Here is a 57671-nt window from a genome sequence, read left to right as displayed (position 1 = left end):
AGGTGCTAAAGCGTTCAGTGATTGGTTGGTTAACTCAAAAGGTCAAGCGTTGATCAATGCGTTTAAATTAAATAGTCAGCAACTCTTTGTTGCTAATGCAAACGAGTAACAAACGCAATGAGCCTTTGGCAAACAACATTAGATGCACTTGCTTTATTGGCGAGCTTTGATACTCAGCTGTGGGAGATCGTTGCGGTCTCCTTTAGTGTTTCTCTCACTTCAATTTCATTAGTTTTATTGCCTGCAGTTTTGCTCTCTTTTACTCTGGCTTACTGTGATTTTATTGGGAAATGGGTACTGCTTTCGCTTATCAATACCCTGCAAGCGATACCTACAGTCGTGATTGGTTTGCTGCTTTATATGTTGCTTTCACGTTCTGGACCATTAGGTGATTGGCAGGTGCTATTTACCCAAAAGGCGATGATTTTAGGACAAATACTGGTTTGTTTTCCCATATTGGTGTCAATGATGCATGGTGCTTTACAAGCCAGTGATCGTCGCGTCGTTGAAACAGCAATGACTTTGGGAGCATCATTGCCGCGCATTGCCGCAACGGTGATCTGGGAAACCCGTTTTCCACTACTTGCTGCAACCATCGCTGGCTTTTCACGAATTGTGACTGAAGTTGGTTGTTCGATGATGGTCGGTGGCAACATTATGGGGCTTACGCGCAACATCCCCACCGCTATCGCGTTAGAAAACAATAAAGGTGCATTTGCGCAAGGTGTTGCATTAGGAATGGTGTTACTCTCATTGGCCTTGATTCTGAATTTCATGCTATCGAGTATGCGCGGTAAAGGTTACATGAGAACGTAAGGAAAGCTATGACGGTTAATATCACAGCACAACAACTCTCAATGCGTTTTAAAGATCGTGTTCTTTTTCATATCCCTACGTTATCAATAGGACCAAACGATGCCATTTATTTAAAAGGCGATAACGGTGTAGGTAAAACAACACTACTGAAAATTTTATCGGGTCTTCTCAAACCGACTACTGGCTATTTAAATAATCCTTCATCACGTTGGTATCAATATTTTAACTTTAGGCAGGCTCAGAAGGATGTCATTTACCTTCATCAATCCCCTTACCTATTTGACGGCACTGTTTTTCAAAATGTTGTTTATGGCATTCGTTACCAGCCAATATCAGCTAAACACAAACGTGCTGAAGTCATCACCGCCTTACGTATGGTTGGGTTAGAAACGTTAGCAGATGAGCATATCTCCGTGCTCTCTGGCGGTGAAAAACAACGTGTTGCAATGGCAAGAGCTTGGATTTTAAAACCTTCGATTCTATTGATGGATGAGCCAAGTGCTTCATTGGATCAAGAATCTATTGAAAGATTGGTTATAATGGCCAAGGATTTACTTAAAAGAGGGGCAAGTTTGGTGATCACTAGCCATCAAACCAATGCACTTACCAACCTTTGTCATAAGCAGTGGTGGATCAAAGAAACAACCCTTATTGAATCTCCATTACTGCATCTTATTAAAGAAGATAGTCAAGAGAGCGTGTATGTTACTTCCCACTCAAACTAGTTGGGTTATTTTAGCAGGTGGACAAGCTAGCCGTATGGGCGGGCAAGACAAGGGGTTAATTGAACTCAATAATAAACCCTTAGTTAAACATGTTATTGATAAACTAACCCCACAGACCAATACCATTATTATCAATGCTAATCGTAACCAAGAACGATACCGCGATTTCGCGCCGGTGATCTCCGATACTTTCGCTGATTACCCAGGCCCTTTGGGTGGCATTCATGCCGGTTTAAGCCATGCCCAAAGTGATTGGGTTGGTTTTGTTCCTTGCGACAGCCCATTAATTAACGATGATCTTGTGGCTCGGTTTTGTAACGCAGTGCAAGAAACTAGTGATATATTAGTCGCGCACGACGGTGATTATCAGCAGCCAGTTTTTACTCTTTTTCATAAGCGCGTATTGCCAAGACTGAGTGCCTTTTTGCAACGCGGTGATCGCAAAATTATTTTGTTGTATAACGAATGCAACACACATTATGTAGATTTCAGTGATTCACCCAACTGTTTTTTGAACTTAAACACCCCTCAAGAATTAGCTCAATTTGGAACGCTTCAATCATGACTACTGAGAAATTTTCAATTCCTCTGCTTGGCTTTGCGGCCTACTCTGGCACCGGTAAAACCACTTTGCTTGAAGCGCTACTTCCAAAGCTTACCAAGTCAGGGTTAAAGCTTGGCGTATTAAAACATGCACACCACAATTTTGATGTTGATAAGCCGGGTAAAGACAGTTACCGCTTGCGTAAAGCAGGTGCATCACAGATGTTGGTGGCTTCTCGCTATCGACATGTAATGATGACCGAAACTGTAGACGCTGAAGCTGAGTTTGAATACTTGCTCTCTCGTTTTGATTGCAATCAATTAGATGTCATTTTGGTTGAGGGATGCAAAAACATTGCGTTTCCAAAGATTGAATTACACCGTGCTGAAGTCGGCAAGCCATGGCTTTACCCAAATGATGATAACATTATCGCGATTGCTGCCGATGAAATGGTCACTAGTTCACTACCACAGATGGATATTAATGATCTTGATACTATCGCACACTTTGTCGTCAAATATATTCAGCGTTTTAATCGTACAAAAGTGAAACCGGAAGCCGCTTGTTGTGACATGCTTTCTCCTGCCTTTTTGTCTGTTACTCAAGGGCAAGAAAAAATCTTGTCATTAGTCAATGCTCTTAACGATAAAGAGAAAGTTGCTATTTCATCAACATACAACCGTGTACTAAGCGCGACTATTTCCTCCCCAATTAATGTCCCGCAATACACTAATTCAGCAATGGATGGCTATGCGATACGTGGTGATGATTTACAAAAAGACAGTTATCAGGTTGTTGCTGAAGTGATGGCTGGGCATGCCTATGAACAGCCGTTAGAAAAAGGACAAGCGGTAAAAATAATGACTGGAGCCCCAACGCCCCTGCATGCAGATACCGTAGTAATGCGAGAGCAAGCGCAACTCAATGGTGACACCGTCACCTTTTCTGGTGAGCAAATTAAACAAGGGCAAAATGTGCGTCAAGCTGGTGAAGATTTGGTGCAAGGTCAAAACGTCTTTACTTGCGGACAACGTATCACATCACCAGAGATGGGTATGATAGCGTCTCTAGGGTTTGACACTTGCTCGGTTTATCGCAAGCTTAAAGTGGCGTTATTTTCTACTGGTGATGAAGTCCAAGCTCCAGGAACCATTCAGGTTGCAAACACTATTTATGATTCTAATCGCTTCACGTTGATCGGCCTACTCAAGCAGCTTGGTTGTGAGGTCATGGATCTTGGCATTATTGAAGATAATGAAACGTTAATGATCGATGCATTAAATGAAGCAGCTTTACATGCGGATTTGATTCTTACTTCTGGTGGTGTGTCGGTTGGCGATGCTGATTTTATTAAATCAGCATTAGAAAAAGTAGGTTCGATTGATTTTTGGCGTATCAATATGCGTCCTGGTCGGCCATTAGCGTTTGGGCATATAAGCCAAAAACCATTTTTTGGTTTACCGGGTAACCCCGTCGCTGTAATGGTTTCATTCATCAATTTCGTTGAACCTGCGATTCGCAAGATGCAGGGTGAAATCAATTGGCAGCCCTTAAAAGTCAACGCCATTGCTGCTGAACCTATTCGATCACGGCAGGGCCGCACAGAGTTTAGTCGAGGTATTTATTTGTTCAATGAACGTGGGCAGCTGGAAGTGAAAACGACAGGTAAACAAGGTTCGGGCATTTTACGCTCAATGAGTGAGGCGAACTGTTTAATTGAAGTTTCTCCTGCTATTGATACTGTAAAAGTCGGCGAAAACGTGACAATCATCCCACTTCAAGGCAGAATCTAACCCCATTAACTCATGGGCTACCGTGACGGTTTTAGCACCCGATAAGACACAATTTCAAAAGGCTGATGCACAAATATCGGCCTTATTTCTTTTCCCATACAGGGAATGACGATTTTAGAGAGATAACCATGGCTCGTACCATTTTGTACACCTATAAAAATGAAGATAAGACGCTGACGTTTTCTTATGAAAAACATCACAATATTCATGAGGCTGTCGCTGAAGCTGAAGGAATAGATATTACTGAGTTTTTGAAAATGGAACAGCAATTAGAAGCTATTTCAGATACGAAAGCAGTGCGTAACTACCGTGACAACCATTTTAGAAAGCTTGGGTTTAGCAAACTGACATTACAACAAAAAGAAAATGTAGGCGTTGGTAAGAAAGGTTCAAAATAACCAATACAGCCAATCGTTGTAAAAACTAACAGTACTTATAAAAACAAAGGGCCTGCGTCATGCAAGCCCTTTATCGTTGATATTGACTATTTGATATTCAAAAATGCAGCGCCACGTACACCACCAGAATCACCATGTTTTGCTTTGATGATTTTTGGGCATTTCGCAACGGAAAGTAGGTGTTTCGGCACACGTTTCGGCATTTCTTGATAGATAAGATCGAAATTTGATAAACCGCCACCTAGGGCAACTACGTGAGGGTCGTTGGCAGTGAATAGATTTGCAAAACAGATAGCGAGCAATTCCATGAAACGCTCAACATGCTCAGTCGCTTTGCTTTCACCTTGTGCATTGGCGTTAATGATGTCGATCGCTTTCTTTTGCTCACCGTAGTAGTGCTCATAAAGAAGTTCGAAACCACGACCTGATAAATAACTGTCCAAACAACCTTTTTTTCCACAGCCACAACCCAGCATTGGTGCATTGTCACCAAGGTGGAGCCATGCATCTAAAGGAAGACGCATATGACCAAACTCGCCAGCTACATGGTTACGGCCAGAAAAAACTTGGCCTTGATAAACCAAACCACCACCAAAACCAGTACCGAGGATAAGCCCCATCACGGAAGGTTCATCTTTGAGTTCTTCATCCCAAGCTTCTGAAAGTGCAAAACAGTTCGCATCATTTTCTATTTTGACGCTACGGCCAATTTTTGCTTCGAGATCAGCACGAAGTGGCTTACCTTTTGCGGCAGGTACATTTACAGTCAGAACGGTTGCATCATCGGCATCTTCCATACCTGGAAGACCTAAACCAATTTTACCTTCAACACCAAACTGAGCATCGTACTTATTCACTAGCCCTGCAATGGTGTCGACCAACATATTGTAATCATCCGTTGGGGTTGGTACACGTTCTGTTGCAACACGTTCTAAATTCTCATTAAATGCACCAAATTCAATTTTAGTGCCGCCGACATCAAAGCCGTAGTACATGTAATCTCTCCTAAAATTCACTCGAATCGATGAGCGATAAAATAAATCTTTTGGCATTATCCACAGAGCTACGCCTACGTTCCGTGACATAGTGCGAATTTATCTGGTTCACGAGTCTGTTTGGATAATATCGCAGCACTTAAACGATCAACTTTAGAGTGATCTCTCGCTTTTAGTCTGCTCGATGAAATGTTTCAACATCGGTTTACTAAAATCACGTTTTAAACGAGTTTTGCTTAATAAATAGCTTTCTCTAAACACTTCAAACCATTGCGTAAGCATTATTGACGCTTGCTCTTCCCCCACTCCACTTAACACTAAAGAGGCCACTTCTGCAGTTGATAAGTGTTGATCATTTTCTGATTTTCTCATCATATATTGCGATACGGTTTGTGGAGAAATAGACATTACGGGCAAGGTATCGAGATAAGGCGATTTACGAAACATACGCCTTGCTTCGCGCCAGCTACCATCAAGGAAAATAAGTAATGGTTTACGCTTGTCGCCGACTTTAGGTAGTTTAAGTAACATTCGTTCTCTATTTTCGACATAATCTTCTGGAAATATCACAATAGGCTGATAACTAGGATCTTGTAAGAGTGCTAGCATTTGAGCGTCTGGTTCAGTGCGATTCCACTGATAAACGTAAGTCTCTTTCACTACATCTGCGATTAAACGTCCAGTATTACTAGGTTTGAGCACCTCATTTTCAGACACCAGTAAAAGAACAGCTACATTGCTTTCAATATCGGGTTGGTACGGGCATAAGCAATGTTCAGTGGCAATCTGACAATATGGGCAACGTTCCACTTTTGCTCCACGTGCTTGAAATGGTTTGGTCGATAAAGCGATACGGTGTTGATAGAGGTGATTAAAAGCGTGAATTCTCATAAAACCAATGTTTAAACTGGAAAGTGGTTGCGATTGTACTTACAGTAAAGCCAGATTCCTAGCACAGAAAGAGAACCATGAATAATAACCCTGAATTGATCCGCTTAAGCTTTTTTATTGCTGTATTTGTCTTGTGTGCGTGCTGGGAATGGCTAATGCCGCGCAAGGTTTTGACTCAAAATAAGATCAATCGTTGGCTGAATAATTTAGGGTTGATTGGGTTAAATAGCCTGTGTCTCTCGTTGCTGATGCCGATCCTCGCTTTTGAAGCGGCAAGTTGGGCAGAGATGCAACATATAGGTTTGTTTAATTGGTTAACCTTGCCTGCCAGCATTGAGATCATCGTTGCCGTCATTGTGCTTGATTTTGTTATTTATGCGCAGCATATTTTTTTCCACTTTGTTCCCTGTTTGTGGCGCTTGCACCGTATGCACCATGCAGATCAAGACATTGACGTGACGACAGGAACTCGCTTCCACCCCATCGAAATTGTTTTATCCTTATGGATAAAAATAGCAAGCGTGCTGATCTTGGGTATCGATCCGTTGACTGTATTGATATTCGAAATATTATTGAATGCTAGCGCGATGTTTAACCATAGCAATGCGAAATTGAATTTGAAATTAGACCATCAGCTACGATGGTTTATTGTCACTCCAGATATGCATCGCGTTCATCATTCAGTGATTGCACGGGAAACGCATTCCAATTTTGGTTTTTTCTTGTCATGGTGGGATCGCCTATTTGATACTTATCGAGCTCAACCGGAATTAGGGCATGATGAGGTAAAGATTGGTATTCCGCTGTTCAGACAAACTCGTGAGCAATGGTTGGATAAAATGCTGACCCAACCATTTCGGGAAAAATAACTAAAAGCGATATTTATGCAGCATGGTTTGTTGATCACCTGCGATTGCAGCGACCTGTTTTGAGCTTTCAACCATTGCCTCTAACTGCAATTTGGTCTGTCCACCTTGCGCTGAAACCTGAGTGATGGAGCGACTGACATCTGCTGTCGCTCGTTCTTGCTCTTCAGTGGCAACACTAATTTGTTCAACTCTGTCGCGAATATGCTCAACGGCTTTCTCGATCTGTTCGAAGGTTGTCTTTACCTCATCACTAGAGTGCAACGCATTGGTCATTTCTTGACGAGACTCATAGACTGCTTGGCGAGAGCGTTCTGCTGCTGCTGTGAGTTCATTCATCATGCTACGAATATTGGTGGTCTGTTGTGATGTATCGCTTGCTAATTTTCGTACTTCATCAGCCACGACAGCAAAGCCTCGTCCTTGTTCTCCAGCCCTTGCCGCTTCAATTGCGGCATTAAGAGCTAACAAATTCGTGCTATCCGCAATACCGCTGATCATATCTACCATTTCACGTATTTGCTTCACTCGACTGTCCAGTTCAAGCATCGCGACTTCATTTAGGTGTAAGGTATTTTCAAGTGACTCTAAACGACCTCTATTTTGTTCAATAACATCAACACCTTGTAATGAATATTTGCTCGCCAACACTGATTCTTCATACGATTCATTAGTCACCATAGCAATATTACGAATAGCAGACTCTAGTTCCGTCACAGTGGTAACCATGTTCACTAGCGAGTCATTTTGCAACACCATATTAATATTTGATTTATCAGCAGCATCGTGACTGGTTTCGGCATTTTGGTATAGGATTTCGCAGTTGCGGGTAACGGTTGATATTGATTCGTTTGTCGACGCGATCACTTGGTTTAATTTTACAGCGACTTCTTTACACTCATTAGGGCCGATCAACATTGTTGGTTGAGAGAAATCGTGCTGTGTTAATAACGATAACCTTACCATTAAGTTATCCAGTCCTTTTTTCAACCAATGACGTAATCCTAACCAGGATAGTAGTACCAAAACGGTTAGCACTATACCACCAATATATTGCACTCTCTCAACTCGATACATCGCATCATGAACCACACTTTCGCTTTGCTTTATTAACCCACTTGCCGCATTTGAAATGGCATTCAACTGTACTATTGTCTCTTTTGCTATCTGGGCGGCTTGGTTCATTTCTAAACGCTGTAACTTCCCTTGTTCGACCTTTTTTAGGATTTTCTGCAAGATTCCGCCATCCGTGAAACCCGCTTTAACCATGTCGTATGGTGCTGTTAAACTTGTATATTCCATCACATCTGGATGCCACTCTTTAAAATCATCAAATGCCAAGTCGATGCTTGCCATTCGGTTTCTAACCTCTTTATATTGCTCGTAGGCAAGTTGAGGATCTCGTTGCATCATCATCAATAAAAATGTGCTTTCCATTGAGCTGGCACTCGCAATAAATCGATTTGCGGCATCCATAGATTCTAGGTTGTCCATCGATAAAAACGAACTAATACGGTTCATCTCAGGGCCGATAGAGCTCAGCCCATATCGAAATACGCGAGCCGCAGCCTCAATCGATTGTTGCTGTTCAAGCTGGTCAGCTTGTGCTGCCAGAATTGACTTAATCAATGTTTGAAAGTTGATATTTTTAGCTTGCAGTTGCTCTTTTTGTTGCGGTGTAATCGTGGTACTAAAATGAGAGGATATCGAGAAAAGTTGTTCGATAAGTACTTGTGTTTTCAAGCTCAGTCGGTTTAGGTGAGTGTTGACTGATTTTAATTCGAGTTGATTTTCAGTACGAATACCGTCACCAAGGTATTGCACTTGTTCTAAGATATTTTGTGTCAGGCTTGCATTGTTTAATGCTAAAGGTAAAGTTTGTTCAGCTAAGTTAGAAAATTGCAGACCTACCTTTTCCATACTTTTTAAACTCAACACTGCCAATAATATAACAAGTAGGATGATAGCAATAAAAATAGCACTAATGGTTTGCATGATTGAAAGAGAGCGAAGCTGTTTGTTTGGCAAAGAATTCATAATAAATTTAAGTAGGCAAATAAGACTCAAACCATGGTATGAAGGGAGTATTTCAGAAATGTTTCACTTGAATTTCAGTAAGATGACAAATGCTTAAATGCAGATCATTATGTCACTTGTCGCTAGTATTTATTCTTGCAGGCTGTAGCAATGTGCCAACGTCACCTCAAACAAACGCTACTACTGTGACGCCGCAAGAGGTTAAGTCGATCATCAATAATTCCGGAGATGAGCTCGGTTTGGTATTTCAAAGTTGGCAAGGAGTGCCTTATCAACTTGGGGGAAATTCAAAAACGGGGGTTGATTGTTCTGCATTCGTTCAAATTGCGTTTAGAGATGTGTGGCAAATCCCATTACCAAGAACGACTCATTCACAAAGCCAAACGGGACGTCAGGTTAAATACAACAGCGCACAACGAGGAGACTTGGTGTTTTTTAAAACATCAAGAACCACTAACCATGTTGGGGTTTACTTAGGTAATAAGAAATTTATGCATGCTTCGACATCCAAAGGTGTAATGATATCGAGGATTGATAACCCATATTGGGCATCTAAATTTTGGCAGTTTAGGCGGATAATAAGTCCGCCTAACGTCAATTAATCGTACTTCGCTACTGCAGAATCAAACAGGTTTTTCACCAATGCGATATATTCATCCAAGAAAATAATCTGTTCGTTAGTTGCAGGTTTACTCCAAACGCCAGCCAACACTTCACCCAGATCTTCAACGACTGAATCCGCTTCTTTTAATAGCTGAAAACGAACACTTGAATGCATGTCTGGGTTTTGTTCAAAAATAGCCATGATGTTACTGGCAACCATATCGGTTACCACATCTTCCACACTCTCTGAGCCAATATCCCCACCAGATGTAAATACATCCATATTAAAAGAGAGGTGCTCAATCAGAGCCAAATAGCCATCGGTTTCTACAACCACTTTAATTCTCCGCTTTACCGCTTAATTGCCAGTAATTACTGTACCTTAAACAATACTAAGCCATGTCAGCTCTTTTTCACAGATTTGATAGTTTAATGGTGCGATTTTTCATCAATTTATTGATAAGAATCTAGTATCAATAATATCTCAAACTTAAATATCGCCGATAAAAATGAAAAATGTAGTCCTTTAGGGCATGTTTTTTAGTGTTTATTGCTCCTGAACCTTACTTTCTCGTCACAAAATCAACAATATTCATGCACTAAATCACATTTATGAGTATTTATGTATCTTGATGCCTAAAGAGATGAAATTTGTGCCATGGTAGTCTGAAATATTTGTAAGCATAGCCTAAACTACGAATTATTAAGTGAATAAAGCAGAGGTCATTATGTGGCAAAGGCTCACCCAGCAATTATCCGACACGCTAATGTTTCAATTCGACCTAGTTGAAAAAACCAAAATCAGTGGTGGTGACATTAACGACTGCTATATGATTAGCGATGGTGAACAGCGTTACTTCGTGAAAACGAATACCCGCAATTTTTTACCCAAGTTTGAGATAGAAGGTGAAAATCTTCGTACACTCCGTGAAACTTCAACGGTATCGTTGCCTGAACTGGTAATGATCGGAACCAGTAAAAACCATGCTTTTATTGTCTTAAATTATCTTCCAACTAAGCCTCTTGATGATGCCAATAATAGTTACCAGTTTGGTGTACAGCTTGCAAAATTACACCAATGGGGTGAGCAAAAAGAGTATGGCTTTGATAGTGATAATTATATTGGTAGTACGCTACAACCGAATCAATGGCATAAAAAATGGCATCGTTTTTTTGCCGAGCAGCGCATAGGTTGGCAGTTACAGCTGCTACGTGAAAAAGGAATTGAACTGGTTAATATCAGCGAATTTGTAGATGTAATCCAAACACGATTAGCTAATCATAACCCTCGCCCTTCTCTACTTCATGGGGATCTTTGGCACGGCAATGTTGCTAACTCTGTCACTGGCCCGATTTGTTATGACCCCGCTTGTTACTGGGGAGATAGAGAATGTGATATTGCGATGACTCAGCTATTCGAAGGGTTTCAGCCAGAGTTTTACCAAGGCTATGAAAGTATTCTACCACTGAGTTTAGATTACGAAGAACGTAAAGCGATTTACAATCTTTATCATATTCTTAATCACTACAATCAGTTTGGGGGACGTTATCTTGCTGAAGCGGAAAGTCTCATTAAGGAAATACTCTCTTATTAAATATGAAAATTATATAGGTAAACATCGTTAAAGAATTGGTATAAATGACTACGGGGCTGTTTTATGGATGAACTCAAACTTTACACTTAATTTGCCGCTTTAAGTAACTTCGGAGGCTAGTATTAGGATATCTCAATGATGTAAGGATAGAGATATGCAGAATTATACAGAAAGACAAGTTACGTGCCCGCATTGTGGTCACTCAATTCGAATTACTTTAGATGCTTCTAATGGCAGTCAAAATTTCTACGATGATTGTCCAGCATGTTGTCATGCTATTCATCTCAACATGATGGTTGATGAACGTTTAGATACCATAGAATTATTTATCGACGCAGATGACGAACAGATTTTTTGATTCAGATAGAGCGTCTAAATGGGCGCTCTATCTGATTTTGAATTATCGATTTTGGCTCGCCAACACGCGTTCTACAGTGTCAACTATTGCTTGTGTTTGAGGATCAAATTCAACATTGATTTTATCTCCGACCTCTCTCATAGAAAACAGCGTGCGTTTTAAGGTTTCTGGAATTAAATGTACGCTAAATTGATTGTCTTTCACTTCACCGATAGTAAGAGAGCATCCATCTAGACCGATGTAACCTTTAGCTAGCACGTATTTCATAGATGCTTGAGGTAATGAGAACCAGATGGTACGGTTATTCGGTGTATCAATCACCTCTGAGATTTCCGCCATTAAAGCAATATGCCCTGACATATTATGGCCACCGATTTCATCACCAAATTTGGCAGCTCGTTCAATATTGACATGGGAGCCAACCTTTAGCTCTCCCAAGTTGGTTAACGTAAGCGTCGCTTGCATTAAATCGAACCATACTTGCTCTCCCTCGACTTTAGTGACGGTTAAGCAACATCCATTGTGAGCAACTGACGCCCCTACCGCTAAATCTTGATTAAGTGGTGCTTTTAGCTCAATAACGTGGGTTTGAAACGACTCTTTTTTCTCGATGGCAGCGATTTTTGCCATTCCTTGCACGATACCTGTAAACATTTTGTCATTCCGGCAGTTTTTCATGGAGCTTAGTGTGACATTTCTTTATCATCCTTCCCAGTGCGACTTGTCACTTATTTTTTGCACCATTTTTGCTCATCCTTCCTCTGGAGAATTCTGTGCATCGTTACAAACTAGAAGCTTCAAACCTAATAAAATTAGCATCACCTGTACTTGTTGCCTCTATCGCTCAAACGGGAATGGGCTTTGTTGATACGGTGATGGCTGGCGGCGTCAGCGCAATTGATATGGCCGCAGTATCAATTGCAGCCAGTATTTGGCTACCTTCGATTTTATTTGGTGTTGGGCTACTAATGGCATTAGTTCCTGTCGTAGCACAATTAAATGGCTCCGGTCGCCAAAAGAAAATACCTTTCGAAATTCAACAAGGTGCAGCGCTAGCACTTTTTGTTTCTATTCCGATCATTGGAGTGCTGTTTCAAACCCAATGGATTCTTAAATTGATGGACGTTGAACCGTTAATGGCGGAAAAAACCAATGGTTACATGTATGCGGTGATGTTCGCTGTTCCTTCTTATCTTTTATTTCAAACATTACGCAGTTTTACTGATGGAATGTCGCTAACCAAACCTGCGATGGTTATCGGCTTTATCGGTTTGTTGGTTAATATCCCTTTGAACTGGATTTTTGTATACGGTAAGTTGGGGATTCCAGAAATGGGCGGTGTCGGCTGTGGAGTTGCCACTGCGATTGTCTATTGGATTATGTTTTTCATGTTGCTGTTTTATGTAATAACTTCCAAACGAATCGCACACATTAATATTTTTGGAGAATTTTATAAGCCGCAGTGGAAAGCACAAATCCGACTGTTTAAACTTGGTTTCCCGGTTGCAGCAGCAATTTTCTTTGAAGTGACACTGTTCGCTGTTGTTGCTCTTTTGGTTGCACCATTAGGGTCATTAGTGGTAGCCGCCCACCAAGTTGCACTCAATTTTTCCTCCTTGATTTTTATGCTACCAATGAGTATCGGTGCAGCGGTGAGTATTCGCGTTGGGCATAAATTAGGAGAGAAAGATATTGAAGGAGCAACTATTGCTTCACGTATAGGGTTATTGGTTGGGCTTTCTACCGCCTTCATTACCGCCACATTAACCGTTATTTTCCGTGAACAAGTTGCCTTACTTTATACAGAGAATAGTGCGGTGGTCGCGATGGCTATGCAATTACTATTGTTCGCAGCGATTTATCAATGTACTGATGCAATTCAAGTTGTCGCTGCCGGAGCATTGCGTGGCTATAAAGATATGACGGCTATCTTTAATAGAACTTTTATCGCCTACTGGATCATTGGTTTGCCGACAGGTTATGTGCTAGCAATGACAGATATGGTTGTTGAGCCGATGGGTGCAAGCGGTTTTTGGATTGGGTTTATTGTCGGCTTGTCTTCCGCTGCGTTAATGCTTGGTATTCGTTTACATTGGATGCATAAACAAGAAGACCATATCCAATTGGATTTCGCCTCCAAATAAACGATTAAAGCCAGACTTGATGTCTGGCTTTTTAGTATTAGATCGTAGGCCTTTCTCTGAGATAACGAGCAAACCTAGGCTTTCCTTCTGCCGTTAGCCCATTAAATCGAAACGTGATTGTAGAACCTATCTTCGGTGGATTTTTCCTGACCTCATCAGAAAAGCCACTGCCAATATAAAATTCAACCCCATTGTCTAACTTTACCAATACTGAACCCATTAGTCCCTCGTATTTTCCTTGTCCTAATTTGTAACCAATGACCATGGCTTCGGAGTCTTGATGCTTTTTGAGTTTAAGCATGTCATTGCTGCGACCGGCCTGATAACGAGCATTAATTTTGCGCAGCATCACTCCCTCACCTTTTTCGTCATTTACGCTATTCAAATATCCAAGTAATTCGGCTTCTGATGCTATCGGTGTATGCTCAATATATTTTACGTGCTTGCTATTGGTTTTTGATACTAAATCAACAATATTGAAATAGCGTTTTTGATAACCCCCTGTCGCTTCTGGCATATCAAACAACATTAAATTAATCCTCATCCAAGCTTCATCATTCGGAGTGGTGTCTAATACGGTTTGTTGCACGTGATAAAAATGCCCTCGGCCAGCCCATAACTCACCTTCTATCGCGTAATTTGGCAAAGGATCGGTAAACCATGTCGGTGCATTAATTCGCTTGCCACTTCGAGTCTGTAAGTCATGCCCATTCCAAATGGCGCGAATACCATCAAGCTTTTCGCTTTTCCAATACTCATCAATATTAATGCCATGCTGATAATTATTAGCAGCAGCGACCTGAATAAAAGCCAAAGAACCGTCAGTAGCAATAGCATGTTGAGCGCTGAATATGGCGATGGATAGGCAAGAAAGACGGAATAACATCTCGATGTGACCCGGTTAATGAATAGTGGCTAAATAATGTCGGTCAACATATAGGAGAGAAAGAGCAAAACGAAAATAGTGTGAGAAGTATCATAGATATTAGCGGTAAAGAGGATTATTTATTACAAATTATACTGACAGAGATCTATTTCTAGTTTCTATTCCCCCCTATCAAAATGAAAAAAAATGATTTCTCATTTTGAGAATCATCAATAAGCCATCCATATTGTATTGAATTATAAGGAAATAATTTATGGCACATTATCTGCTCTATTAGATTACAACTACTGAGGAGATACCGTCATGGAACTACGTAAAATTGAAACAAATAACATCCAACTTACTCTACATATTGAAGGCAATTTAGATGCCGATGGCTGCCGCCATGTGCAATCTCATATCGATGAAGTGATTTCCCAAGATACATATCAAGAGATCGAAATTGATTTTAGCAACGTTCAGTTTCTCGATTCATCAGGTGTTGGAGCGTTAGTTTATCTCTACAAACGTCTTGTGGAACGCGAGCGTAACATGCGAATTGAAAACGTACGTGGGCAGCCATTAGAGATTATGAACTTACTTCGTATTGGTCATGCTATTCCCGTTAACTCTCGTTCTCATTAATACTATAGTTATATTAAACATAATAATAATCACTAACTGGAGACGTTGGCATGCGCTTATATTATCGATACATAGCGTTGTTGATAGCCACAACTTTAACCTTAGGTTGTACTAGCTATCCACAACAAGGGACTGGCGGTCTGGCGGAGTCTTACGCCTCCGCAGGGTTTTCTCCCGTGATGCCAGACGAACCACTTGGCCCTGAACACGGTCTGCGATTTGATTGGCAGCTTGCCAAGTTGCATCTAGACGCGCTAATTCGTGAAGGGGCTAAATGGTGTTTTCCTGCCGCAGTAGTACAAGCCTTAGAAAAACAAAACCGTATTGCGCGTGAACTAGAGGGTGGGCTATTACTTGATGCAGCCAACGATTTAGTGATTCAACGCAACCGTCTGAATCGGTTAGAGCAGCAGTTAGATTATGTCACGTCGCAAACTCGTTGTGCTCCACCGAGTGATCAAAATCAATTAAATCAACAATTAACGGTTGTTGATAAGTTGTTTAAACTACTCAATGTCGATAACCAATTCGCCTTTGATTCTATAGAAATTAACCCTAAATTTATGGGCTATTTGGCGCAAGCTACTCACCTATTAAATGAGTATCCAATGCTCTCCGTCGTGGTGACAGGCCATGCTGATTCAACAGGAAGTGAAGAACACAACAACAAACTAGCCAAAGGCCGAGCAGAGCAAGTAAAACGCTACTTAACCATTTTTGGTTTAGAAGCCAAACGCGTTTCAACACAATCTTTAGGCGATAGTTTACCCTTATACCAAGGCGACTCACCAGCTGTTCAATTAACAAATCGTCGCGTTAGCATTGAAATCATCTCAACTGAAGAGCACTCAGTGACTCCGTCACTAGGAGGACTTTATGAATAAGCTCAATCTTCTCATTCTAATCATTTTAGCTATATTCACTCAGTCGTCACTAGCGAAAGAAACGACGGTTCAAGTCGGCGATCTTATTCAAGTCAATCTTCCTGGTGAAGAAGAGTTAAATCGTGGTTTTCAAGTGGACAAACGTGGCCGTATCACTCTGCCTGAAATTGGACCCATTTTTGTTGTGGGTTACGATGAAGGACAATTAAGTAAAAGCGTGACCGAAGCATTAAGTACCGTATTTCGTGACTTATCTAATGCGAAAATATTCATTGCAGAGCAACAGGTATTAATCTCAGTGCAAGGTTATGTCTCTTCCCCTGGTGAGTATACTTTGCCCAGCAATGCTGATATTCAGACGGCACTTCACGCTGCTGGCGGTCTGAGATCCGGCGCTCAGCTCGATAAAATGCAGCTTAAACGTGGTGGTGAAAAATCCGAATTTAATTACAAGGCCTTTTTAGATTCCGGTAACGACAATACCCTACCGAAACTTCAGTCTCTTGATACCTTATTTGTTCCAGCCTCACCACTTGTGGGTAATATCGAGCAAGAATTTGATGCTGCAAAATTGGCTAATTCGGGTGACAGTGCAGATAGTCGTAATGCAATTAAAGTCTTTGGTGAAGTGAATGCCCCCGGCTCATTCACTTATCAAAACAGCTCAGACTTGGTTGATATTTTAATGCGATCTGGTGGTGTCACTCGCTATGCTGGCGTGGAACAAATTCGAATTATCACCAATAACAATCCGCAGATTTTTAATCTTAAGCGATATCTTGATACTGGAGATATTGGCTTACTACCAACCCTTTCACCAGGAACGACTATTTTTGTACCTAAACAAGAAGAGGAGATTAAATCTGGTGCAAATATGGTTTATGTGATGGGCGAAGTGGCTCGCCCTGGTGCTTTTGAAGGTAAGAAAGGTGCAACCTTCATGGATATTTTGGCTAACGCTGGCGGGCCAACGCGCTTTGCAGAATCTCGTCAAATTCGCATCATTAAAGCTAACGGCCAGGTGATCCGCTTTGATTTAACCGCATACACCGAAGGACTAACGGGTGAAAATCCTCCTAGCATCGCATCCGGTGACGCTATCTTCGTTCCCGAAAAAACAGACATGAATGAAAAATCATGGCTGAAAGTAGCACCAGACCGTGCTGTCAGTGTAATTGGTGAAGTTATTCGACCTGGGCGTGTTGAATGGTCTGACGAAATGGATTTAATGGATCTACTCGCACATGTGGGTGGTCCAACATTACGCGCAGATACAACCAGAATAGAAGTAGTAACAACGGATAATCGTCTGCATGTTTTTAACCTTGATGCTTATATTCAAAAAGGAGCCCCGACGTCGGAATTGCCTTTGATTCGTGCTGGCTCAATCATTCGAATTCACGATCTTCCTCAAGATCCATCGGATAATAAATCACAATGGGTACGCCAAAGTTCGGATGCTTCTATTTATCTATTCGGCCAAATCAACGCCCCGGGGCGCTATCGTTTCACCACGGAAATGCACTTCCTAGATATTCTTTCTGCGGCTGATGGCCCGACAAAAGATGCAGATATCCATAACATTCGCATTACTCATCGCGATAAAACCTATGCACAGGTCAGCAAGTTGAATTTATCGCTTTATTTTGAAACTGGTGATGAAAATCTGCTGCCTAAAGTTAAACCCGGTGACACCATTTATATTCCAGAGAAAAACCGTAACTGGCTCGATCGCTCTAAAGAATCAACGGTACGTGTACTTGGTTCTGTGAATAAGCCCGGTCGATATGTATTTAACGACACAATGACTATTCTCGATATTTTGGCTGAAGCTGGTGGTCCGAGTGACTCAGCTTATCTTGAGAAAATTACTGTGGTTAATATGTCATGTTGTCAAGGGCAGGCGCGTTCATTCAACTTAGTCGAATTTAGTAAAACCGCGAATATCTATCAACTTCCCGTACTGCGTGCTGGTGATACAATTTACATTCCTGATCGTAGTGAGAGTTTCATGGAAAAAGCACGTGTCGGTTTAGAGGATATTTTGCGTCTAACTACCACCATCGTACTGATAGGAGCTTTATAATGTGTATTCCTGCAACCCATGCTGAAATTGAACAAATCTATATGGCGGCAGAGTTAGCAGACTGCCACTCACTATGTATTACCGCCTGTCAAACTGGTGAGGGGGTAACTTCGGTAGCAAGTGCACTCGCCGAGCGTTATTTACTTGCAGGCCATCAAACATTATTAGTGGATTTAAACCTATTTAACCCCGCCTTTCGTAACTTAGAATTGACCATTAATAGCAATCAACAACAAGAGTATTGGATAGAAAATAAAGAGACCCATCAGTTATTTACTGGGCTTGCCATTCCCAATGAACGTGCAACCCAACTGGCCTATAAAGATCCAAATACCATGGCAAAGGCGGTAGCCGGTTGGATGAGCAAATTTGACCGCGTCATTGTTGATACCTCACCATTACTGCAGGTTAATAAAGGGAATATTCCCGCACAAAGCGTTGCCAGTGCGTGTGATAAAACCATTCTAGTGGTAATGGGCGGTGCCACTACTTCCGGCCAAATCAGTACCGCAATGAATTTATTACAGTCGGAGAAAATCGACTTTTTGGGCTCGGTTCTCAATATAAAAAACCAACCGCCGTTGAGTCAAGAGTTGGTCAGAGAATTAGACCGCATTCCTTTTATTCCTCAATCTTGGCGCGAACGAATCAATCACTGGTTACTGAAAAATAATTTCCTTTCTGTTTCTGCTTAACAACACACTTTGAATCCTTGGCGTAAAACTTGCGCCTTCTCTCAGCTTACAGAAAAAGCTGACTTATAAGCCACGATAAAGGAAACAAACGCTATGATAAATAATAAGTTTGGAATAATGCTAGGTGAGAAGTTAATGACAAAAGATGAGATGGAACAATGGGTTGATGAGTCTATTTTACAACAGATGATTAAAGATACTGGTGTAGAAGTCATCCCTTTTCTTATTGAGCATTACCTCAAAGAGTGCGAATTACGTCTCTCTAAAATTCAACTCGCAACGATAGAACAAAACCTACCAGCGCTAGAGTTTGAATCACATACTTTGGGTAGTACTTCTCTTGCTTTGGGTAATCGCCGCCTATCTGAATTAGCTCGCAAGATAGAAAAACATTGCCTCATAGGAGAGGCTGATATTGCATTTAGCCTTGTTCCTAAATTAGAAAAGCTAGCGCATGATTCTATACGCGCGCTAATTCAACGTAAAGCTCTCGGATTCTGAAATGCCTCAACTTCAAATAATTGGCGAACAACATTTCACACAATCTTAACCTTATGCTAGAAAATATGGATACAGGTGAATATCAAGCTATAGAACAAGGACGTGAAAATGAGACCCAAAGTATTACTCGTTGAAGATTCCACCTCCCTTGCCGTACTTTATAAACAATATGTCAAAGATGAGCCCTATGACCTGTTTCATGTAGAAACGGGGCTAGAAGCCATCGCATTTATCGAACGTAACGTACCACAACTAGTCATTTTAGACTTAAAGCTACCCGACATGTCTGGAGAGCAGGTACTGGATTGGATTTCTGACAATCAAATACCAACCGCCGTTATTGTGGCCACCGCGCATGGTTCTGTCGATATCGCAGTCACCTTAATGAATAAAGGCGCAGAAGACTTTCTGGAAAAACCGATCAAAGCAGATCGACTCAAAACTTCAGTTAATCTACATCTAAAGCGAGCTAAGCTAGAGCATCTAGTTGAAGATATTAACAATAAATTCGATAGAACTCGTTTCCATGGTTTTATTGGTGCTTGCCTGCCAATGCAAGCAGTATACAAAATCATTGATTCCGTCGCTCCAACAACAGCGAGTGTCTTTATCAATGGTGAGAGTGGGACGGGTAAAGAGGTGTGTGCTGAAGCCATTCACAAAGAAAGCCAACGCAGAGATAAACCCTTCATCGCTATTAACTGTGGTGCGATTCCACGTGATTTAATGGAAAGTGAGATTTTTGGTCATGTTAAAGGCGCATTCACTGGCGCAACAACAGACCGTAAAGGGGCAGCATCATTGGCTGATGGCGGAACACTATTTCTCGATGAATTGTGTGAAATGGAATTGGAGATGCAAAAGAAGCTATTGCGGTTTTTGCAGACAGGAACCTTTACTCCTTTAGGTTCTTCCAAGGAACACAAAGTTGATTTGCGAATCATTTGTGCTACAAACCGAGACCCTCTAAAAGAAGTTGAAGAAGGTCGTTTCCGCGAAGACCTTTATTATCGTGTTCATGTGGTACCGATTGAAATGCCACCATTGCGTGAACGTGGAAATGATATTGTAACGTTAGCAAATCATTTTTTACTGCAATATGCCAAACAAGATAAGAAGAAATTTACAGGTATCAGCCGTGATGTGGAGGCGGTATTCAAACGTTATACGTGGCCTGGCAATGTACGTCAGCTACAAAATATTATCCGTAATATCGTGGTGCTAAATGATGAGAGTAAAGTTTCCGTTGCGCACCTACCAGCTCAAATGCATCAACAACGAACTGTCAAAATCGAATTGGTTAGTGATACAGCTTCTTCAACAATGTCAGCTACACCTCTGTCGGAAGTGAGCGCGGTTGGGCATCACGAAGCAATTCCTTTATCTGAAAATCCATCTTCTTCTCATCAAATGGTGATTCGCCCCATGTGGCAAATAGAACGAGAAACCATACAGCAAGCGATTGATTTTTGTGATGGTAATGTGCTTAATGCCGCAGTGTTACTAGAGCTGAGCCCTTCGACTGTTTACCGGAAAAAACAGGCATGGGAAATGGAAGATGAACAAAATCATAGCCAATAAGGTTTGGTTGCTGCTCGATAGCTTAGTGTTTGGTGGGATTGAAACCTACGTGCTTGAATTGGCTCGTGGGCTTCTGTCTCATGACGTGAATGTGGAAGTTATATTTATCCAGCGGTATGAGCAAAGTAACCAACTTGCTCTACAACTGACGAAATATCAGATCCCTTTCTTTTATCTTTCCGATCGTTACTCAACAAACAATCCGTTCTATGCTCTGATACAAGCGGTAAAAGATGAAAAGCCCAGCGTAATTCACTCTCATGGTTATAAAGCCAGTATTTTCAGCAAATTATTGGTATGTGTACCGGGTTGTAACATGAGACAAATTAGCACCTTTCATGCCGGTGAAACGCCAAAAGGGCGCGTTTGGTTTTACGATACACTTGATCGCTATACAAGTTTTCTATCTAAACACCGCTTTGCCGTCAGTGAAAAAGTGGCTCGAAAAATCCCATATCCGGCGTTAGTATTGAATAATTTTCTTAATGTGGGTGATCTTCATCTTTCACTAGGAAAACAAATTGCCTTTATTGGGCGCTTAAGTCATGAAAAGGCGCCCGATCATTTTCTTCGCCTAGCACAAGCTAGCCCTAACCTTTCATTCCATTGTTACGGCTCTGGACCAATGGAAAAAACACTCAAGGCAAAAAAATCACACAATCTTAAGTTACATGGTCATCAAATTGAGATGAATATTGTTTGGCCAAAAGTTGGTTTACTGGTGATTTGCTCACGCTATGAGGGACTGCCTATGGCGGCATTAGAAGCTATGGCGCGTGGTATTCCCATCGCTACCGTTGATGTTGGTGACCTCCCCAAATTAGTTATCCATGGAAACAATGGATTTATCGTTGATCACTATTCTCAGCTTTCTGATGTTATCGAGCGTTGGTCGACAATGAGCTCACAACAAAAAGAGTCCTTGAGCCAACACGCCAAACAAACTATTCAAGAGCACTATTCTAGTGATGTAATGATTCCAACAATCCTTGGCTTTTATTTTACTTAAACTGACTCTCATTTTGAGAAAATGCCATCCCCTAGCTATCCTGACATTACCTCAACAAAATAATACTTTTAAAAACAGTTAAATAGCACAATTTTATCATTGGCACTCCATTTGCAATCCTTTCCTTAACGAAAGCAAAAGGAGGTATTATCATGAAAAACCGTAAACGCGTGTTGTTTGTCCATTACGGTGATAATTGGATTCGCGGTAGTGAACAATGTTTGCTTGATTTAGTTACGCACCTAAACCGAGCTCAATACACTCCTTATGTCTGGACCAATTGCGAAGCCCTGCATCATAGAATGCAAAACGATGCAGTGCACAGTGAGTATTCTCCATTTACTTTACTTCTAGGCTGGAAAGCCCCTCGATTCAGCGTGCTAGGTTGGTATCGCTTAGTAAAACAAGGCATCGATTATATAAAACGGGCGCAAATTGATATCATCCATGTCAACAGCGGCGCTCCCTGCCAGTGGATGAGCCTTGTAGCTAGAATCACCAAAACACCGATGGTGACACAACTACATTCTGACTATCCAATGCGCGATCGCCTAACGCTCGGACTGCATTTTTCGCCACATATTATTGCCGTCAGCAAAGCGATTACTGAGCATTTACGTCGTGATGGATATAAACGTGATCGCCTCTCCGTCATTCATAATGGTATTGATGTTGATCGGCTTAAACATTTTTCTGCGGTTGATTTAAATGAAAAATTAGGGATTGCTGATGATGCTTACGTGTTCATTACCGTTGGTTCTTTAATACATCGTAAAGGGATTGATCGTATATTGTCGGCGATCCGTCATCTGGTATTAGAATATCCCAATACTCATTTATTGGTGATTGGCGAAGGACCTCAACGGCACTCTTTAGAACTCAATGCGGATGAGCTGCGTATCAATAATCATGTCCATTTCGTGGGTGAGCAAACTAACGTTCAGGATTGGCTTCATGCATCAAATGCGTTTGTCAGCGGGGCTCGAAATGAGGCGTTTGGCTTGGTGATTATTGAAGCTGCACTTGCCGAACTACCGATTGTTGCCCCCAGAGTGGGCGGCATACCTGAAATAATTCGCCATAAGCAAACTGGGCTTCTTTATGAAAACTCCTCGATCAAACCTTTAGTCGAAGCAATGCGAGCCGTGATGAAGCATCCTTACCCTGCACGGGCGCTTGGTGTACGCGCAAAACAGAATGTACTTGCCCGCCATACAATCCAACATAATACGCGAGCGATTGAGTTTGTGTACGAACAGTTATTAGAAGCGCAAAGCTTACCGGAGTTTTCTTGGTTAGCGGCATTTCGCCCAGTGAAAACTTACATAACAAAGCACTTTGCTTAGGAGGGGATGATGAACTTTCACCCAACTCATTGTATTATTTTTGACCCCATCGCCTTTAAAGGCGGGTCAAAAATCGCGACCAGAGAAGCGTTATCTTTATGTGACCACACCACCACGCGCTTTACCGTGATCACATCCAGTTTAGAGTCATGGCAAGACGTTGGATTTAGCGACAAGCAAATGGTCGACTTTATTTCATTACCTTCATTTCATTTTATTGCCAAAGCGACTTCTGGGTTTGCATTTTGGTTTAAGCAATGCATTTATAGTCTTTATCTGTTGTTCCTTTTATTGAAGCTTAGTCGAGTTTCCATAGCAATTGGAGCATCTGGTCCGGGTATTGATATGCCTCTATATCTTCTAAGACCAATCTTTCGCTTTAAACTATTGCAGTTTATCCACGGCCCTGTCGCTTGCTCACGATCAATTGGTTATTGCTTAACTCAAGCAAACTCTGTCTTTTATCTACCGTCCACTCAACGCAGTTTAATCAATGCCCTTTGCCGTTATTACCAAACTCAATACACTTATCTTGATGCTAGTTTAATTGCACAATTTGTCTGTCAAAGCCGCCAGTTTACTCCTTTTGTTAATGGTATCACTCAAGATAAATGGCCATCGCCTTGCCAATATGAAACTCCAGTGGTGTTTTGGTGTGCTTCACTACTCAAATGGAAAGGGTTAGACCTATTGTCTGAGTCACTCTCCGAGATAAACGAGATTCAATCTTGTCGCGCAAATATCTGCTTTATTCGCCCGCAAGATATCTCGCTCCCTTGCAGTATCGCACCACAAAAACTAGCTCAAGCTCAGTGGTACGAAGACCCGAAAAATCTGGATGATATACGTCGACAAAGCAATATATTCGTATCAACTAGCCACCATGAACCGTTTGGCTTGTCGATATTAGAAGCATTAGCAGCGGGTATGTGTGTCCTCATCCCACAAGATGGGGCGTATTGGGATGACGTTTTAACTCATGATCTGAATTGTATTAAGTATCAACCTAATAATAGCAACAGTCTAAGCGAAGCAATTTTATATGCCAGCGCTGAACAATTAGTCATAGCAAGAATTGGTACTAAAGCTGCGCAATTTGCACACCAATATCATGCTGAAAGTACATATTGGGCTATTGGTTATGCTATTAATCATCATAATAAGAGACTACCTTCTACGGCTCCTATGTCGCTAAGGAGTTCATTGTGATTCTGTCGCATCCAATGAAAAACATGGGCATTTATGCCTTAAGTCTATTTCTCAGTAAGGGTGTCTCTTTATTCATGCTGCCTTTAATTACCTACTACTTAACGATTGACCAAGTCGGAAAGATCGAGCTTCTGGCTACCATCAGCGCATGTTTAGGCATTATGGCAGGTTTAGCCCTACATGAATGTCTATACCGATTTGCCGGAGTAAAAAAAACACAGCATCAACGATGGATAAAAGCAAGCGAGTTGTTCACCTTTGCATTGATATTGGGCACATTGATTGCTATAGGCTTTTGGCTAGTTTTTCAATTCATTCGTTTCTCCACTTCCGTGAGTTTACCTTTTACAGTACAAGAGCAAAGCTTGATTTTATTGGTTGTTGGATTAGAAGGCGCCATTGCGATCAGTACCGCTTGGTTAAGGATGATCGACAAACCAATGTTGTTTTTTAAAATCAGTATTACAACAACGGGTATGCAAGTATGTGGCATTATGGCGGTATTACATCTATTTCCGACGGTTATAGGTATCCTAACGGTAGGCGCTGTAGCAAGCGTTGTTCAGTTATTATTGCTTCAACACTACAATCACTTTGATTGGCAGTGGCCTGCACGACCTAAAGTGTATCTAGGTTATGCACTTCCTCTAGCTCTATCAGGCTTAGTTGCTTTTGGATTGAGTGGCTCAGAGCGTTGGATCATCGCCTTTTCAAGCTCACTAGAGCAGTTGGCTCATTACGCTATTGCCATCAAACTTTCCTTAGCAATGTGTATACTGGTTCAACCTTTTGGTATGTGGTGGATGCCCAAACGTTTCACTACTTTGGAGCAAAAAGGCCCACAACAAGCGGTAAAATACACACAATATGGCATGGTTTATATTGCGTTACTCACAGTCACCATCGCATTTGCTGGGCAAGTCATTATCCTTTTTTCCTTACCATTAGAATATGCCGATGCAGCCAAAATGTTAATTGGTACCTTAGCAGTGGCATTTTTTAAAGAGCAGAGTGAGCTGTTTAATCTGGGTTTACTTCATCATAAAAAAACACATTGGTTATTCGCAATTAACCTTACCGCAACCACTGCCGGCTTAACCCTGTGTGGGTTTTGGGCTACTATTGGGATTAGCGGGATACTGATTGCGCTGATCATTGCTCAAGGCTTTCGTTGCTTATTGGTTATCTATTTCAGCCATCAATTACAGCCTATCCCCTATGCTTACAAAAGCTCTATCGCATTGATGTTCGGCGTTGGTTTTTGCTTGATCATCGCATGGCATGCTGAACTTATCTGGATGTTAATCATGGGGTCTATTCTCGCACCAATTATGATATTGCTAATGGCACTGATAACACGTCTTGTCATTTTGCCTAGTGCTTGGTTTCATCCTTCATTCAAATTCAGCAGCCGATAGTAAGGAAACCAGTATGGAGATAAATAAAGTCAGCCGTATTTCAACGATTATTATGGTTAGCTCGCTTTGCTTAGGGATCGCCCTACTTTGGTTATATATTCCTAACCCAGCAGTTCCTATTGCCATTTCCTTACTGCCATTTGCTATTTTGTTCGTAATTAACCAGACTTTCTGGTTAGTAACCTTATTTGTGGTGTTTTCTTTCTTTCGCTTGCATGAAGCGTTTCCCATTTTATTTGCACTAAAAATCCCACTCCTTCTTTCACTTGGCGCGTTATCAGCCCTACTTTGGCACACCTTAATAAGCCGAGACTTAAAAGTCTATTGGCACCACTCATTAACTTTCTTAACGATATTCTGGGCATTGGTTATCATCGGTATTGCATTTGCCTCGAATCGTGGAGAAGCTCTGGCGAATTTTAAAAGTATTTATTGGAAGATCATTGTTATGACACTTGCCATCGTTTGGCTGGTGAACACATCACAGAACCTAGGACGAATTTCACTGTTAATTACGTTATCTGGCATGTTGATTGCCATGGTGGCGATCAGCAATTCTATTAATCAAATAGGGCTAGTGGAAGGAACTCGTGTCACCATTGGCCGTGAATTAGGCTCTATGCTGGGAGATCCTAATGATCTAGCACTAGTGCTGATGTTTCCATTGGCTTTTTCCATTAGTTTAACAACGACTCAAGGTATTCATGGTTTCGTTCGTTTTATTAGTCTTGTTGCCACCGTTTTGTTAACAACCGCAGTGATTGCAACCCAAAGCCGAGGAGGATTACTCGGCGCTTTTGCAGTGATTGGTATTTATGCCTTTAAACTAATTCGATCCAAAGTGCTTTTGCTTAGTATCGGCGCTGTTGGCGCTTTGGTGATGTATTATGCGGCAGGTATTTCAGATCGAGCTTCCGGCGGCGCTGCTGAGGCTGGAATTGATGCTTCGGCAATGGGCCGTTTATATGCATGGGAAGCTGCGTTTAAAATGGCATTAGATAGACCTTTGACTGGCGTTGGTTTAAACAATTTTTACTCAAACTATTTTTTTTACAGCCCACATTGGGATGGCTTGAATCATGCTGTACATAGCACCTGGTTTGGCGTACTGGCTGAAACCGGTTTTCTTGGACTGATAGTTTTTATCCTATTTATCATTTCGCTCATTGTAACCGCCCGCAGAACACTAAAACACCTTGGCCATTATCAATCTGTCGTTGCACCAAACCTCATCGCGGCCGCCAACGCCGTCTATGCAGGTTTAATGGGGACCATCGTCTCTGGAACCTTTTTAACCCAAGGTTTTAACTGGCCCATTTACATTTTGGCCGCACTCACAGTTGCTGTTTCCTATATCGCTCAAAACGATTGTCAAAATGAGAATTAATCAGTTGGTCATTTCAATTGATAAATATCCATTTGATTTTTAATACATTATTTTATGGCACATAACATGAACTATTAAAAGAAAAAGACTTCGTTATTTTTCAAAATAGGACATTGTTTATGTTGGCATCTAGAGTTCATCAATTCAAAATTTGGTTACAATATCACCCGAATACTTCATTGCGTTCTATTTTCTTTTTATTGAAAAAGATACGCTCATTTGAAATCCCATTCCCGCAAATATGGAATAAAACGTTGTACTTCTTTCTAACGTTGATCCGCACATTTATTAGCAATTTGTCTCGCTTATTGTTTTATACCCCAGCATTTAGAGGTAGAACATCTCAAAGTGGGCAACGCTTGTATTTGTATGGCGGGCTCCCTTTTATTAGTGGTCCTTTACACATTCAACTCGGCGACGACTGTCGTATCTCTGGGCAGACTACATTTAGCGGGCGCACTGCTTCACAAAACCCACAACTATTGGTTGGGAATAATGTTGATATCGGTTGGCAAACCACAATTGCGGTGGGTAATAAAGTGGTAATTAGCGACAACGTTCGAATAGCCGGTAAAGGATTTTTATGTGGTTATTCTGGCCATCCACTGGATGCGAAACGTCGCGCTTTAGGTGAAGCCGATGATCTCAACCAAGTCGGTGACATTATTTTAGAAAAGGATGTCTGGTTGGGTACCAATGTCACCGTAAAAAGTGGTGTCACTATAGGTCAAGGCAGTGTCATCGCCGCTGGTAGTGTTGTAACAAAAAGTATTCCGCCTTTTGTTATTGCCGCAGGAAATCCTGCGCAAGTGATAAAAACCCTCAAGTAAGGAGACATCGTATGCGTGATCTAATTGTATTTGGTGAAGATTGGGGTGGCCTACCCTCAAGTACTCAACACTTGGTTGGTCGTTTGGCACAAGATCGTCAAGTGGTATGGGTTAACTCGATTGGCTTACGTCAACCAGCGCTTACATGGCGGGATTCAACGCGCGCTGTGCAAAAAATACTAGGTAAAACTAAAACTGGCTATAACCACTCGGCTAAACAAACTGAGTTAAATTCAATCAAAGTCGTTAATTTACGCACAATACCAGCGCCAAAAAGTGCGATAGCACGCCGTATTGCAAGGGATGTCATGCTACACCAACTGCATCCTATCCTAAAAAAAATGTCGCTTAGCTCGCCGATTTTATGGAGCTCGTTACCAACCGCTGCCGATCTTTGCGGGCATTTGAATGAATCAGCGGTGGTGTATTATTGTGGGGATGACTTTTCTGCCTTAGCGGGGGTTGATCATCGTGTGGTTACAATGCATGAACGATGCCTTGCTGAAAAAGCGAATTTAATTTTCGCCGCCAGTGAAAATATCAAAGCTAAATTTCCAGCGTGTAAAACACAACTTCTTCCTCATGGTGTTGATACTCAGCTTTTTTCAACTCCGTCACCACGTGCTAGCGACCTACCGAACAATGGCAAGCCTATCGCAGGTTTTTATGGCAGCTTATCTCAATGGCTTGATTACGATTTAATTCATCACATTGCGTGCAACTTACCCAACTGGGAATTTGTGTTCATCGGTCCAATAGAATTATCGTCGTGCCAATTACCTAAGTTACCTAACGTGCATTACCTTGGCCCCAAAGCGCATTATTTACTGCCTAGTTACAGCCAGCACTGGAATGTAAGCTTACTGCCCTTCAAAGCAAACCAGCAAATCCAAGCCTGTAGTCCGTTAAAGTTAATGGAATACTTAGCTGCAGGCAGTGCGATTGTCACAACTGATTTTCCGGCATTGAAACCATACCGTAAGCACATAAATATTGCTCAAAATAGTGAAGAAATGGTCAGTATGCTGCACCTTGCTTGCCAGCAACCAAAACTTCCACGAGATATCGTGACTCAAGAGAGTTGGGATAGCCGCAGTCAATTCGTCAATTGGATGTTGGAGCTATTATGAATCAACTAAAATTACGTCTATTGGTGATTCTTTGCGGTGCATGGCGCAGACGCTATTTAATTGCACTGCCAATGCTTATTTTACCTGTAGTTGGCTTACTCGTCTCCTACCTCACTCCGCTAAAATACCAATCACATACCAGTATGTTGATCCAAGAAACCGCCAAAATGAATCCTTTTTTGGAAGATATCGCAGTATCAACCATGCTCAATGATCGCATGAGCGCACTCAGCACTCTCTTGAAGAGTCGCCATGTTCTATTTTCAGTTGCTCAGGAGCTTGAATTGGTCAATGACACGCTGTCGGGTAGCGAGATAGAAAGAGCCATCAACAAATTATCCAACAACCTTTCAATCAGCATGCTTGGCAAAGATTTTATTAAAATTGAGTTACAAGGTTCATCCCCTAAAGGCATGAAAGAGACGTTACAAGCTGTGAGCGAACATTTTATTGACCAATTACTTGCTCCTGAACGCTCATCAATTCGAGACTCAAGCGATTTTTTAACCATGCATATTGAAAAACGTAGGGCTGAGTTGGATATTGCAGAAAATGCGCTCGCTATTTATAACAACCAAAATTCATCCGTTTCACCGGAAATGCAAACGCAAAGTTTAAATCGGCTTGCGGCTTTGAAACAATCATTGTCAGAAAAGGAGGCTGAGTTATCCGGCGTTAAAAAAGGACTAGGTAGCTTGGATGAACAGCTTTCAAAAACCAATCCGGTGATCGGTAAAATTGAAGATAAAATAATTCAAATACGCAGTAATTTAGCATTACTTCAATCAAAATACACCGACTCTCATAGTTTGGTGCAAGCTAAAAAACGCGAATTATCGCGTTTAGAGTTAGAAAGAACGACCATACTCGGACAAGGGCACTCTAACTTGAATAGTGACCAGCTATGGGATATAGCCAGTAGTAATACATTGTCTGATTTAAATGAAGTTCAGCCATTACTCGTCACTCAACTGCAAGGCCTACAAAATGCACGTAGCCGTTATGAAGCGTTAAATGAGGAAACAAAAAGTTTACGCCAAATCATTTTCGAATTAGAGAACAAAGCTAATAACTTTGGTGACAATGCCAAAGAATTATACCGTTTAAAACGCGATGTACAGATTAAGCGTCAGTTGTACGATGAGTTACTACAACGCTATGAAATGGCGCAACTAACCGGTTCTCTTGGTGTGTTTGAACAAAACAAACGGGTGAAAATCATCGATTTACCTTATACACCAAGCACACCATCCAATCTACCTAGCATTTTGTTTGTGATAGCAGGCTTTATTGCTGGGATTGCATTAGGCTGTGGGCTTGCCACCGTAAGTGAATTGTTTGATACCAGCATTCGTCGTCGTGATGAATTGGAAAACCTCACCAAATCTCCCGTTCTTACCGTTATACCGAAAGTCTCTCTTTGATTTTGCAAATCTAACGTTCAATTCGATTCTCAGATTGGAATTGAACGTTAGCCCCAATAAAAAAACCACCTATAGCATTGAAAAATAACATTATTTTTATTGGCATACTTCATGCTCTATCTACTTTAAACCTAGTTGTTAAAGGATGACATGATGAACAACCAGCAACCTTACCGTCGTAATGTTATACATGTAGTTCAGCATCTTGCTCCTGGTGGGCTTGAAAGCTTAACGCTCGATTTATTGAATTTTGCAAACCCACAGATCAATACTCTCATCGTCAGTTTAGAAGGAAATAAAGAAGCAGCGATTAAGAACTGGCCGAAGCTTGAAGCCTTTAGCGACCGGTTATTATTTCTGGATAAAAAAAACGGTGTACACCTAGCTATGATTCCAGCCCTAGTTAATCTGTTTCGCTTTCTTAGAGTTGATGTGGTGCACACTCATCATATTGGTCCATTAATTTATGCGGGTATTGCAGCCAAAATAGCAAAAGTTCCGGTTCGAATTCATACCGAACATGATGTTTGGCATTTAGAGAATAAAAAACATTTCAACTTACAAAAATGGGTATTGAAGGCTGTCAAACCAATTCTTGTTGGGGACGCAAGTTATGTTGCTGACACATTAAGACAACGTTTTAATTATGCAAATACCATTACCGTTAAAAATGGTATCGACTGCGATAAATTTAACTTAGGCTCAAAAAAACAAGCACGCAAACAACTTGGCTTAGATGCAGACACCACCTTTATTGGTTGTGCTGGTCGTCTAGAAACAGTGAAAGGCCATGATTTAGTAATAAAAGCATTAGCACTACTGCCGGATTCTGTTCACTTAGTCATTGCGGGGCAAGGTTCACAAAGGGATAAATTGCAAGCCCTAGCTAAACGTTGCGCTGTCACCTCCCGCGTTCATTTTCTTGGTTTAGTTGAAGACATGCCTATTTTTTATCAAGCCATCGACCTATTTTGTATGCCGTCACGCTGCGAAGGTTTTCCTCTTTCACCATTAGAGGCTCAGGCATGCGGAACATCCGCAGTGCTGACCAATGTCGGCGCATCACGCGAAACGCTTTGCCCATTGTCTGGATTTATTGTCAAACCAAATCGAGTATTGGATCTCGCCATAGGCTTGAAGCAAGCTTTAGACTACCCCATATGCTTTAACCCAAGAACGTTTGTGCTCGCTCACAGCGATATTCGACAAATGGTGAATTCGTATGAATCTTTAGCTACGGAGGCGTTAGCATGATGGAACTTATCTTAATTGTTGTATGTATAACCTGTGGCGGTTTGATTATTTATCATCATATTGGATATCCCTTGTTTCTTAAGTGGTACTCCAAAAACCATCCAATCAAAACCGTCCCCAAAACACTAAGAGGTTACCGTCAAGCGCAAAATGACTCTTTACGCCCAAGTGTGACCATTGTGGTCCCTGCCTTTAATGAGTCTCGCTGGATTGCTGAAAAAATTCGCAATCTCGCAGCTCTTGACTATCCCAAAAGCCAACTGACCGTCATTATTGCCTGTGATGGTTGTACAGATGATACTGTAGAAATAGCAGAACAAACCATACAAGAAGCTATTTGTAGCGATACCTATTTTGAGGTCCATAGCTATACGGTTAACCGCGGAAAAGTGGCGTTACTGAATGATGAAATGACGCATGTTCAATCTGAAATCACGGCTTTTAGTGATGTTAGTGCTTTAATCTCATTGGATGCTTTGCTCATTGCTGAGCAGCACTTTATGAATCCAGATGTAGGTGTCGTGAATGCTCAGTATCAGTTACTTGATCAAACCAACCAAGGTGAAACAAATTACTGGCGTTATCAAGGACAAGTCAAACTGAATGAGGCTTCACTAGGATCCACCCTTGGGGCTCATGGTGCGCTTTATCTCTTTCGAACCACTTTATTCGAACCTTTATCTGAAAATACGATCAATGATGATTTTGTACTGCCTATGGAAATCATTCGTAAAGGATATCTCGCGCATTACGAACCCAATATGGTAGCCCTCGAACTTGAGCCTACCCAACAAGAGAGTGATTTCAAACGACGTTTACGTATTTCTGCCGGTAACATGCAACAAATGATTCACTTATTTGAATTGCTTAGCCCACGATATAAAGGTGTTGCTTTTGCCTTCTTTTCTGGGAAAGGATTGCGTTTAGCAACCCCATACTTGATGCTGATTTGCTTCAGTTGCTCACTTGTACTCATGCATAATTTTTTATTCATGATTCTGTTATTACTACAAATATTTACCTATAGCCTAGGGGCATTAGGCGTGCTATTCCCACGACTATTTAGCTACAAAATTTGCCAATTAGTGGCATATATCGTTGCTGGTCATTATGCCAATTTTATCGGTGGCCTACGCTACCTACTTGGATTAGAAAATGGCCGTTGGGCTCGAGTCAATCGTTAAGGAGATGATGATGAAAACTCACAAACTTACTCGCCTATCCGTTTACGCAACCAAGCGTGGCTTTGATTTTATCGGTGCTACACTTGGTCTGCTATTACTACTACCCATTTTACCATTTATTGCATTAGCGATTAAAACCACATCATCAGGACCTGTTTTATATCGCCAATTGCGAGTGGGTAAATCAACCCCTGAAAAAATGGTGTTCTTTGAAATCATCAAATTTCGTACCATGTATGAGGATGCTGAAACCCGCTCTGGCGCTGTGTGGGCAACCGAAAATGATCCTCGTATTACTCCTATTGGTCGTTTTTTGAGAAAAACTCGCTTGGATGAAATTCCACAACTATTCAATGTATTAAAAGGCGAAATGTCTTTGATCGGACCACGCCCAGAAAGACCCGGTTTTTATCAAAAACTCGAGCAAGCCATTCCCTATTTTGCAGATCGAACTTATGGAGTATTACCTGGAATTACTGGCCTTGCCCAAGTTAATCAAGGTTACGATACCTGCATCGATGACGTTCGACGCAAAGTCGGTTTTGACCATAGTTATGCGTTATCCATGAATTCATTAGGTGGATGGCTGAGTATGGACTTAAGTATCCTCACTAAAACCTTGATAGTGATGATCGACGGTAGAGGACGTTAAGCAATAAAAAAGGTGCGAGAACCGCACCTTTTTTTATTACATATAGTTAATAGCGCTAATAATTAATACTTAACTTGATAATTCAAAGTGAAAGTACGGCCACGACCTTAATAGTCATAAGACTCTGCCGCATGATTGACTCATGGTACGAACAAATAATAAAAAGGGATTCCATCATAAATTGCGCCACAAACAAATGTAAATAGTTATCACTAACGCCTCTTTAATGCAATAACTTGTGAATCATCAACAGATACTCCACGCCGCTTAAGAGTGAATGGACTTATCTTTTTTGATTTGTTGTAACTGAGTCAAAAACTTGATCCATCCTTTGGCCGCTTGTGAAGGCTGAATAATTTCTGCTTGTTTCGCTTGGTACAGCGCCGTATCCAGTTGATTGAGTTTATACAGCGCTTGTACACGAACTAATGCAACATCAGCCTGCTTCTCTTTTGTTGTGATCTTATCTAGCGCTACTAATGCTTGGTTGTATTGCCCTTGTTGGTTATACAGCACTGCAACTTGCCAAAAGTACTTATTATCAAATTGAGCGGCAATCAACCAAGTTTCTATGGCACTTTGCCATTCTCTGGCTTGTTGCCAATACGTTGCTTGCTCTGTGATTAATGACACATCGCTATTGATATCAGGCAGAGTTTGCATCGTTTTCGCGGCACGTTCTGGAATGCCATTTTGCGCATAAAGTTGCGCTAATAGATGTGTATCTTTCTCTGATAACTCAACACCTTGCAGCTTGGCTAGCGCTAAACTATTAAGCGCTTGGCGTCGCTGATCTAAACGCAGGTGCAATCCTACTAATTGACGCCACCAATTTGATTTATTCGGCTCCAAAGCAATCAAATTTTTCAGAGTTGGAATAGCCTCTTTCCATTGTTCAAGCTGAAGTTGCGCCCCAAGCTTAAGAGAGAGTGGCGTTTTGCTATTCATTGCGGCTAGGTTTTGATATTGATCTAACGCCTTTAGCACCTTACGCCATTGAGCTAATTGGTAATGAGTCTGAGCAATACGCAACCATAATAGTGGTGCGCTTTGTGAGTCTGGAACATTTTTAACTAATTGATAATAATGTGGTAGTGCTTGTTCAAATTGACCTTCATTAACATATAAATCAGCCAACATACGCTCGGTTGTCCACGTTTGTTGGTCGTTAAGTTCACCACTTTCAACCGCATATTTTATTTGGGAAATAGCTTGCTGTGTTTGGTTATTTTGCCAATAAAAAACGCCTAACATACGCGCGATAAAAGCTTTGTCGTAGCTTCTCGAACTCTCTAAATGGCGCAGTTCATCTATCGCTTGTATGAGCTTTTCTTGTTGTGCAAGTTGCTGTGCTTTTTGTACTTTTATCGCTGTTATTGGGCTTAATTCACTGGCATTTAGGGCTAGCGATACAATAAACAACGGCAAGCTAATGAAAAGTCGTTTTATCATTTGGCGATTTTAAACTCCACCGTTACAGTTTGCCCATTTTGTGATATGGCTTGTCCATCGACAATTTGCGGCTGATATTTCCATTTTGTCACTGCTTGTATCGCTTCCCGCTCAAACATCCTCACTGGCTTTGCTTCCACGACTTTAATATTGGTCGCTTTGCCCATCTCATCGATGCTAAAACTCAATGTAACAAACCCTTCTACACCACGTTTAAGTGCCTTGGCGGGATAAACAGGCTCAACACGGTACAGCGGCATTGCCTGTTGATTGCTCCCAAAATCACCAAAAATTGGGGCGCTGATTGCGACACCATTTAAGCTATTATCAAGTCCAAAAGCCGGTAAAGCGTTGATTGAGATTGTCTCTACTACCGCAGTTTTTGCTTGCGTCACTGAAGATTTAGGTGGTGGTTCTGGGGCTTTTAACGGTTCAGGCAAACTGCGCTGACGGCGCTGAAGATCCTGCTCTTGCTCGACCATAACCATTGTAAAACTAAGCGCCGCATTAGGTTCCGTGGTTCGTTGATGACCGTTATCTATCATCCATGACATAAAACTAAACAGTGCTAGTGAAATAATGCCAGCAAAAGGTAATGCAATGAGTAATCGTAGCATCAGCGTTTTTCCGCAGCCAATGCGATGCTTTTTACTCCAGCACCTTTTGCCGCATCCATTACCTTCACAACCGTGCCATTGTAAGCATGTTCGTCAGCTTGAATGACCAGTGAAGCATCAGGTTGCTCTAATAGTAGATGTTCTAGTGTTGCTTCAACTCGTTCAACATCAATCAGACGTTTATCTATGTAAATATCGTTTGCCGCATTAATTGCGACGAAAATACCCGCGTCTTTTTGACTCACCGCATGTGAAGCTTGCGGTCGATTCACTTCAACGCCAGATTCTCGAACAAATGAACTGGTAACAATAAAGAAAATCAACATAATAAAAACAATATCGAGCATCGAGGTTAAATCGATTTGCGATTCATCATTTTTCTGGTGGCGTCTGCCTAATCTCATCGCAAACTCCTTAAAGATTTTTTCAATTTTAGTTCAAGCAGATGGCACGCTTTTGCTAAACGAGCATGAACAAACACACCGACTAATGCTGCAACCATACCAGCCATAGTTGGTAACGTGGCCAATGAAATACCCGAAGCCATTAATTTAGGATCACTACTGCCTTGGTTTGCCATAACATCAAACACCGAAATCATCCCAGTTACGGTACCAAGCAAACCAAGCATTGGGCATAGAGTGACAAGCAGTTTTATCATATTGAGATTTTGGCGCAGTAGGCATTGTGCTTGCCCTAACCACCCATCGCGAATGGCGTGAGCATACCATGAATGGTGATCGACTCGCTGATGCCATTCAGCTAACCACGTTTTACGAAGTTTGGGAAAAGCAAATATTATAAACAACACTCGCTCAACAATAAGTAGCCAATATAAAGCCACTACACCCGCTAACCACCAAAGTACGACACCGCCTTGTTGCATAAATTGCTGCAATGTCACAAGCCAATCATTGGCTAACAAAGCACTTGGCAATACGCTGCTCATTACGCTGCAACCTCGGCTGCGGCAGGATTAATAGACAAGCAGTCTTGCTCAGCTTGCTCTGCAACCAAACCAATACCTTGTTTTTCCAATATAGTGTGAATGTTTTCAGCCTGAGAGCTCAAGATATTGTGTGCCAACAGCAATGGCATCGCCGCGATCAAACCAAGCACAGTCGTTACTAGTGCCATAGAAATGCCTCCCGCCATCACTTTCGGATCCCCATTACCAAACTGGGTGATCACCTGGAAGGTTTCAATCATTCCTGTTACGGTTCCCAGCAATCCGAGCATAGGAGCAATCGCTGCCAACAATTTTAGCATCGATAAACCTTGTTCAAGATGAGCTTGCTCGTCGACTACCGCTTCTAATAGACGAAGTTCTAACGCTTCTACACTGCGATTTTGTTCTTTGTTATAGACAGTTAGTACTCGCCCCAAAGGGTTATTGCCGATTTTCTGTGGATCTTTTAATTGCGCTTTGATCTTATGATGAGTAATGAACAACACCGAACCACGATAAAGCGCAATCAGCAGCCCGATCACTAACAGTGCTAAAATAATATTACCCACTGCTCCACCAGCTTGTAAGCGTTCCATCAATGTCGGCACTTGCGCGAGTTGCTCTAGCATCACTCCACGTGATGGATCCACAATCAACATTTGTACATGGCTACCTGCCATGTTGGTCAAGGTAGGGGTATTTTCGGGTTGTTTAGCGTAGCTTGTCGCCACCTGTTTATCACTATTCCATTTCATATAACCTTGCTCTGATACAAGGCCAAAAGTACCGATGCGATAAGCTGGAATGGATTTAGTGACACCGTCACCATCAATAAAATCAACGTCAACACGACTAAGCTCACCACTTGCGATGATCTGCTCGTTAAAACTGCGCCACAATCCGGTCAATTGTGTCATCGAAGGTAATGATTTTGCCGCAACAATTTCATCAACTTGTGCTGTGTGCTGATGCCGATCAACAGCGGTAATGGATTGCTGCAACTCGCTACTCAATGATTTGGCATTTTGACGTACCACACCAAATAACTCGCCCAAACTACCTGTTTCTAAACGTAACTGCTCTTCTAATCTAGCTAAGGTGTTTTCGTTATCACCAAACTGTTTACTGAGCAGGTCAGCCTGTGCTTGCAATGCCTTACGTTGAGTTTCTAAGTCCTGCTTAATCGCACGCAATTGTTGCTCTGTCTGTTTAAAACTCGCTTCTCGCTGAATATTATGAGTTTGCTGCTTCTGGTTTTCCTGTTTAGCACTAGCCACTAACTCAGCATTAGCAAAAGCATGTAATGAAAGCAGAGCAAAAACGAGCGAAGAAATTTTTAATAACTTGTTCATTTTATTGCTCCTGTTTCTGGTTAAGTGAAACAGGCACCGTCATTAAGTTTGGTGTTATCAGGCTGCTTGCCATTTTGAATGCATTATCTAACTCACTGTATGCGTTTGTATCCACTGAATTCCACTGTTGAGACTGTTGATCCCAAGCCCAATAATGTTTGCCATTGAAGCTTCTCGCTACCAAAGATATACGCCCAACGTATAAAATATCAGCTTCAATAGTTTCAGCGGAATTCAAAGTGATCGAACCTTGGTAAGCACCAAGTTTAGTCCCGTAATCAATTTCAATTTGGTAAGCCTCAAGAATTCGACGATATTTTTCAGCGTCACTGACATCGGCTCTGGTCATCATCGTTTGAAGTTTTTCTATGCGTTCCAAACGTTGTCCACGTTTTAGTGGTCGATCACTTTCAACGATAATGCGCAACCCATCAATCATTTTGTACATCAAAGGGACTATCCCCTGACGTGTTAGTTTTATCTCTTCAATTTGATGAGCAAGACTTTGAGTTTCTTGATTTTGGCTTTCAACCAATGACGCTAAATGATTACGGTAAATGGTGATATTTTTTACGTCTTCTTTAAGTTGATCAATTTCAGCTTGCAGTTGCAAAGCCTGTTGTGAACTGTGATTAATACTCTTCTGACTAAGGGCAGACATTGAGTTGGTGCTATTTTGAATTGCATTAGCATCGCTTAACGTTGAAGCATTTGCGCCGAGCAAGCTTGTGGTTGCGACAAAGAGCAAACTTATTTTAAAAGGATTCATAGACGTTATTTATTACCATCAAAGCAGTGCGTGCGATTTTATTGATAAAAGCTCTCATTATCAACAGGAATTGCGTTCTATCGATCTTTTACCATTCAAACAACAGTATACCGCGCTAACTTCTTCAGCAGGTTATAAAAGTCTATTTTTGGAAGTGAAGCTAGCCCAATATCAGGCTAGTTTACTAGATTTCCGCATCAGGCTGACTTTCAGGTTCTGCTGCGATAAAAGCAGGATGAGCTCTAAGATTGGCGGTTATGCGCTCAATGTTAGGGAACTGGCTAATATCAAGACTAAACCGTTCAGCGTTATACACTTGGGGAACTAGACAGACATCGACGAGGCTTATTTGATCACCAACGCAATGAGTCCCCGCCAATTGTGCCAGTTTCTTCTCTAATCCGTGAAAACCAGTCTGGATCCAGTGCCTATACCAATCACTTTTCTGTGAGTCACTCACGCCCAATTCAGCGGTTAAATACTGCAATACCCGCAAATTATTAAGCGGATGAATATCTATAGCGATATCTTGAGCCAGTGATTTAACCAGATATTTTTCTTTGCCAGACTCAGGGATTAAACGAATGTCAGGATATACATCATCAAGATATTCGATAATTGTTAGCGATTGGTTGATACATAGTTCGCCATCTGCAAGTACTGGGATCAATTCGCTAGGGTTAAGCGTACTGAACTCCGGAGAATGCTGAACTCCACCACTTTTGACAAGGTGAATAGGAACTTGCTTGTAGGTTAATTTTTTCAAATTAAGCGCAATTCTTACTCGATACGCAGCCGAAGAACGCCAGTATCCATACAATTTTATGTCTGCCATTAATATTTCACCACTTTCTGTTCTATGCTGCCAAACAAGCTATTGCCATGTTTATCTCGCATTTCTAATTTGATGGTGTCACCAAATTTCATAAACTCCGTGCTAGGTTTACCATCTCGAATCGTTTCAATCATCCGTACTTCGGCAATGCAGGAGTAACCAACCCCACCCTCTTCAATAGAGGTTCCGTAGTCCGTTCCTTGCTTGTTCGATACCGTACCAGAACCGATGATCGTACCTGAACAGAGTGGACGAGTTTTTGCCGCATGGGCAATCAATTGTGGAAATTCAAAGGTCATATCAACGCCTGCATTAGGACAACCAAATGCACGACCATTATAAGTAGAAAGTAGAGGTAAATTGAGTTTGCCCCCGTCCCAATGTTCAGCCAATTCATCGGGCGTGACTGCTACTGGTGAAAACGCAGATGACGGCTTCGATTGGAAGAAACCAAAACCTTTGGCCAATTCTTGAGGAATTAATCCCCGCAGCGACACATCATTCACCAGCATTACTAAGCGAATAGCCTGGGCCGACTCGTCTGCTGTCGCACCCATCGGCACATCGTTTGTAATCACAGCGACTTCCGCTTCAAAGTCTATTCCCCACTCTTCACTGGCCATTTTAATCTCATCACGCGGGCCTAAAAATGTATCTGAACCACCCTGATACATAAGTGGATCACTCCAAAAACTGTCTGGGATCTCAGCACCACGCGCTTTTCTGACTAACTCGACATGATTAATGTAGGCCGAACCGTCGGCCCATTGATAAGCACGTGGAAGTGGTGAATGGCATAATGTTGGATCAAACGTTATTTCATGCAGTAATTTACCCTCGTTTAGAGCAGTGTAAACTTCGTGCAACATCGGTTCAAAGTGATGCCAACGGTCCAATGCTTGCTGAAGATTTTCTGCTATATCAGGCACCGCAACACATTTTGTTAACTCTTTGTTGACTACCACCAGCAGACCATCTCGCGTGTTATTTTTGAGCGTTGCTAATTTCATTTTATCTCCCTACTCTTGCGTCGTTTTCCAACTGTAGACATAGTGCTTATTTTCCACTAACTGCGCTGCGTCACTAAATTGCAATGCATGACGAGTATCAATCATCACCGCGACTTCGTCTGTGAATTTTTTCTTATATTCTTGTCCTGCTTTAAACGCTTTCGGATGCGGTCCATGCGTAAACCCTGCCGGATGAAACGTAACCATACCTGCTTCAATGTTGTCGCGACTGAAAAAATCACCAGCGTGATAAAACAGCACTTCATCGTAGTCATCATTGTTATGGTAAAACGGCACCTTCAATGCTCCGGGGTCACTTTCAATCGGACGCGGAACAAATGTACATACCACAAAACCTTGTCCAACGAAGGTCGTGTGGGCGGACGGAGGTAAATGGTAGCGGTGCGACATTAAGGGACGAATATCTCGCCAATTCAGTTTGACTACCGCGAGATCACCATGCCAGCCAATGGCATCTAAAGGATTAAATGGATAAGTAATCACGCTCACTTTTTCGTGACGCTTTAGCTCTACTTGCGTGCTCTGCTCTGAATACTGAGCTCTAAACTGCTCATTGATTGAAGGGACTTCTAACACCGCCGGGTCAAAGATTGCATGATTTCCGACCAGTCCTTTTTCTGGCAGAGAATACGCTGCATCGGTATTTTCTATCATCAGAATAAACATTGGTTCGCTCGGAGCTAAACGCCAATTAGTGCCACGAGGGATCACAACATAGTCCCCTTCGGTGACATTTAAATGCCCATAGTCACAATATAAATCCGCTTTACCTTGATGGATGAAAAGCAGTTCATCACCATCAGCGTTACGAACTAGATGGGTCATGGCTTGTGCTACTTTCCAGACACGTACTTTGCAGTTGGCGTTGTGTAAAAGATGGGGCACATCCCAAGGAGAAGATTTCTCTGCCTGTTCGACATGGTTAAAGTTGAATGCTCTTGGTCTTAACTCACCTTGCCATTCAACCCAACCAGTCGGTGCATGTTGATGATGAAAGTGTGCCGCCGGGCCAAAAAAGCCACTGCGTCCGGCTTCTCTTTCGTATATTGCATGTTGCGGAAAATCGGCGTGTGCTTGTTTAGAGCACACCCCTTCTCGATGAGGGAATGTGATCCATTTATGCATCGCTTAGTACTCCTCGGCGAATTTGGTCTTCTTCAATCGATTCAAACAGTGCTTTGAAATTCCCTTCCCCAAATCCTTCATTACCCTTACGTTGAATGATTTCAAAAAAGACCGGACCAATGACGGTTTGAGTAAAGATTTGCAACAAGATGCCATCTTTCATTGGTGCGCCATCAATCAAAATACGCAGATCTTTCAACTGTTCAACATCTTCTTGGTGCCCTTCGACCCGCTCATTGACTTTCTCATAATAGGTATCTGGGGTTGGCATGAAATCCATACCACGTTCACGCAGTGTGTTCACTGTGGCGTAAATATCATCTGTCGCTAAGGCAATATGCTGAATACCTTCACCATTATATTCGCGGATAAATTCTTCTATCTGTGATTTATCGTCTGAAGATTCGTTAATAGGAATGCGGATTTTGCCACATGGTGCTGTCATTGCTCGACTCACTAACCCTGTCAGCTTGCCTTCAATATCGAAATAACGGATTTCTCTGAAATTACCAATACGCTCATAGAAACCAGACCACACATCCATGTGCCCCTGTTTTACATTATGCGTTAAGTGGTCTATTTCATATAAGCCAACATTCGCGGTTGCTACGCGCTCAACGGCATCGAGATAAAACTTGAAATCCACATCGTAAATACTTTGGCTGCCATAGCGATCCACAAAATAGAGTAAGCTATCGCCAATTCCGTAAATAGCTGGAATACTGAGCTCCATTGGCCCAATCTGAGTTTTGTATTCTTTGCCACCATTGGCTAACGCATGTTCCATCGCAAGGCTAGCATCTGCAACACGAAATGCCATACCACAAACTGAAGGTCCATGCTCACGAGCAAACGACTCTGCTTGACTATGCGGTTGAGCGTTAACAATGAAATTGATGTCTCCTTGGCGGTATAACCAAGCTTGTTTGGAGCGATGCTTTGCTATTTCGGCAAAGCCTAATGACATAAATAGCGCTTTTAATTGCTTGATCCCTGCTTGGTTTGCGGCTGTATATTCCACAAACTCAAAACCATCAGTACCTAGTGGGTTATAGATTGCTGCCATCTTTTTTACTCCCTCAGTGCACGAGCCTTACCATGCTTTAAAAATTTATCTATGTTTTGATAAGCGATTTAAAGAAAATGACGCAATTTTTGGCAAAAAGAAATGACTGAGCGGAAAACGGTGCAGCTACCTCACCCGCCACAAAATGTAATTGAATTGTTACACCAAAAAAGTGAGCACTCATAAGGATTATGATGCTCAGGAAAAATATAACACGCACCAATATAAAACTCGTAAATACAAATAGTTAAATGGAATCAACTCTATAATAAAAAGCTAGCCAATTTTGAGAGATAGAGTATTCCAACAATTACAATGTAACACTATTGTTACAATTGCGGTAATTAGCGCAATGACTCTATTAAAAATAACTTTCTTTTTGAGAGCAACTTAAGGGAGATGCTAATTGTCGAAAATCAAACCATCACCTGCTCTTCAAAACGTGGGGTTAGGCACACCGATATCAGTCATCGCGTATCGGCAAATGGCTTGAATACAAGAGAATTCTTACTTGATTTAGAAGGTAATCCTGACAATCGCACCTTAATTGTGGTCGATGTAGACAAGAACAACTCCCAACGTAGTGCTGTGTCCATCATGGATAGGAATTACGTTTCCGCTCGCTTGGGACATGGATCTGATAAGCGTATAAAAACGGTTGTTGTGAAGTTAGGTGAACTATACTACCCAGCAAATAAAAAATTTGTCAGTCAAAATCCAAGTCAAATTGTCAAATCAAGCCGTTACGATTTTTCCCTAATGGTTGAAGCTAGTTCTAATTTTGTTGATTCAAGGGTTATTTTTAGCTTCCTCGGTGCTATTCCGGTCTCTTTGGTAATATCAATATTGATTTTCATATTTTTTCAATTTTTCAATGGTTTAGTAAACGAAACTCGTTAGTTGATGATTTAAAAAGAGCACTAGCCAATAAAGAGTTGTTTTTGATGTATCAACCGATCATTTCTAGTGACGATCATTCTATTATCGGTGCAGAAGCTTTGATTCGTTGGGTGCATCCAAACCTTTGATTTATTCGACCAGATACCTTTATTCCTTTAGCTGAAGAGCATGGGTTAATTAATCAAATTACCGATTACGTAATTGAAAACGCTTTTGAAGATTGGAGTACGATCACCGTCCAAGATAAGTTCCACCTAGGGGTCAATGTTCCTCCTTCATACCTTCTCAATGATCTTTGTTTACAACGACTTGAACAATACGGTCGAGCTTTTAATGACATCAATATCAATTTTGATATCGAAATCACTGAAAGACAGTTACTGGATGAACAAGGGCAAAAAGCCGTAGAAGAAGTCCGAAAATTAGGTATTCAAGTTTTCATCGATGATTTTGGTACCGGACATACCACTCTTTCTGTGTTGCAAAATATCACTTTTGATTGCCTCAAGATCGATAAATGTTTTGTTGATACTATTGGACTACAATCTGTTAACGCACCCATTTTGAATGCCATCATAGACCTCGCGCATAGTTTAAATATCACAATTATTGCTGAAGGGGTCGAGATAGAAGAACAAGCCCGTTACTTAGCAGCAAAAGGGGTACAATTTCAGCAAGGTTACTATTTTCATCACCCACTGATGCTTGCAGATATTCATCTAAAGATGGACCAATAGACTTTCATACAAAAAAGTTAGTGACTTAGCTAAAACAGATAAACCCGCTCAATATCAGGGATTAGACGGTTTGATTTTATCGGTATTTTTTGATTTACCTCAGCATCTTGACCCTGTAACACGCGATAAGGTATCGCTTCTGTTCCCTACAAGGTAAGACACAATGAATTCCATAAATGAGCAACGTTTGGTTGAGCACTTCTTTGATTTGATCAAAATTGATAGTGAATCGGGTAATGAAAAACAAATTGCTGAAACCTTAGCAACACAGCTTGAAGAGTTAGGTTTTAACGTTCATAAGCTTGCAGTGCCAGAGCAAGTTTCGAATGGCTTCAATATTTATGCTCGCTTGGAAGGCCAAATAAACGACAGTGTCGTATTAAGCTGCCATATGGATACCGTAAAGCCCGGCATGAGCATTACACCGATTATCGACAATGGCATTATTCGCTCTCAAGGCGATACCATTTTAGGTGGCGATGATAAATCAGGTATTGCTGCTATTATCGAGGCCATTCGCTGTATTCAAGCTGAAAATCTGCAGCACAAAACTATTGAAATTGCCTTTACGGTTCATGAAGAAGGTGGTCTTCAAGGCTCAAAACAATTCGATATGACGAACATTCAATCAACGAAAGCCATTGTGTTAGATACTGGCGGTCCAATCGGCACTATAGTAAAAGCCGCACCAGGCCAACAAAAGATTGTAGCGACAATCAAAGGCAAACCTGCTCATGCAGGCCTTGCTCCTGAAGAAGGGATCAGCGCGATCATGGTTGCCGCTGACGCTATTACTCAAATGAAGTTGTTACGCATTGATGAAGAAACCACGGCCAACATCGGTATTGTTCAAGGTGGTGGCGCAACCAATATTGTCATGCCAGACATTAAAATTGTCGCAGAAGCACGTTCATTGAATGATGACAAACTGAGCCAACAAGTTGAACACATGGTTTCAACTTTCCAAACGACGGCAGATAAACACGGTGCACAAGTCGAGATTGAATCAACACGCGCTTATAATGCTTTTGTTTTGGATGAAGATCATCCGCACATTGTAGCGATCAAAAACACCTTCCATTCTATTGATATTGAACCTAAAACTAAGCGTACTGGCGGCGGTAGTGACGCCAACAACTTCAACGAAAAAGGGTTAACAACAGTCAATCTTTCAACTGGCATGGCAAAAGTTCATACTACTGAAGAGTACATTGCAGTTGCTGACATGGTTAAAATAGCCCAGTTCGTAAAAGCATATTTAACGGCATAAAACAAAAAAGCGCCTCTATTTTCGGAGGCGCTTTTCTTTATACATAGACAAAAAATTAAACTTACAAGCCGATACCTTCTGTTAAAACTTTTATCTGCTCTAGATCCATGCGGTGTACTTGTATCATTTGGTCAATTTGACTGATACGAGAATTCGCAGCATCTTGCTTATCACAAGCATCTGATTTAGCATCCCAAGATTTACCTTCCAAGTAAGCGTCACAGTCAGACTTCAGTAACTTCAACTTTGGAGTAATGGTCTGTTTCTCTTTCTCTAGCGCTTCAAGCTCTTGTTTAATTTTTAGCTCACGTTGGAAAAGTTCACGTGAACGTTCAAACATGGTCGCTTGCATATCCGCCTGGCGATTGAGCTTACTATTGCTTTGAGCAACCTCTACTAGCTTTTCTTTCTCATCATTGAGTTTCGCTTGTAGCAACTTATTTTCTGATTCCAGTTTTTTATATTTTTCTTGGAATTGATTCAATAGTTCTTGATGCTGTGAATTCTGTTCATCCAATGCTCGTTGTATTTTAGTCTCAACTTCAGCGTCAACTGCTGCCACTTTCAACTCAACCGTTTCGACTAATTGTGTTTTGTCTTCATTAAGTTGCTGATATTTTTCTTCCAATTGACTATAGCTTTTTTGCCATTTATTAGTGGTGATACTTGAACCTATCAGGCCGCCTAGTGCCAAACCTAATACTCCCGCCAATGCGAGATAAACGTAAGTGCGTTTATCTCGTTCTTCAATGACTACTACATCCTCTTGTTCGTCAATGTCAGTATGTTTATCCACTCTTTTACTCCTCTATAAACATCAGCGGGTTAATTCAGCAATTACAATTGAAGCGGTGTAGATTACAAAAGCAGACAGTAAGGTAATAACAACACCTTTCTGCAATTTTTCATTAGTGCGAAAACGCACTAAAATGAACGCCAAAGCGATCAATACAACGATGGTTATTAGTCGTGTCATAGCACTATTCCTCCAGCGTATTTTATACCATTTATAGCATGTCAAAGGTCAGAGAAAAGTAGAACAATCGACAAGTTGCGTAAACTTTCACCTTAATCGTTTTTCATTGTTACTCATTGGATAAATCGATTGGACAACAATTCACCGATCAATATAAAAATGAGACTAAAGCCACAATTTATCTTGTTTTGCAAACTTCTTTATGTAACATATCGTGCCTTGACGGTAAGCACTGCTTGCCGTCAGTTCCGATGAAGACTGCAGGAGAGAGGCTAGTTCATTCTTAACTGAATAAACTAACCCACCGAAGAAGTAAATCTTTCAGGTGCTAATGTTCTATTTACAGAACAAGCGAGGACTGTAGTTGGAGGAACCTCTGGAGAGAACCGTTGAATCGGTCGCCGAAGGAGCAAACCCTGTCATAGGGTGAAACTCTCAGGCAAAAGGACAGAGGAGTGGAAAGCTATAATTTTAAATAGGTATTGTCTATTCAATACCTATCGTGTTCTATTTGATCACTACCCTTTCCCTCTTCTCCTTAACTGTTGTTTTATTAAGGGGAATTCATGAACAACCTGCAATCTATACTTGAAACTGTTGATAGCTTTATTTGGGGACCACCACTTCTTATTTTATTAGTGGGTACTGGTGTCTATTTTACCTTTCGTTTGGGACTTATTCAGTTTCGCCACCTTCCAACGGCACTAAAAATGGTCTTTAGCAAAGATAAGTCATCGGATAAACAAGGTGATGTATCAAGCTTTGCTGCGCTTTGCACAGCATTATCCGCCACTATCGGTACCGGTAATATTGTTGGTGTCGCAACCGCAATTAAACTAGGCGGTCCGGGTGCACTGTTTTGGATGTGGCTGGCGGCACTATTTGGTATGGCAACAAAATATGCAGAATGCTTGCTCGCGGTAAAATATCGTAAAGTCGATGACAAAGGGCAAATGGTTGGCGGCCCAATGTACTATTTACAATATGGTGTTGGTTCGAAAACACTAGCTGTTCTATTTGCTCTGTTTGCAATTGGCGTGGCGTGCTTTGGTATCGGCACTTTCCCACAAGTAAACGCCATTTTGGACGCCACTGAAATCTCATTTGGTGTATCTCGCGAAATTTCAGCTGTAGTTCTGACGCTTTTAGTCGCCTTTGTCACCGTTGGTGGTATTAAATCGATTGCTAACGTGGCAGGTAAAATCGTACCGGCAATGGCACTATTCTATATTGTTGCCTGTTTAAGTGTGATTGTGAGCAACAGTGATAAACTGCTAGATGCAATCAGCCTTGTCATTACCTCTGCATTTACCTCAACCGCTGCTACTGGTGGTTTTTTAGGGGCGAGTATCATGCTTGCTATTCAATCAGGTATCGCGCGCGGTGTCTTTTCAAATGAATCTGGACTTGGCAGTGCGCCAATGGCTGCTGCCGCTGCGAAAACAGACTCTTGTGTAAAACAGGGGTTAATTTCGATGACGGGTACGTTCTTTGACACCATTATCATCTGTACGATGACAGGCCTTGCATTAATACTTACCGGAGCATGGCAAAGCGATTTTTCTGGTGCAGCGATGACCACTTACGCATTTGCTGTTGGTTTAAATGCTCAAACATTAGGACCAATGCTTGTCTCTATCGGTTTGATGTTTTTTGCTTTCACTACGATTTTGGGCTGGAACTACTATGGTGAACGTTGCGTGGTATTCCTATTCGGCACAAAAGCGGTTTTGCCTTATAAAGTGATATTTATCGGTTTAGTTGCATCTGGCGCTTTCTTGCATCTGGATATGATTTGGATCATTGCAGATATCGTTAACGGGTTAATGGCCATTCCAAATCTCATTGGTTTAATTGCCTTACGCCACGTCGTGATGGAAGAAACGAAACTGTTCTTTGAAAAACAACCTTCAAACGCTGTGAATACCGTTCAGACACAATATTAAATCGACACCGCAGATAGGTATTCAACAGCCCTATCTGCGGTTTAATGACATATGTTTTTGCTTACGTATCTGTTTATCTAAGCAAGAGTGGGACCAATTTAACACTGCTAAAATAATAATTGAAATAGGCACTTCAAGATCTAACGCTATCCCCCCAAGAAACAGCAATACACACACCAAAACAACCGTACAAATAAGTAAAATATTCACATCATCTCCCACAACTTCCTACCGAGTAGCACATGCGGGTATTTATACTTCATATTTAAGGACGTTATTTCAGGGAAATGTCAGCGCAAATTTATTGAGAAAAAACCTACAACCCTATTTATTGAATTGTTTCTTTCTCAAGTAACAATTTGAGACCCAGGCCGATAAGTACAACACCGGTTGTACCTTCCATCCATTTCATAAAGGATGCATTTTTAAGTAGATTCTTTGCAGAGCTTAGTGCACCCGCTAACCCACACTGCCAAACCATGGCAATAACAAAGTGAACAGCGGCCATAAATAATGACTGAAATAATGGAGAAGACTCTGGATTAATAAACTGAGGTAAAAATGCCAAGTAGAATACCGCAGTTTTAGGGTTAAGCACATTCGATAGAAAGCCCTCACGCAATGAACGAGAGAGTTTGAGCTCGCCGTGAGAAACGGTGGAGATATTCATCCCTTGCCCATTTTTTAACAGAGCTTTTAAGCTAGAAAGCCCTAGCCAAATCAAATAAGCAGCACCGATCATTTTCACGAAATGAAATAGCTCTGCGGATTGTGCCAAGATCGCTGAAATACCTACCGCCGAAAACGTGGCATGAACGAAAAGACCGCTGCAGATACCTAAACTAGTGACGCATCCATCACTAAAACCAGCGCGAGAGGTATTACGAATAACCAATGCGGTGTCTAGCCCTGGTGTTAAGGTTAAGATGGTAATGGCAACTAAAAATGCCTCAAAGTTTTGGATATACATACCTATCCCTGTATGAAAAATAATGCGGTCAGTTGTTCTTTTTATACCTGAGCATTTGATTGATGTCTTTAAGAGTTTTGCAGCAGATAAGAAAAAACCCGATAAAATCGGGCTGTTTCCGTGTCTAATGATGACTACAACAAAATCACCAGAGCAGATTTTTATCCAGCAAGTAATTTACTTTCAATTCAATTGGATAATTTTTTCACTAGAGTACACCTTATTCACCTTATCCCAAGGGATCGGGTCAATTGATACACCTGCGTCTTTTGCGCGTTGGTGAATACGCCCTAAATAAGAAGCCTCTTTATAGGTGTCTGCTGTAAAACCGTTGCTATCACGATCCATGACTTTATCTGGTGCTAATTCGGCTAAATAGACGGTCTCGCCACAACCTCTTAGCCAAACTTTGGCTTGCCCATTTGGCAGTAACCCAAATACAAAGTCCGTGCGATAGCAGGGATTGACAACAAAACCATTAGCTCGAGTATAGCTGTCTTGTTTTGCCATAAGTTGCTTTATAGACTCTGGCACAATATATTTCGTGACATAAAATTGAGTATTTACTAGCGAAACCCAATATAAATAAACACTATCTGGCAAGTGATTCGTACCACCTATTTGGTATCGACTTGTTATACTTATGGCATGAAGAGGAAGACCAAAACCATCATAGTTAGGTAGCTTTTTACGCGCGTTACTTAACTCACTATTACTAAAAGATTGCGGTGTAAAACTATGCAGCAATGATGTCCAATTTTCATTTTCATTTACCCCATACGCCTGAGTAACTTTAACAGGGTAAAAAGAGGGCATAGCGATGCTAACGCTCCATAGCGCCTCCGGTATCGACCCAGCATACGATGAGCAAGCATTCAACAATGCCGTGATCAACAAAACAGATACACTTTTGAAATACATTTTACGTTCTGATCAAAGGTTGTTAATTAAGAGATTTGATCTCTTCCATTGAATACACCTTATTCACCTTATCCCAAGGGATCGGGTCAATTGATACACCGGCGTCTTTTGCGCGTTGGTGAATACGTTCCAGTGAAGAACCTGGCTGCTTATACTTCTCTACCCCAAAACCATGGCTATCACGATCCATAACTTTATCTGGTGCTAATTCGGTTAAATAGATAATTTCACCACAACCTCTTAGCCAAACCTTAGCTTGCCCATTGGGCAGTAAACCAAACACGAATTCGGTACGATAACAAACATTACCCAATGAACCATCTCTATTTTGGTAAAGACTTTTTTGCGCCATCAAACTTTTCACATCTTCAGATACAGTATATTTGGTCACGTAAAACTGAGTGTTAATAAGTGAAACCCAATACAAGTAAAGAGCATCGGGTGGTAGCTTAATTTGTACTACCTGCTTTTTCTGGTTCATTGCATAATCTTGGATTGGTAATCCGAAGCCATCGTATTCATGAAATCGTTTGTTGATATTCTCGAATGCACTAATCCTCATAAACTGAGAAAAAGTATGTAAAGGGGATGTCCAATCTTGCGCATCGTTCACCCCATAGGCTTGAGTAACACTGACAGGATAAAAAGTGGGCATAGAGATACTGACACTCCATGGCGTCTCCGGTATCGACCCAGCATACGATGAGCAAGCATTCAACAATGCCGTGATCAACAAAACAGATACACTTTTGAAATACATTTTACGTTCTGATCAAAGGTTGTTAATTAAGAGATTTGATCTCTTCCATTGAATACACCTTATTGACCTTATCCCAAGGGATCGGGTCAATTGATACACCTGCGTCTTTTGCGCGTTGGTGAATACGTTCCAGTGAAGAACCTGGCTGCTTATACTTCTCTACCCCAAAACCATGGCTATCACGATCCATAACTTTATCTGGTGCTAATTCGGTTAAATAGATAATTTCACCACAACCTCTTAGCCAAACCTTAGCTTGCCCATTGGGCAGTAAACCAAACACGAATTCGGTACGATAACAAACATTACCCAATGAACCATCTCTATTTTGGTAAAGACTTTTTTGCGCCATCAAACTTTTCACATCTTCAGATACAGTATATTTGGTCACGTAAAACTGAGTGTTAATAAGTGAAACCCAATACAAATAAAGAGTATCGGGTGGTAGCTTAATTCGCATTACCTGATCACCTCGTCGATTCATTGCGAAGGGGTGTATTGGTAATCCAAAACCATCATAGTCAGGAAGTTCTTTTTTGATATTTTCAAATGCACTGATCCTCATAAACTGAGAAAATGCATGTAAAGGGGATGTCCAATCTTGCGCCTCGTTTACCCCATAGGCTTGAGTAACACTGACAGGATAAAAAGTGGGCATAGAGACGCTAACACTCCATGCCTTCTCTGGTATTGGCCCCGCATAAGATGAGCAGGCATTTAATAATACCGTGATCAACAAAACAGATATACTTTTCAAATACATTTTACGTTCTGATCAAAGATTGTTAATTAAGAGATTTGATCTCTTCCATTGAATACACCTTATTGACCTTATCCCAAGGGATCGGGTCAATTAATACACCTGCGTCTTCTGCACGTTTGTGAATACGTTCCAGTGAAGAACCTGGCTGCTTATACTTCTCTACCCCAAAACCATGGCTATCACGATCCATAACTTTATCTGGTGCTAATTCGGTTAAATAGATAATTTCACCACAACCTCTTAGCCAAACCTTAGCTTGCCCATTGGGCAGTAAACCAAACACGAATTCAGTACGATAACAAACATTACCCAATGAACCATCTCTATTTTGGTAAAGACTTTTTTGCCCCATCAAACTTTTCACATCTTCAGATACAGTATATTTAGTCACATAAAACTGAGTGTTAATAAGTGAAACCCAGTATAAGTAAAGACTATCTGGTGGCAATTTAATCTTTACAACTTGCTCACCCTGCGTATTCATAGCAAAACTATGTACAGGCAATCCAAAACCATCATATTCAGGTAACCAACCTTGAACATTTTTTAGATCACTGATTCTCATAAACTGAGAAAAAGTATGTAAGGGAGATGTCCAGTTTTGCGCCTCATTCACTCCATAGGCCTGAGTCACTCTAACAGGATAAAAAGAGGGCATAGCGACGCTAACACTCCATGCTCTATCTGGTATTGGCCCTGCATAAGATGAGCAAGCACTTAACAATATCGTGATCAGCAAAACAGATATACTTTTAAAATACATTTTACGTTCTGATCAAAGGTTGTTAATTAAGAGATTTGATCTCTTCCATTGAATACACCTTATTCACCTTATCCCAAGGGATCGGGTCAATTGATACACCTGCGTCTTTTGCGCGTTGTTGTATATCATTTAGTAAAGAACCCTGTTTATATCTTTCTTCATCAAACCCATTACTATCACGATCCAATATTCTATCCGGTCCCAGCTCAGCTAAATAGATGATTTCACCACAGCCTCTTAGCCAAACCTTGGCTTGTCCATTGGGCAGTAAACCGAACACGAATTCGGTACGATAACAAACATTACCCAATGAACCATCTCTATTTTGGTAAAGACTTTTTTGCGCCATCAAACTTTTCACATCTTCAGATACAGTATATTTGGTCACGTAAAACTGAGTGTTAATAAGTGAAACCCAATACAAATAAAGAGTATCGGGTGGTAGCTTAATTCGCATTACCTGATCACCTCGTCGATTCATTGCGAAGGGGTGTATTGGTAATCCAAAACCATCATAGTCAGGAAGTTCTTTTTTGATATTTTCAAATGCACTGATCCTCATAAACTGAGAAAATGCATGTAAAGGGGATGTCCAATCTTGCGCCTCGTTTACCCCATAGGCTTGAGTAACACTGACAGGATAAAAAGTGGGCATAGAGACGCTAACACTCCATGGCGTCTCTGGTATCGACCCAGCATACGAGGAGCAAGCATTCAGCAATGCCGCAATTAGCAAAACAGATATACTTTTGAAATACATTTTACTTTCCTTTTTCGCATGGGTAACTGGCGCGCTTATAGCAGCCTTGACTTTCATCCCACAGCGGTTTGAGTGCAAAACTATCATCAGATGAATGGTGAAATAAGTTTAACTGCATCAACTCTTGTTTACATTTTTCATCAAACTCACTCTCTAACTTGGCATACTGTCCTTGCTTTGCCATATCCAGTACTTTTTGATTGAAAGCCTTAAAGCTGACAGCTAAACCATTTGTGCTTTGCTCTGGAAAATCTCTTACTGTGTAATAAATCGCATAAGGATCCGGAACATGCCAAATTTTGCCATTATAATCCTCAAGAGGAGCCCCGTGAAACTCAGCTAAACCATACATTAATCTGAGGTATAAACGGGAGAGTTCACCTTCCACCTTACGCTGTATATAAAGGCGACCTACCACTCTGCCGCCCTCTTTTTTACCATGATTAATAAACTCAATTTGTGGCTCTGTGTAATCACTCTCCTGCCAGCCGGTAGCTAAATCACGCCGTTTATACTCAGTCAGTTTTTTTCTCACGTATTGCTCGGCGCGATCCTTATCCCAGCGGTCAGAGAAAGAGCGACTAACACGCTTTACCAACTTTTTTTCTAAGATCGGCAAGAGATAATCACTCTTGTTGTAGCTTAGGCGTGAATGATAACCGCCACCAATATCGGAATGGGCTCCGGGAAGAACAAATTCATGAAAATGCGCAGCCGAATCAACAGAGTTAAGATGGTTAAGGCTGAAGTTATAGCGACACTCAATGCTAGGATCGGCGGTTAAGTGAACTGCACGCCTAACGCGCTGAGGATCAAGCCATAGCCTCACATCACCGTTGTCATAATGAGTTGAAAAATCAAAAGAGAGTAGGTCAACCACAGAAGCGACGGTATCAAATAGGCCAGCAAAAGTAATCTCGCAGCTGGCTTTTGCCTCATCTGCTTCATTCCAATCAAACCCATAAGCTAAGGGAACACCGAGTTTTTGGCACACCTTGCTAAACGTTTGAGCAAACTCACCCTGTTCACCATCTAAAACCACATTGATAAAGTGCCTTGCGGCGGCGGCTCCACGACTAAAGCCAAATACATCAAACTGCAACTTATTAAAACCGTCAACGATATTCGGCTGTGCGTTAGCGAAGGTAGATTTTAGTTCCATAATTGACGTTGAAAGCTGCTCTATGGAAGTACTAACTTTAGCGGTCACACCATATTTACCAATCCCTGCACCTTGTCCAAAAATTTCCGATTCATCAGCTGGAGCAATATTTGTGCTATTTCCCGTACCAATCCCGGTCATATATTCAGAAATAAAATAGATGTCTTTATCGTTAGAAAATTCTTTATTTATATAACGCTCAAATAATTTCTGCACATTGGTCAACTCATTAGCAGCACTGCCTGCCACTGTTTCTACTTCACCTGCATCATTTTTTAATAACGAGATGAAGAAATTGTCTTTTTTGGGATAATCAAAACACTCACTCGATAAGTGAGTAGCAGGAATGTCGTTTTTAAGCCGCCCTGTTTTTCTGGAAATAATATCGCAATCAACGTTGTATTTCATTTTCCACGTTTGATAGTAATTTTCTAACTGAGTTTTCCCCCATTGCGCACTGTAGCTATTATTGGCCGTACCATCAAAAAACATACCTACGCGCAATGTAATAAAGTTAAATCCTCTCACTTTAAGAACATAACTTTTATCTGTCAGTAAATTACAAGCATCCGCTTGACCTTTTTGGTGCCTTAAGGGTAGAGCTTGTTCTGGCGTTAATTCGGTTAGATCGCCAGTGGTTACACTTAGAAAACTAGCACTATTCCCTAAATGGTCTTGGTATTGCTTGGCAAAATCCAAAGTAGGGTCGGCTTCATTATTGGGTGTTCTCAGTTTACCCTGAGACTCTCTTAACCATTGTTCAGCATCGAGAGTGAGCGTCACCGGGCCGGGGGCAAGCGTTTTCAGCAAGATAGGCGCTTCACCTAATACGACGGGAAATTCATGCTTTGCCGAGTCAGTAATAATACCAGTGACTCCTTTAAATGGCTTATTGAACTCATCACGGATGATAATTTCAATCCAATGCGTTCGATTTTCACACGGTGCACAGAAAGGGCTAACTCCTGTCGTACTTCTCATTGCCAGCTCTCCTTAATGGCTTTTAACTCTTTGAGTTCATCCGATGTTAAATGTAAATGGTGAGACAAATCATCAAGCGCGGTATCGGTCGCAGTGACGATCGCAACTAACGCATGCTGCTCTGCAACATCGTGGTCATACTGCTTGTCTAATGCTGATTGCAGAGCGGCGAGTATTATCTGCTGCGGTGCTTCCAAGAGTTGTAAAAGATGCGGCAGTAGCTCCCACCAACGCCTTTCTAAAGAGTGCGCATGAACATTTACATTGTACAAAGGCGCTAGGTGATGAGGTAACATCTTCCACCAGATTTCCTGCTTGAGCGTAAATTCCGCGCGTGATGTATTGGTAAAGGTAATGAGAGCGTCTTCTTCATGGTGATCAATCGCCACTAATTGATTAATATTGCCTAAAAATTGATTTATCTCGGCCTCATCCATCGCGCCTAACATGGGAAGAATTACTTCACAGTCATAAAAGCGAAACAACACTTCTTCACCATCCAACGCCGCTATCAATAAACTTCTCAGGTGGGCGATAACGCCATTTTCTGATACCCGACTAGAAAGCCCTAAACCTTGGTTAACCATTTTATTTGGCAACTGTAAAATAGAGGCTGATACAGGAATTAGCCACGGTGACAGTGACATCACAGAGTCAAACATCGCACCATAAAACACAGGTATGGCACCATCAAATCCAAAACCACCATTTTGCGCTACAGCAAGCTTGTGAAGTTTATGATCAACCAACCAATATTGATGTTCTGGCTGTTCTTCAAACCACGATTTCAACATTAGGCATCTCCTGCTAATGGACATACTTTTACGGCTGGCATTCGCGCTTCTTCAGATCGCAATAGAGCTTGGTAAGAGATAGTTTGTGGTGGTGCTGGTGACTTTTGCAGTTCAAGTTCACCGGGTAATAACGGTAAATCACCACTCAAACCACTGCCATTGCCAGCACTTCCGCCTGAGTTTAAATTAACGCCCGCCCCAGAAAGATGGACACCAGCAGGATCCACTTTAACAAAACTTCCACCGGCTTTTACCGTAATTTCAGAGCCCGCTTCTATGACAACTTTTTGCCCAGCTTTAATATGGATTTCATCACCCGCTTCATTAACCCATACTTGGCCCGACTTTACATGTAAGGAACCATTAATGATCAACGTTCGGTTTCCTTGAACGGCTTCGCGACTCTCACCACCCACCGTTAAGTGTTGGTTATTTTTGATATGGCTGAACTGGTCGTTATCCACCGTCAGGTGGCTATCGTGTTTGATGTGACTGGTGGCGTCATTGAGCACCAGTGCTTCATAGTCTTTTTGCGCGTGCAGGTAAATTTTCTCTTGCGCCGCTTGGTCTTCAAAGCTCAGCTCATTAAACCCTTCACCTTGGTGGGTTTCACTGCGCAGCACGGTTTTGGTTTTGTTGTCTGGCAGTGTGTAGGGTGCTTTGTTGCTGGCATGGTAGGTGCGGCCTGTGACTATCGGTTGGTCTGGGTCGCCATTTAAAAACGACACTATCACTTCATGACCAATTCTTGGGATAGCCATCATCCCGTATTGGCTGCCGGCCCATCCTTGTGACACTCGCACCCAGCATGAGCTGTGCTCATCGCCGTTTGAATATCTATCCCACGGGAAATGCAGTTTGACGCGGCCATGTTCGTCACAGAAAATTTCTTCACCATCAGGCCCCA

59 protein-coding genes, 1 pseudogene and 1 riboswitch (1 of these 61 running past the window's edge) are annotated in these 57671 nt (G+C 41.5%); of the genes and pseudogenes, 32 read left to right on the top strand and 28 right to left on the bottom strand.

From position 1 onward, the window contains the following. The 6 genes from AACW06_RS02305 to AACW06_RS02280 all read left to right on the top strand — a co-directional run. Positions 1–109 carry the 3' end of a substrate-binding domain-containing protein gene (locus tag AACW06_RS02305; protein ID WP_192073822.1) on the top strand. It extends 707 nt beyond the left edge of the window, so the window shows 109 of its 816 coding nt (coding positions 708–816); its start codon lies off the left edge, out of view; its stop codon occupies positions 107–109. An 8-nt stretch (positions 110–117) separates the two neighbouring features. Continuing rightward, positions 118–816, top strand: coding sequence for an ABC transporter permease (locus AACW06_RS02300; RefSeq protein ID WP_192073821.1), 699 nt, complete (start codon positions 118–120; stop codon positions 814–816). Between the two features lie 8 nt (positions 817–824). Then, entirely contained in the window at positions 825–1541 is a 717-nt protein-coding gene (locus tag AACW06_RS02295) for an energy-coupling factor ABC transporter ATP-binding protein (protein ID WP_192073820.1), read from the top strand. Beyond that, positions 1519–2106, top strand: coding sequence for a molybdenum cofactor guanylyltransferase MobA (mobA, locus tag AACW06_RS02290; RefSeq protein ID WP_192073819.1), 588 nt, complete (start codon positions 1519–1521; stop codon positions 2104–2106). Before AACW06_RS02295 ends, mobA begins: the two co-directional genes overlap by 23 nt. Further along, positions 2103–3878, top strand: coding sequence for a bifunctional molybdopterin-guanine dinucleotide biosynthesis adaptor protein MobB/molybdopterin molybdotransferase MoeA (locus tag AACW06_RS02285; protein ID WP_192073818.1), 1776 nt, complete (start codon positions 2103–2105; stop codon positions 3876–3878). Before mobA ends, AACW06_RS02285 begins: the two co-directional genes overlap by 4 nt. A 128-nt stretch (positions 3879–4006) precedes the next feature. After that, positions 4007–4276 carry a DUF2960 domain-containing protein gene (locus AACW06_RS02280; protein WP_053311511.1) on the top strand — a complete coding sequence of 90 codons (270 nt, stop codon included), beginning with the start codon at positions 4007–4009 and terminating at the stop codon, positions 4274–4276. An 86-nt stretch (positions 4277–4362) separates the two neighbouring features. Here the strand turns inward: AACW06_RS02280 and nagK are convergent, their stop codons facing one another. After that, entirely contained in the window at positions 4363–5271 is a 909-nt protein-coding gene (gene nagK, locus AACW06_RS02275) for an N-acetylglucosamine kinase (protein WP_053311510.1), read from the bottom strand. Between the two features lie 153 nt (positions 5272–5424). Then, complete coding sequence (locus AACW06_RS02270; protein WP_192073817.1) at positions 5425–6162, bottom strand: tRNA-uridine aminocarboxypropyltransferase; 738 nt, start codon at positions 6160–6162, stop codon at positions 5425–5427. 77 nt (positions 6163–6239) lie between these two features. Here AACW06_RS02270 and AACW06_RS02265 point away from each other — a divergent pair, with 77 nt between their 5' ends. Continuing rightward, complete coding sequence (locus AACW06_RS02265) at positions 6240–7031, top strand: sterol desaturase family protein (protein WP_192073816.1); 792 nt, start codon at positions 6240–6242, stop codon at positions 7029–7031. Here AACW06_RS02265 and AACW06_RS02260 read toward each other — a convergent pair whose 3' ends face one another. Continuing rightward, the gene (locus AACW06_RS02260; RefSeq protein ID WP_192073815.1) at positions 7032–9065 is read right to left on the bottom strand and encodes a methyl-accepting chemotaxis protein; all 2034 of its coding nucleotides are present in this window, start codon (positions 9063–9065) and stop codon (positions 7032–7034) included. Between the two features lie 89 nt (positions 9066–9154). On the opposite strand from AACW06_RS02260, the gene AACW06_RS02255 reads away from it, so the two are divergent. Continuing rightward, the gene (locus tag AACW06_RS02255; RefSeq protein WP_192073814.1) at positions 9155–9667 is read left to right on the top strand and encodes a C40 family peptidase; all 513 of its coding nucleotides are present in this window, start codon (positions 9155–9157) and stop codon (positions 9665–9667) included. Here the strand turns inward: AACW06_RS02255 and AACW06_RS02250 are convergent. Beyond that, complete coding sequence (locus AACW06_RS02250) at positions 9664–10005, bottom strand: DUF3802 family protein (protein ID WP_192073813.1); 342 nt, start codon at positions 10003–10005, stop codon at positions 9664–9666. The two genes, AACW06_RS02255 and AACW06_RS02250, sit on opposite strands and share 4 nt — an antisense overlap. Positions 10006–10396: 391 nt before the next feature. On the opposite strand from AACW06_RS02250, the gene AACW06_RS02245 reads away from it, so the two are divergent. Together AACW06_RS02245 and AACW06_RS02240 are read left to right on the top strand one after the other, a co-directional pair. Further along, a complete protein-coding gene (locus AACW06_RS02245; protein ID WP_192073898.1) occupies positions 10397–11263 on the top strand; it encodes a fructosamine kinase family protein in 867 nt (288 codons plus the stop codon). 154 nt (positions 11264–11417) lie between these two features. Beyond that, the gene (locus AACW06_RS02240; protein ID WP_053311503.1) at positions 11418–11621 is read left to right on the top strand and encodes a CPXCG motif-containing cysteine-rich protein; all 204 of its coding nucleotides are present in this window, start codon (positions 11418–11420) and stop codon (positions 11619–11621) included. A gap of 42 nt (positions 11622–11663) precedes the next feature. Here the strand turns inward: AACW06_RS02240 and AACW06_RS02235 are convergent, their stop codons facing one another. After that, positions 11664–12275, bottom strand: a complete 612-nt coding sequence (locus tag AACW06_RS02235; protein ID WP_192073812.1) for a riboflavin synthase subunit alpha — start codon at positions 12273–12275, stop codon at positions 11664–11666. A gap of 119 nt (positions 12276–12394) precedes the next feature. Between AACW06_RS02235 and AACW06_RS02230 the strand changes: the two genes are divergently transcribed. Next, a complete protein-coding gene (locus AACW06_RS02230; RefSeq protein ID WP_192073811.1) occupies positions 12395–13765 on the top strand; it encodes an MATE family efflux transporter in 1371 nt (456 codons plus the stop codon). A gap of 37 nt (positions 13766–13802) precedes the next feature. Here AACW06_RS02230 and AACW06_RS02225 read toward each other — a convergent pair whose 3' ends face one another. Next, on the bottom strand, positions 13803–14651 hold the full coding sequence (locus tag AACW06_RS02225; RefSeq protein WP_192073810.1) for a DNA ligase: 849 nt from the start codon (positions 14649–14651) through the stop codon (positions 13803–13805). Positions 14652–14954: 303 nt separating this feature from the next. On the opposite strand from AACW06_RS02225, the gene AACW06_RS02220 reads away from it, so the two are divergent. The 17 genes from AACW06_RS02220 (at position 14955) to AACW06_RS02140 (ending at position 33865) form a co-directional block, all read left to right on the top strand. Further along, the gene (locus AACW06_RS02220) at positions 14955–15275 is read left to right on the top strand and encodes an STAS domain-containing protein (protein WP_053311499.1); all 321 of its coding nucleotides are present in this window, start codon (positions 14955–14957) and stop codon (positions 15273–15275) included. 50 nt (positions 15276–15325) lie between these two features. Further along, positions 15326–16159, top strand: coding sequence for an OmpA family protein (locus AACW06_RS02215; RefSeq protein ID WP_192073809.1), 834 nt, complete (start codon positions 15326–15328; stop codon positions 16157–16159). Next, positions 16152–18245, top strand: a complete 2094-nt coding sequence (locus AACW06_RS02210) for an SLBB domain-containing protein (protein WP_192073808.1) — start codon at positions 16152–16154, stop codon at positions 18243–18245. Before AACW06_RS02215 ends, AACW06_RS02210 begins: the two co-directional genes overlap by 8 nt. Next, positions 18245–18940, top strand: coding sequence for a chromosome partitioning protein ParA (locus AACW06_RS02205; protein ID WP_192073807.1), 696 nt, complete (start codon positions 18245–18247; stop codon positions 18938–18940). The genes AACW06_RS02210 and AACW06_RS02205 overlap by 1 nt, the downstream gene beginning before the upstream one ends. Positions 18941–19033: 93 nt before the next feature. Further along, entirely contained in the window at positions 19034–19441 is a 408-nt protein-coding gene (locus tag AACW06_RS02200; protein ID WP_238336617.1) for an Hpt domain-containing protein, read from the top strand. A gap of 108 nt (positions 19442–19549) precedes the next feature. Continuing rightward, on the top strand, positions 19550–21022 hold the full coding sequence (locus AACW06_RS02195) for a sigma-54-dependent transcriptional regulator (protein ID WP_192073806.1): 1473 nt from the start codon (positions 19550–19552) through the stop codon (positions 21020–21022). Continuing rightward, positions 21000–22031, top strand: a complete 1032-nt coding sequence (locus AACW06_RS02190) for a glycosyltransferase family 4 protein (protein ID WP_192073805.1) — start codon at positions 21000–21002, stop codon at positions 22029–22031. The genes AACW06_RS02195 and AACW06_RS02190 overlap by 23 nt, the downstream gene beginning before the upstream one ends. Before the next feature lie 152 nt (positions 22032–22183). Next, positions 22184–23377, top strand: coding sequence for a glycosyltransferase (locus tag AACW06_RS02185; RefSeq protein WP_192073804.1), 1194 nt, complete (start codon positions 22184–22186; stop codon positions 23375–23377). A 9-nt stretch (positions 23378–23386) separates the two neighbouring features. After that, positions 23387–24586, top strand: coding sequence for a glycosyltransferase family 4 protein (locus tag AACW06_RS02180; protein ID WP_192073803.1), 1200 nt, complete (start codon positions 23387–23389; stop codon positions 24584–24586). Continuing rightward, positions 24583–26004, top strand: coding sequence for a lipopolysaccharide biosynthesis protein (locus AACW06_RS02175; RefSeq protein ID WP_192073802.1), 1422 nt, complete (start codon positions 24583–24585; stop codon positions 26002–26004). The genes AACW06_RS02180 and AACW06_RS02175 overlap by 4 nt, the downstream gene beginning before the upstream one ends. 13 nt (positions 26005–26017) lie before the next feature. After that, positions 26018–27391, top strand: a complete 1374-nt coding sequence (locus AACW06_RS02170; RefSeq protein ID WP_192073801.1) for an O-antigen ligase family protein — start codon at positions 26018–26020, stop codon at positions 27389–27391. Between the two features lie 119 nt (positions 27392–27510). Continuing rightward, positions 27511–28221: an acyltransferase gene (locus AACW06_RS02165; protein ID WP_192073800.1), complete on the top strand. Its 711-nt coding sequence runs from the start codon at positions 27511–27513 to the stop codon at positions 28219–28221. 11 nt (positions 28222–28232) lie between these two features. Beyond that, positions 28233–29351, top strand: coding sequence for a glycosyltransferase family 1 protein (locus tag AACW06_RS02160; protein ID WP_192073799.1), 1119 nt, complete (start codon positions 28233–28235; stop codon positions 29349–29351). Further along, on the top strand, positions 29348–30775 hold the full coding sequence (locus AACW06_RS02155) for a GumC family protein (RefSeq protein WP_192073798.1): 1428 nt from the start codon (positions 29348–29350) through the stop codon (positions 30773–30775). The genes AACW06_RS02160 and AACW06_RS02155 overlap by 4 nt, the downstream gene beginning before the upstream one ends. 150 nt (positions 30776–30925) lie before the next feature. Continuing rightward, a complete protein-coding gene (locus AACW06_RS02150; protein WP_443262655.1) occupies positions 30926–32029 on the top strand; it encodes a glycosyltransferase in 1104 nt (367 codons plus the stop codon). Further along, complete coding sequence (locus AACW06_RS02145; protein WP_192073797.1) at positions 32026–33213, top strand: glycosyltransferase family 2 protein; 1188 nt, start codon at positions 32026–32028, stop codon at positions 33211–33213. Before AACW06_RS02150 ends, AACW06_RS02145 begins: the two co-directional genes overlap by 4 nt. Before the next feature lie 10 nt (positions 33214–33223). Further along, complete coding sequence (locus tag AACW06_RS02140) at positions 33224–33865, top strand: sugar transferase (protein WP_443262652.1); 642 nt, start codon at positions 33224–33226, stop codon at positions 33863–33865. A gap of 267 nt (positions 33866–34132) precedes the next feature. Here the strand turns inward: AACW06_RS02140 and AACW06_RS02135 are convergent, their stop codons facing one another. The 10 genes from AACW06_RS02135 to hppD form a co-directional block, all read right to left on the bottom strand. Further along, positions 34133–35317 carry a tetratricopeptide repeat protein gene (locus AACW06_RS02135; protein WP_192073796.1) on the bottom strand — a complete coding sequence of 395 codons (1185 nt, stop codon included), beginning with the start codon at positions 35315–35317 and terminating at the stop codon, positions 34133–34135. Continuing rightward, positions 35314–35934 (bottom strand): energy transducer TonB, encoded by a 621-nt coding sequence (locus AACW06_RS02130; RefSeq protein ID WP_192073795.1) that lies wholly within the window; start codon positions 35932–35934, stop codon positions 35314–35316. The genes AACW06_RS02135 and AACW06_RS02130 overlap by 4 nt, the downstream gene beginning before the upstream one ends. Beyond that, positions 35934–36338: an ExbD/TolR family protein gene (locus tag AACW06_RS02125; RefSeq protein ID WP_168522148.1), complete on the bottom strand. Its 405-nt coding sequence runs from the start codon at positions 36336–36338 to the stop codon at positions 35934–35936. The genes AACW06_RS02130 and AACW06_RS02125 overlap by 1 nt, the downstream gene beginning before the upstream one ends. Continuing rightward, a complete protein-coding gene (locus tag AACW06_RS02120) occupies positions 36335–36883 on the bottom strand; it encodes a MotA/TolQ/ExbB proton channel family protein (RefSeq protein WP_192073794.1) in 549 nt (182 codons plus the stop codon). Before AACW06_RS02120 ends, AACW06_RS02125 begins: the two co-directional genes overlap by 4 nt. Continuing rightward, a complete protein-coding gene (locus AACW06_RS02115) occupies positions 36883–38235 on the bottom strand; it encodes a MotA/TolQ/ExbB proton channel family protein (protein WP_192073793.1) in 1353 nt (450 codons plus the stop codon). Before AACW06_RS02115 ends, AACW06_RS02120 begins: the two co-directional genes overlap by 1 nt. Before the next feature lies 1 nt (position 38236). Then, positions 38237–39004: a DUF3450 domain-containing protein gene (locus AACW06_RS02110; RefSeq protein WP_192073792.1), complete on the bottom strand. Its 768-nt coding sequence runs from the start codon at positions 39002–39004 to the stop codon at positions 38237–38239. 184 nt (positions 39005–39188) lie between these two features. Beyond that, positions 39189–39839, bottom strand: a complete 651-nt coding sequence (gene maiA, locus AACW06_RS02105) for a maleylacetoacetate isomerase (RefSeq protein ID WP_192073791.1) — start codon at positions 39837–39839, stop codon at positions 39189–39191. Then, positions 39839–40849, bottom strand: a complete 1011-nt coding sequence (locus AACW06_RS02100; RefSeq protein WP_192073790.1) for a fumarylacetoacetate hydrolase family protein — start codon at positions 40847–40849, stop codon at positions 39839–39841. The genes maiA and AACW06_RS02100 overlap by 1 nt, the downstream gene beginning before the upstream one ends. A 9-nt stretch (positions 40850–40858) precedes the next feature. Further along, the gene (locus tag AACW06_RS02095) at positions 40859–41995 is read right to left on the bottom strand and encodes a homogentisate 1,2-dioxygenase (protein ID WP_192073789.1); all 1137 of its coding nucleotides are present in this window, start codon (positions 41993–41995) and stop codon (positions 40859–40861) included. Further along, positions 41988–43061, bottom strand: a complete 1074-nt coding sequence (hppD, locus tag AACW06_RS02090) for a 4-hydroxyphenylpyruvate dioxygenase (RefSeq protein ID WP_192073788.1) — start codon at positions 43059–43061, stop codon at positions 41988–41990. Before hppD ends, AACW06_RS02095 begins: the two co-directional genes overlap by 8 nt. Before the next feature lie 360 nt (positions 43062–43421). Between hppD and AACW06_RS02085 the strand changes: the two genes are divergently transcribed. The 3 genes and pseudogenes from AACW06_RS02085 to AACW06_RS02075 all read left to right on the top strand — a co-directional run bounded on the left by AACW06_RS02085 (position 43422) and on the right by AACW06_RS02075 (position 45968). After that, positions 43422–43961, top strand: a complete 540-nt coding sequence (locus AACW06_RS02085; protein WP_337923145.1) for a CSS-motif domain-containing protein — start codon at positions 43422–43424, stop codon at positions 43959–43961. Further along, a pseudogene (locus tag AACW06_RS02080) lies at positions 43901–44698 on the top strand (EAL domain-containing protein). The gene AACW06_RS02085 and the pseudogene AACW06_RS02080 overlap by 61 nt, the downstream one beginning before the upstream one ends. Before the next feature lie 163 nt (positions 44699–44861). Continuing rightward, positions 44862–45968: a M20/M25/M40 family metallo-hydrolase gene (locus AACW06_RS02075; RefSeq protein WP_192073785.1), complete on the top strand. Its 1107-nt coding sequence runs from the start codon at positions 44862–44864 to the stop codon at positions 45966–45968. 61 nt (positions 45969–46029) lie between these two features. Here the strand turns inward: AACW06_RS02075 and AACW06_RS02070 are convergent, their stop codons facing one another. Both AACW06_RS02070 and AACW06_RS02065 read right to left on the bottom strand, forming a co-directional pair. Beyond that, positions 46030–46764: a chromosome partitioning protein ParA gene (locus tag AACW06_RS02070; protein WP_192073784.1), complete on the bottom strand. Its 735-nt coding sequence runs from the start codon at positions 46762–46764 to the stop codon at positions 46030–46032. 21 nt (positions 46765–46785) lie between these two features. Then, positions 46786–46944, bottom strand: a complete 159-nt coding sequence (locus tag AACW06_RS02065) for a hypothetical protein (RefSeq protein WP_168522127.1) — start codon at positions 46942–46944, stop codon at positions 46786–46788. Between the two features lie 366 nt (positions 46945–47310). Continuing rightward, positions 47311–47405: riboswitch (glycine riboswitch) on the top strand. Between the two features lie 105 nt (positions 47406–47510). On the opposite strand from AACW06_RS02065, the gene AACW06_RS02060 reads away from it, so the two are divergent. Then, positions 47511–48890 carry an alanine/glycine:cation symporter family protein gene (locus AACW06_RS02060; RefSeq protein WP_171981497.1) on the top strand — a complete coding sequence of 460 codons (1380 nt, stop codon included), beginning with the start codon at positions 47511–47513 and terminating at the stop codon, positions 48888–48890. Positions 48891–48920: 30 nt separating this feature from the next. Here the strand turns inward: AACW06_RS02060 and AACW06_RS02055 are convergent, their stop codons facing one another. The 10 genes from AACW06_RS02055 to AACW06_RS02010 form a co-directional block, all read right to left on the bottom strand. Continuing rightward, complete coding sequence (locus AACW06_RS02055) at positions 48921–49100, bottom strand: hypothetical protein (RefSeq protein ID WP_192073783.1); 180 nt, start codon at positions 49098–49100, stop codon at positions 48921–48923. 118 nt (positions 49101–49218) lie between these two features. Beyond that, a complete protein-coding gene (locus AACW06_RS02050; RefSeq protein ID WP_192073782.1) occupies positions 49219–49860 on the bottom strand; it encodes a LysE family translocator in 642 nt (213 codons plus the stop codon). Between the two features lie 183 nt (positions 49861–50043). Beyond that, complete coding sequence (locus AACW06_RS02045; protein WP_192073781.1) at positions 50044–50781, bottom strand: DUF2931 family protein; 738 nt, start codon at positions 50779–50781, stop codon at positions 50044–50046. 22 nt (positions 50782–50803) lie between these two features. After that, positions 50804–51541, bottom strand: coding sequence for a DUF2931 family protein (locus tag AACW06_RS02040; RefSeq protein WP_192073780.1), 738 nt, complete (start codon positions 51539–51541; stop codon positions 50804–50806). A gap of 22 nt (positions 51542–51563) precedes the next feature. Further along, positions 51564–52304, bottom strand: a complete 741-nt coding sequence (locus tag AACW06_RS02035; protein WP_192073779.1) for a DUF2931 family protein — start codon at positions 52302–52304, stop codon at positions 51564–51566. A 22-nt stretch (positions 52305–52326) separates the two neighbouring features. After that, positions 52327–53067 (bottom strand): DUF2931 family protein, encoded by a 741-nt coding sequence (locus AACW06_RS02030; protein ID WP_192073778.1) that lies wholly within the window; start codon positions 53065–53067, stop codon positions 52327–52329. A gap of 22 nt (positions 53068–53089) precedes the next feature. Beyond that, the gene (locus AACW06_RS02025; RefSeq protein ID WP_192073777.1) at positions 53090–53827 is read right to left on the bottom strand and encodes a DUF2931 family protein; all 738 of its coding nucleotides are present in this window, start codon (positions 53825–53827) and stop codon (positions 53090–53092) included. Position 53828: 1 nt separating this feature from the next. Then, the gene (locus AACW06_RS02020; RefSeq protein ID WP_192073776.1) at positions 53829–55970 is read right to left on the bottom strand and encodes a phospholipase effector Tle1 domain-containing protein; all 2142 of its coding nucleotides are present in this window, start codon (positions 55968–55970) and stop codon (positions 53829–53831) included. Next, positions 55967–56764: a DUF4123 domain-containing protein gene (locus AACW06_RS02015; RefSeq protein WP_238336616.1), complete on the bottom strand. Its 798-nt coding sequence runs from the start codon at positions 56762–56764 to the stop codon at positions 55967–55969. Before AACW06_RS02015 ends, AACW06_RS02020 begins: the two co-directional genes overlap by 4 nt. Further along, positions 56764–57671: type VI secretion system Vgr family protein (locus AACW06_RS02010; protein WP_192073774.1), on the bottom strand; the 908-nt coding region annotated here is incomplete at its 5' end. The genes AACW06_RS02010 and AACW06_RS02015, both read right to left, overlap by 1 nt.

It is taken from the genome of Vibrio sp. S12_S33 (assembly GCF_963889785.1).
Classification (GTDB): Bacteria; Pseudomonadota; Gammaproteobacteria; order Enterobacterales; family Vibrionaceae; genus Vibrio; species Vibrio aestuarianus.
This window is presented reverse-complemented; position numbering and strand designations above follow the sequence as displayed.

Excerpts from the sequence above, each read along its gene's own strand:
- AACW06_RS02300 (WP_192073821.1), top strand. The coding sequence starts at position 118 with ATGAGCCTTTGGCAAACAACATTAGATGCACTTGCTTTATTGGCGAGC.
- AACW06_RS02295 (WP_192073820.1), top strand. The coding sequence starts at position 825 with ATGACGGTTAATATCACAGCACAACAACTCTCAATGCGTTTTAAAGAT.
- mobA (WP_192073819.1), top strand. The coding sequence starts at position 1,519 with ATGTTACTTCCCACTCAAACTAGTTGGGTTATTTTAGCAGGTGGACAA.
- AACW06_RS02285 (WP_192073818.1), top strand. The coding sequence starts at position 2,103 with ATGACTACTGAGAAATTTTCAATTCCTCTGCTTGGCTTTGCGGCCTAC.
- AACW06_RS02280 (WP_053311511.1), top strand. The coding sequence starts at position 4,007 with ATGGCTCGTACCATTTTGTACACCTATAAAAATGAAGATAAGACGCTG.
- nagK (WP_053311510.1), bottom strand. The coding sequence starts at position 5,271 with ATGTACTACGGCTTTGATGTCGGCGGCACTAAAATTGAATTTGGTGCA.
- AACW06_RS02270 (WP_192073817.1), bottom strand. The coding sequence starts at position 6,162 with ATGAGAATTCACGCTTTTAATCACCTCTATCAACACCGTATCGCTTTA.
- AACW06_RS02265 (WP_192073816.1), top strand. The coding sequence starts at position 6,240 with ATGAATAATAACCCTGAATTGATCCGCTTAAGCTTTTTTATTGCTGTA.
- AACW06_RS02260 (WP_192073815.1), bottom strand. The coding sequence starts at position 9,065 with ATGAATTCTTTGCCAAACAAACAGCTTCGCTCTCTTTCAATCATGCAA.
- AACW06_RS02255 (WP_192073814.1), top strand. The coding sequence starts at position 9,155 with ATGCTTAAATGCAGATCATTATGTCACTTGTCGCTAGTATTTATTCTT.
- AACW06_RS02245 (WP_192073898.1), top strand. The coding sequence starts at position 10,397 with ATGTGGCAAAGGCTCACCCAGCAATTATCCGACACGCTAATGTTTCAA.
- AACW06_RS02240 (WP_053311503.1), top strand. The coding sequence starts at position 11,418 with ATGCAGAATTATACAGAAAGACAAGTTACGTGCCCGCATTGTGGTCAC.
- AACW06_RS02235 (WP_192073812.1), bottom strand. The coding sequence starts at position 12,275 with ATGTTTACAGGTATCGTGCAAGGAATGGCAAAAATCGCTGCCATCGAG.
- AACW06_RS02225 (WP_192073810.1), bottom strand. The coding sequence starts at position 14,651 with ATGTTATTCCGTCTTTCTTGCCTATCCATCGCCATATTCAGCGCTCAA.
- AACW06_RS02220 (WP_053311499.1), top strand. The coding sequence starts at position 14,955 with ATGGAACTACGTAAAATTGAAACAAATAACATCCAACTTACTCTACAT.
- AACW06_RS02215 (WP_192073809.1), top strand. The coding sequence starts at position 15,326 with ATGCGCTTATATTATCGATACATAGCGTTGTTGATAGCCACAACTTTA.
- AACW06_RS02210 (WP_192073808.1), top strand. The coding sequence starts at position 16,152 with ATGAATAAGCTCAATCTTCTCATTCTAATCATTTTAGCTATATTCACT.
- AACW06_RS02205 (WP_192073807.1), top strand. The coding sequence starts at position 18,245 with ATGTGTATTCCTGCAACCCATGCTGAAATTGAACAAATCTATATGGCG.
- AACW06_RS02200 (WP_238336617.1), top strand. The coding sequence starts at position 19,034 with ATGATAAATAATAAGTTTGGAATAATGCTAGGTGAGAAGTTAATGACA.
- AACW06_RS02195 (WP_192073806.1), top strand. The coding sequence starts at position 19,550 with ATGAGACCCAAAGTATTACTCGTTGAAGATTCCACCTCCCTTGCCGTA.
- AACW06_RS02190 (WP_192073805.1), top strand. The coding sequence starts at position 21,000 with ATGAACAAAATCATAGCCAATAAGGTTTGGTTGCTGCTCGATAGCTTA.
- AACW06_RS02185 (WP_192073804.1), top strand. The coding sequence starts at position 22,184 with ATGAAAAACCGTAAACGCGTGTTGTTTGTCCATTACGGTGATAATTGG.
- AACW06_RS02180 (WP_192073803.1), top strand. The coding sequence starts at position 23,387 with ATGAACTTTCACCCAACTCATTGTATTATTTTTGACCCCATCGCCTTT.
- AACW06_RS02170 (WP_192073801.1), top strand. The coding sequence starts at position 26,018 with ATGGAGATAAATAAAGTCAGCCGTATTTCAACGATTATTATGGTTAGC.
- AACW06_RS02165 (WP_192073800.1), top strand. The coding sequence starts at position 27,511 with ATGTTGGCATCTAGAGTTCATCAATTCAAAATTTGGTTACAATATCAC.
- AACW06_RS02160 (WP_192073799.1), top strand. The coding sequence starts at position 28,233 with ATGCGTGATCTAATTGTATTTGGTGAAGATTGGGGTGGCCTACCCTCA.
- AACW06_RS02155 (WP_192073798.1), top strand. The coding sequence starts at position 29,348 with ATGAATCAACTAAAATTACGTCTATTGGTGATTCTTTGCGGTGCATGG.
- AACW06_RS02150 (WP_443262655.1), top strand. The coding sequence starts at position 30,926 with ATGATGAACAACCAGCAACCTTACCGTCGTAATGTTATACATGTAGTT.
- AACW06_RS02145 (WP_192073797.1), top strand. The coding sequence starts at position 32,026 with ATGATGGAACTTATCTTAATTGTTGTATGTATAACCTGTGGCGGTTTG.
- AACW06_RS02140 (WP_443262652.1), top strand. The coding sequence starts at position 33,224 with ATGAAAACTCACAAACTTACTCGCCTATCCGTTTACGCAACCAAGCGT.
- AACW06_RS02135 (WP_192073796.1), bottom strand. The coding sequence starts at position 35,317 with ATGATAAAACGACTTTTCATTAGCTTGCCGTTGTTTATTGTATCGCTA.
- AACW06_RS02130 (WP_192073795.1), bottom strand. The coding sequence starts at position 35,934 with ATGCTACGATTACTCATTGCATTACCTTTTGCTGGCATTATTTCACTA.
- AACW06_RS02125 (WP_168522148.1), bottom strand. The coding sequence starts at position 36,338 with ATGAGATTAGGCAGACGCCACCAGAAAAATGATGAATCGCAAATCGAT.
- AACW06_RS02120 (WP_192073794.1), bottom strand. The coding sequence starts at position 36,883 with ATGAGCAGCGTATTGCCAAGTGCTTTGTTAGCCAATGATTGGCTTGTG.
- AACW06_RS02115 (WP_192073793.1), bottom strand. The coding sequence starts at position 38,235 with ATGAACAAGTTATTAAAAATTTCTTCGCTCGTTTTTGCTCTGCTTTCA.
- AACW06_RS02110 (WP_192073792.1), bottom strand. The coding sequence starts at position 39,004 with ATGAATCCTTTTAAAATAAGTTTGCTCTTTGTCGCAACCACAAGCTTG.
- maiA (WP_192073791.1), bottom strand. The coding sequence starts at position 39,839 with ATGGCAGACATAAAATTGTATGGATACTGGCGTTCTTCGGCTGCGTAT.
- AACW06_RS02100 (WP_192073790.1), bottom strand. The coding sequence starts at position 40,849 with ATGAAATTAGCAACGCTCAAAAATAACACGCGAGATGGTCTGCTGGTG.
- AACW06_RS02095 (WP_192073789.1), bottom strand. The coding sequence starts at position 41,995 with ATGCATAAATGGATCACATTCCCTCATCGAGAAGGGGTGTGCTCTAAA.
- hppD (WP_192073788.1), bottom strand. The coding sequence starts at position 43,061 with ATGGCAGCAATCTATAACCCACTAGGTACTGATGGTTTTGAGTTTGTG.
- AACW06_RS02075 (WP_192073785.1), top strand. The coding sequence starts at position 44,862 with ATGAATTCCATAAATGAGCAACGTTTGGTTGAGCACTTCTTTGATTTG.
- AACW06_RS02065 (WP_168522127.1), bottom strand. The coding sequence starts at position 46,944 with ATGACACGACTAATAACCATCGTTGTATTGATCGCTTTGGCGTTCATT.
- AACW06_RS02060 (WP_171981497.1), top strand. The coding sequence starts at position 47,511 with ATGAACAACCTGCAATCTATACTTGAAACTGTTGATAGCTTTATTTGG.
- AACW06_RS02050 (WP_192073782.1), bottom strand. The coding sequence starts at position 49,860 with ATGTATATCCAAAACTTTGAGGCATTTTTAGTTGCCATTACCATCTTA.
- AACW06_RS02045 (WP_192073781.1), bottom strand. The coding sequence starts at position 50,781 with ATGTATTTCAAAAGTGTATCTGTTTTGTTGATCACGGCATTGTTGAAT.
- AACW06_RS02040 (WP_192073780.1), bottom strand. The coding sequence starts at position 51,541 with ATGTATTTCAAAAGTGTATCTGTTTTGTTGATCACGGCATTGTTGAAT.
- AACW06_RS02035 (WP_192073779.1), bottom strand. The coding sequence starts at position 52,304 with ATGTATTTGAAAAGTATATCTGTTTTGTTGATCACGGTATTATTAAAT.
- AACW06_RS02030 (WP_192073778.1), bottom strand. The coding sequence starts at position 53,067 with ATGTATTTTAAAAGTATATCTGTTTTGCTGATCACGATATTGTTAAGT.
- AACW06_RS02025 (WP_192073777.1), bottom strand. The coding sequence starts at position 53,827 with ATGTATTTCAAAAGTATATCTGTTTTGCTAATTGCGGCATTGCTGAAT.
- AACW06_RS02020 (WP_192073776.1), bottom strand. The coding sequence starts at position 55,970 with ATGAGAAGTACGACAGGAGTTAGCCCTTTCTGTGCACCGTGTGAAAAT.
- AACW06_RS02015 (WP_238336616.1), bottom strand. The coding sequence starts at position 56,764 with ATGTTGAAATCGTGGTTTGAAGAACAGCCAGAACATCAATATTGGTTG.